General features: G+C 69.7%; 55 protein-coding genes and 2 pseudogenes (1 of these 57 cut by a window edge). 25 read left to right on the top strand and 32 right to left on the bottom strand.

The genetic code is table 11. The features are described from left to right. Positions 1-237: the 5' portion of a hypothetical protein gene (locus AB0C36_RS15805; RefSeq protein ID WP_358354102.1), read on the bottom strand. Its footprint begins 159 nt before the window's first position; only the first 237 of its 396 coding nucleotides appear in the window; its start codon is at positions 235-237; its stop codon lies beyond the left edge, outside the window. Between the two features lie 63 nt (positions 238-300). Between AB0C36_RS15805 and AB0C36_RS15800 the strand changes: the two are divergent. Further along, positions 301-589: pseudogene (locus AB0C36_RS15800) on the top strand (transposase); the annotation flags it as partial. 463 nt (positions 590-1052) lie between these two features. Here the strand turns inward: AB0C36_RS15800 and AB0C36_RS15795 are convergent. Beyond that, the gene (locus tag AB0C36_RS15795; protein WP_358354100.1) at positions 1053-1751 is read right to left on the bottom strand and encodes a trypsin-like serine peptidase; all 699 of its coding nucleotides are present in this window, start codon (positions 1749-1751) and stop codon (positions 1053-1055) included. Between the two features lie 1086 nt (positions 1752-2837). On the opposite strand from AB0C36_RS15795, the gene AB0C36_RS15790 reads away from it, so the two are divergent. Next, a complete protein-coding gene (locus AB0C36_RS15790; protein WP_358354099.1) occupies positions 2838-3218 on the top strand; it encodes a hypothetical protein in 381 nt (126 codons plus the stop codon). A 117-nt stretch (positions 3219-3335) separates the two neighbouring features. On the opposite strand, the gene AB0C36_RS15785 is transcribed toward AB0C36_RS15790, so the two are convergent. Beyond that, complete coding sequence (locus AB0C36_RS15785; protein WP_358354098.1) at positions 3336-3842, bottom strand: DUF1877 family protein; 507 nt, start codon at positions 3840-3842, stop codon at positions 3336-3338. A 17-nt stretch (positions 3843-3859) separates the two neighbouring features. Between AB0C36_RS15785 and AB0C36_RS43230 the strand changes: the two genes are divergently transcribed. Next, on the top strand, positions 3860-4801 hold the full coding sequence (locus tag AB0C36_RS43230) for a transposase (RefSeq protein WP_435839050.1): 942 nt from the start codon (positions 3860-3862) through the stop codon (positions 4799-4801). A gap of 155 nt (positions 4802-4956) precedes the next feature. Continuing rightward, a complete protein-coding gene (locus AB0C36_RS15775) occupies positions 4957-5328 on the top strand; it encodes a hypothetical protein (RefSeq protein WP_358354096.1) in 372 nt (123 codons plus the stop codon). Positions 5329-5446: 118 nt separating this feature from the next. On the opposite strand, the gene AB0C36_RS15770 is transcribed toward AB0C36_RS15775, so the two are convergent. Next, positions 5447-5677 (bottom strand): hypothetical protein, encoded by a 231-nt coding sequence (locus AB0C36_RS15770; RefSeq protein ID WP_358354093.1) that lies wholly within the window; start codon positions 5675-5677, stop codon positions 5447-5449. A 19-nt stretch (positions 5678-5696) separates the two neighbouring features. Here AB0C36_RS15770 and AB0C36_RS15765 point away from each other — a divergent pair, with 19 nt between their 5' ends. Further along, entirely contained in the window at positions 5697-6194 is a 498-nt protein-coding gene (locus tag AB0C36_RS15765; RefSeq protein WP_358354091.1) for an HIT family protein, read from the top strand. On the opposite strand, the gene AB0C36_RS15760 is transcribed toward AB0C36_RS15765, so the two are convergent. Genes AB0C36_RS15760 through AB0C36_RS15750 form a run of 3 tightly spaced genes read right to left on the bottom strand, consistent with a single transcriptional unit; the run spans position 6142 to position 9415 of the window. Continuing rightward, entirely contained in the window at positions 6142-6921 is a 780-nt protein-coding gene (locus AB0C36_RS15760; protein ID WP_358354089.1) for a nucleotidyltransferase domain-containing protein, read from the bottom strand. The genes AB0C36_RS15765 and AB0C36_RS15760 overlap by 53 nt on opposite strands. Further along, a complete protein-coding gene (locus AB0C36_RS15755; protein ID WP_358354086.1) occupies positions 6918-7832 on the bottom strand; it encodes a class I SAM-dependent DNA methyltransferase in 915 nt (304 codons plus the stop codon). The genes AB0C36_RS15760 and AB0C36_RS15755 overlap by 4 nt, the downstream gene beginning before the upstream one ends. Before the next feature lie 44 nt (positions 7833-7876). Further along, positions 7877-9415 (bottom strand): pyridoxal phosphate-dependent decarboxylase family protein, encoded by a 1539-nt coding sequence (locus tag AB0C36_RS15750; protein ID WP_358354084.1) that lies wholly within the window; start codon positions 9413-9415, stop codon positions 7877-7879. A 187-nt stretch (positions 9416-9602) separates the two neighbouring features. Between AB0C36_RS15750 and AB0C36_RS15745 the strand changes: the two genes are divergently transcribed. Next, positions 9603-10901 carry a helix-turn-helix domain-containing protein gene (locus tag AB0C36_RS15745; RefSeq protein ID WP_358354083.1) on the top strand — a complete coding sequence of 433 codons (1299 nt, stop codon included), beginning with the start codon at positions 9603-9605 and terminating at the stop codon, positions 10899-10901. Between the two features lie 201 nt (positions 10902-11102). Here AB0C36_RS15745 and AB0C36_RS15740 read toward each other — a convergent pair whose 3' ends face one another. Beyond that, positions 11103-11192 carry an LPXTG cell wall anchor domain-containing protein gene (locus tag AB0C36_RS15740; protein WP_358354080.1) on the bottom strand — a complete coding sequence of 30 codons (90 nt, stop codon included), beginning with the start codon at positions 11190-11192 and terminating at the stop codon, positions 11103-11105. Here AB0C36_RS15740 and AB0C36_RS15735 point away from each other — a divergent pair. After that, a complete protein-coding gene (locus AB0C36_RS15735; protein ID WP_358354077.1) occupies positions 11191-11676 on the top strand; it encodes a hypothetical protein in 486 nt (161 codons plus the stop codon). The genes AB0C36_RS15740 and AB0C36_RS15735 overlap by 2 nt on opposite strands. Before the next feature lie 203 nt (positions 11677-11879). Here the strand turns inward: AB0C36_RS15735 and AB0C36_RS15730 are convergent, their stop codons facing one another. Further along, positions 11880-15449, bottom strand: a complete 3570-nt coding sequence (locus AB0C36_RS15730) for a hypothetical protein (protein ID WP_358354075.1) — start codon at positions 15447-15449, stop codon at positions 11880-11882. Between AB0C36_RS15730 and AB0C36_RS15725 the strand changes: the two genes are divergently transcribed. Further along, on the top strand, positions 15430-16530 hold the full coding sequence (locus AB0C36_RS15725; RefSeq protein WP_358354073.1) for a hypothetical protein: 1101 nt from the start codon (positions 15430-15432) through the stop codon (positions 16528-16530). The genes AB0C36_RS15730 and AB0C36_RS15725 overlap by 20 nt on opposite strands. Positions 16531-16687: 157 nt before the next feature. Then, positions 16688-23362: an RHS repeat domain-containing protein gene (locus tag AB0C36_RS15720; RefSeq protein ID WP_358354071.1), complete on the top strand. Its 6675-nt coding sequence runs from the start codon at positions 16688-16690 to the stop codon at positions 23360-23362. 955 nt (positions 23363-24317) lie between these two features. On the opposite strand, the gene AB0C36_RS15715 is transcribed toward AB0C36_RS15720, so the two are convergent. The 7 genes from AB0C36_RS15715 to AB0C36_RS15685 form a co-directional block, all read right to left on the bottom strand. Beyond that, entirely contained in the window at positions 24318-25115 is a 798-nt protein-coding gene (locus AB0C36_RS15715; RefSeq protein ID WP_358354069.1) for a hypothetical protein, read from the bottom strand. 394 nt (positions 25116-25509) lie between these two features. Next, a complete protein-coding gene (locus tag AB0C36_RS15710) occupies positions 25510-26325 on the bottom strand; it encodes a DUF4253 domain-containing protein (protein ID WP_358354067.1) in 816 nt (271 codons plus the stop codon). Positions 26326-26523: 198 nt separating this feature from the next. Further along, positions 26524-27825 (bottom strand): hypothetical protein, encoded by a 1302-nt coding sequence (locus AB0C36_RS15705; protein WP_358354064.1) that lies wholly within the window; start codon positions 27823-27825, stop codon positions 26524-26526. Between the two features lie 284 nt (positions 27826-28109). Continuing rightward, on the bottom strand, positions 28110-29234 hold the full coding sequence (locus AB0C36_RS15700) for a TolB-like translocation protein (protein WP_358354062.1): 1125 nt from the start codon (positions 29232-29234) through the stop codon (positions 28110-28112). A gap of 263 nt (positions 29235-29497) precedes the next feature. Next, positions 29498-29863: a hypothetical protein gene (locus AB0C36_RS15695; RefSeq protein WP_358354060.1), complete on the bottom strand. Its 366-nt coding sequence runs from the start codon at positions 29861-29863 to the stop codon at positions 29498-29500. A gap of 28 nt (positions 29864-29891) precedes the next feature. Beyond that, the gene (locus AB0C36_RS15690; protein WP_358354058.1) at positions 29892-30623 is read right to left on the bottom strand and encodes a hypothetical protein; all 732 of its coding nucleotides are present in this window, start codon (positions 30621-30623) and stop codon (positions 29892-29894) included. A gap of 191 nt (positions 30624-30814) precedes the next feature. Beyond that, positions 30815-31096, bottom strand: coding sequence for a hypothetical protein (locus AB0C36_RS15685; RefSeq protein WP_358354055.1), 282 nt, complete (start codon positions 31094-31096; stop codon positions 30815-30817). A gap of 373 nt (positions 31097-31469) precedes the next feature. Between AB0C36_RS15685 and AB0C36_RS15680 the strand changes: the two genes are divergently transcribed. Beyond that, positions 31470-32084 carry a tetratricopeptide repeat protein gene (locus AB0C36_RS15680; RefSeq protein WP_358354054.1) on the top strand — a complete coding sequence of 205 codons (615 nt, stop codon included), beginning with the start codon at positions 31470-31472 and terminating at the stop codon, positions 32082-32084. 94 nt (positions 32085-32178) lie between these two features. On the opposite strand, the gene AB0C36_RS15675 is transcribed toward AB0C36_RS15680, so the two are convergent. Together AB0C36_RS15675 and AB0C36_RS15670 are read right to left on the bottom strand one after the other, a co-directional pair. Continuing rightward, entirely contained in the window at positions 32179-32775 is a 597-nt protein-coding gene (locus tag AB0C36_RS15675) for a DUF6461 domain-containing protein (protein ID WP_358354051.1), read from the bottom strand. 595 nt (positions 32776-33370) lie between these two features. After that, complete coding sequence (locus AB0C36_RS15670) at positions 33371-34177, bottom strand: hypothetical protein (RefSeq protein ID WP_358354149.1); 807 nt, start codon at positions 34175-34177, stop codon at positions 33371-33373. 184 nt (positions 34178-34361) lie between these two features. Here AB0C36_RS15670 and AB0C36_RS15665 point away from each other — a divergent pair, with 184 nt between their 5' ends. Then, complete coding sequence (locus tag AB0C36_RS15665; protein WP_358354147.1) at positions 34362-34700, top strand: hypothetical protein; 339 nt, start codon at positions 34362-34364, stop codon at positions 34698-34700. Positions 34701-34754: 54 nt separating this feature from the next. On the opposite strand, the pseudogene AB0C36_RS15660 reads toward AB0C36_RS15665, so the two are convergent. The 4 genes and pseudogenes from AB0C36_RS15660 to AB0C36_RS15645 form a co-directional block, all read right to left on the bottom strand. Further along, positions 34755-34955 (bottom strand): annotated as a pseudogene (locus AB0C36_RS15660) (GntR family transcriptional regulator); the annotation flags it as partial. A gap of 214 nt (positions 34956-35169) precedes the next feature. Then, positions 35170-35655 carry a hypothetical protein gene (locus AB0C36_RS15655; protein ID WP_358354049.1) on the bottom strand — a complete coding sequence of 162 codons (486 nt, stop codon included), beginning with the start codon at positions 35653-35655 and terminating at the stop codon, positions 35170-35172. A 374-nt stretch (positions 35656-36029) separates the two neighbouring features. Next, the gene (locus AB0C36_RS15650) at positions 36030-36413 is read right to left on the bottom strand and encodes a hypothetical protein (protein WP_358354047.1); all 384 of its coding nucleotides are present in this window, start codon (positions 36411-36413) and stop codon (positions 36030-36032) included. Positions 36414-36424: 11 nt separating this feature from the next. After that, positions 36425-36703, bottom strand: a complete 279-nt coding sequence (locus AB0C36_RS15645; protein WP_358354046.1) for a hypothetical protein — start codon at positions 36701-36703, stop codon at positions 36425-36427. 523 nt (positions 36704-37226) lie between these two features. Between AB0C36_RS15645 and AB0C36_RS15640 the strand changes: the two genes are divergently transcribed. After that, positions 37227-37850, top strand: a complete 624-nt coding sequence (locus tag AB0C36_RS15640; RefSeq protein WP_358354044.1) for a hypothetical protein — start codon at positions 37227-37229, stop codon at positions 37848-37850. On the opposite strand, the gene AB0C36_RS15635 is transcribed toward AB0C36_RS15640, so the two are convergent. Together AB0C36_RS15635 and AB0C36_RS15630 are read right to left on the bottom strand one after the other, a co-directional pair. Next, entirely contained in the window at positions 37829-38107 is a 279-nt protein-coding gene (locus AB0C36_RS15635; RefSeq protein ID WP_358354042.1) for a hypothetical protein, read from the bottom strand. The genes AB0C36_RS15640 and AB0C36_RS15635 overlap by 22 nt on opposite strands. 262 nt (positions 38108-38369) lie before the next feature. Continuing rightward, entirely contained in the window at positions 38370-38834 is a 465-nt protein-coding gene (locus tag AB0C36_RS15630; protein WP_358354039.1) for a hypothetical protein, read from the bottom strand. Between the two features lie 142 nt (positions 38835-38976). Between AB0C36_RS15630 and AB0C36_RS15625 the strand changes: the two genes are divergently transcribed. The 4 genes from AB0C36_RS15625 (at position 38977) to AB0C36_RS15610 (ending at position 40398) form a co-directional block, all read left to right on the top strand. Further along, on the top strand, positions 38977-39204 hold the full coding sequence (locus AB0C36_RS15625; RefSeq protein WP_358354037.1) for a hypothetical protein: 228 nt from the start codon (positions 38977-38979) through the stop codon (positions 39202-39204). Then, positions 39201-39737: a DUF6624 domain-containing protein gene (locus AB0C36_RS15620; RefSeq protein WP_358354035.1), complete on the top strand. Its 537-nt coding sequence runs from the start codon at positions 39201-39203 to the stop codon at positions 39735-39737. The genes AB0C36_RS15625 and AB0C36_RS15620 overlap by 4 nt, the downstream gene beginning before the upstream one ends. 102 nt (positions 39738-39839) lie before the next feature. After that, positions 39840-40133, top strand: coding sequence for a hypothetical protein (locus tag AB0C36_RS15615; protein WP_358354033.1), 294 nt, complete (start codon positions 39840-39842; stop codon positions 40131-40133). Between the two features lie 7 nt (positions 40134-40140). Beyond that, the gene (locus AB0C36_RS15610) at positions 40141-40398 is read left to right on the top strand and encodes a hypothetical protein (protein WP_358354031.1); all 258 of its coding nucleotides are present in this window, start codon (positions 40141-40143) and stop codon (positions 40396-40398) included. Between the two features lie 48 nt (positions 40399-40446). Here AB0C36_RS15610 and AB0C36_RS15605 read toward each other — a convergent pair whose 3' ends face one another. The 4 genes from AB0C36_RS15605 to AB0C36_RS15590 all read right to left on the bottom strand — a co-directional run bounded on the left by AB0C36_RS15605 (position 40447) and on the right by AB0C36_RS15590 (position 45936). Then, positions 40447-41103, bottom strand: coding sequence for a hypothetical protein (locus AB0C36_RS15605; RefSeq protein ID WP_358354028.1), 657 nt, complete (start codon positions 41101-41103; stop codon positions 40447-40449). 1179 nt (positions 41104-42282) lie between these two features. Beyond that, positions 42283-42453: a hypothetical protein gene (locus AB0C36_RS15600; RefSeq protein ID WP_358354026.1), complete on the bottom strand. Its 171-nt coding sequence runs from the start codon at positions 42451-42453 to the stop codon at positions 42283-42285. After that, positions 42440-43486: a hypothetical protein gene (locus AB0C36_RS15595; protein WP_358354024.1), complete on the bottom strand. Its 1047-nt coding sequence runs from the start codon at positions 43484-43486 to the stop codon at positions 42440-42442. Before AB0C36_RS15595 ends, AB0C36_RS15600 begins: the two co-directional genes overlap by 14 nt. A 212-nt stretch (positions 43487-43698) precedes the next feature. Beyond that, positions 43699-45936, bottom strand: a complete 2238-nt coding sequence (locus AB0C36_RS15590; RefSeq protein WP_358354021.1) for a hypothetical protein — start codon at positions 45934-45936, stop codon at positions 43699-43701. Between the two features lie 196 nt (positions 45937-46132). Between AB0C36_RS15590 and AB0C36_RS15585 the strand changes: the two genes are divergently transcribed. From AB0C36_RS15585 to AB0C36_RS15575, 3 genes are all read left to right on the top strand, one after another. Then, on the top strand, positions 46133-46267 hold the full coding sequence (locus AB0C36_RS15585; RefSeq protein ID WP_358354018.1) for a hypothetical protein: 135 nt from the start codon (positions 46133-46135) through the stop codon (positions 46265-46267). Positions 46268-46404: 137 nt separating this feature from the next. Next, a complete protein-coding gene (locus AB0C36_RS15580) occupies positions 46405-47733 on the top strand; it encodes a tyrosine-type recombinase/integrase (RefSeq protein ID WP_358354015.1) in 1329 nt (442 codons plus the stop codon). After that, the gene (locus tag AB0C36_RS15575) at positions 47654-49015 is read left to right on the top strand and encodes a hypothetical protein (RefSeq protein ID WP_358354013.1); all 1362 of its coding nucleotides are present in this window, start codon (positions 47654-47656) and stop codon (positions 49013-49015) included. Before AB0C36_RS15580 ends, AB0C36_RS15575 begins: the two co-directional genes overlap by 80 nt. A gap of 71 nt (positions 49016-49086) precedes the next feature. On the opposite strand, the gene AB0C36_RS15570 is transcribed toward AB0C36_RS15575, so the two are convergent. Both AB0C36_RS15570 and AB0C36_RS15565 read right to left on the bottom strand, forming a co-directional pair. Beyond that, a complete protein-coding gene (locus tag AB0C36_RS15570) occupies positions 49087-50826 on the bottom strand; it encodes a restriction endonuclease (protein WP_358354011.1) in 1740 nt (579 codons plus the stop codon). Positions 50827-51669: 843 nt separating this feature from the next. After that, a complete protein-coding gene (locus AB0C36_RS15565) occupies positions 51670-52143 on the bottom strand; it encodes a MarR family winged helix-turn-helix transcriptional regulator (RefSeq protein ID WP_358354009.1) in 474 nt (157 codons plus the stop codon). 123 nt (positions 52144-52266) lie between these two features. Here AB0C36_RS15565 and AB0C36_RS15560 point away from each other — a divergent pair, with 123 nt between their 5' ends. The 3 genes from AB0C36_RS15560 to AB0C36_RS15550 all read left to right on the top strand — a co-directional run bounded on the left by AB0C36_RS15560 (position 52267) and on the right by AB0C36_RS15550 (position 53922). Then, positions 52267-52935, top strand: coding sequence for a class I SAM-dependent methyltransferase (locus AB0C36_RS15560; protein ID WP_358354007.1), 669 nt, complete (start codon positions 52267-52269; stop codon positions 52933-52935). Next, positions 52932-53342 (top strand): spore germination protein GerW family protein, encoded by a 411-nt coding sequence (locus AB0C36_RS15555; protein WP_358354005.1) that lies wholly within the window; start codon positions 52932-52934, stop codon positions 53340-53342. Before AB0C36_RS15560 ends, AB0C36_RS15555 begins: the two co-directional genes overlap by 4 nt. Positions 53343-53448: 106 nt before the next feature. Beyond that, positions 53449-53922 (top strand): SRPBCC family protein, encoded by a 474-nt coding sequence (locus AB0C36_RS15550; protein WP_358354003.1) that lies wholly within the window; start codon positions 53449-53451, stop codon positions 53920-53922. Here the strand turns inward: AB0C36_RS15550 and AB0C36_RS15545 are convergent. Continuing rightward, positions 53849-54571: a leucine-rich repeat domain-containing protein gene (locus AB0C36_RS15545; protein WP_358354001.1), complete on the bottom strand. Its 723-nt coding sequence runs from the start codon at positions 54569-54571 to the stop codon at positions 53849-53851. The two genes, AB0C36_RS15550 and AB0C36_RS15545, sit on opposite strands and share 74 nt — an antisense overlap. Positions 54572-54750: 179 nt before the next feature. On the opposite strand from AB0C36_RS15545, the gene AB0C36_RS15540 reads away from it, so the two are divergent. From AB0C36_RS15540 to AB0C36_RS15530, 3 genes are all read left to right on the top strand, one after another. Continuing rightward, positions 54751-55014: a hypothetical protein gene (locus AB0C36_RS15540; protein ID WP_358353999.1), complete on the top strand. Its 264-nt coding sequence runs from the start codon at positions 54751-54753 to the stop codon at positions 55012-55014. A 74-nt stretch (positions 55015-55088) separates the two neighbouring features. Then, a complete protein-coding gene (locus AB0C36_RS15535) occupies positions 55089-55412 on the top strand; it encodes an ArsR/SmtB family transcription factor (RefSeq protein ID WP_358353997.1) in 324 nt (107 codons plus the stop codon). After that, a complete protein-coding gene (locus AB0C36_RS15530) occupies positions 55409-55894 on the top strand; it encodes an SRPBCC family protein (protein ID WP_358353995.1) in 486 nt (161 codons plus the stop codon). Before AB0C36_RS15535 ends, AB0C36_RS15530 begins: the two co-directional genes overlap by 4 nt. 35 nt (positions 55895-55929) lie before the next feature. Here the strand turns inward: AB0C36_RS15530 and AB0C36_RS15525 are convergent, their stop codons facing one another. Continuing rightward, positions 55930-56358 (bottom strand): ester cyclase, encoded by a 429-nt coding sequence (locus tag AB0C36_RS15525; RefSeq protein ID WP_358353993.1) that lies wholly within the window; start codon positions 56356-56358, stop codon positions 55930-55932. Between the last annotated feature and the right edge of the window lie 61 nt (positions 56359-56419).

The raw sequence follows: 56419 nt of genomic DNA, 5'->3' as shown, positions 1-56419 counted from the left end.
GGTGTAGCTGACTGTGGTGGTGCGGGCCATGAGCCTCACGACCCCCTGGGCGGTCGCGGCCACGACCTGCCCGTCGGCATCGCTGCAGACTGTGACGTCGAACGTGATGGTGTCCCCGGCGTTGAAGGGCAGTCCGTCCACCATGACCAGGACGCCGTCCCAGGGCCTCTGCCGGTATGTGATCCCGTGTGGCGGCTCCTCATAGGGAAATTCCGGATGGTCGCTCTCGACCGACATACAGGTTCCTGATCGTCGACGCTTGAAGCGGACCTGGCCTCGACTCGCGATCATGCATCCCGTGACCGGGGCAAGCCCGGCTCCAAGCTGCACGTCCTGTCCGACCGAGCCGGGCTGCCCTCGTCGTCGGCATCTCCGCGGGCAACTGCCATGACAGCAACGGCCTGAGGCCTCTGGTCGAAGCGCTCGTGGCCAAGCTCGACCCGCACGGCGGCCGACCATGAAAGCCGGGCAAACTGCACGCGGACAAGGCGTGTGGCAACCCGCCGCTGCGGAAGTGGTTGCGCGGCCGGCGGATCGGTGTGCGGATCGACCGTAAAGGCGTCGACACTCCCAACGGCTCGGCCGCCACTGATGGGTCATCGAACGCGTGAAGTACCGCTTCGTTGATTGCGACGATCGAAGAGGGCTGTACACGGGATGACTGCGATCACGTCGGCGACTTCGAGCGCGAGGTGCTGCGCGACGCGGCAGAGAACATGAGCTGTACTCGACGCTCTACCGGAAATACGGGTCGGGCTCGACGCTAGCCATCCTCTCGGGCGTCCAGTATGTGGGGTTTCCCGCGGGAACGTCGTGGATACAGGGCCAATGAGCGGCTCCTTTTCGGGCGACGTAGAGCCATTTTCTGGTGAATGCGACTTCTGGCCTTCGGACGCTTCGCCGAGCGCCACGAATGAAACGGACGCGATAGCTACGGCTGCCGCTGCTGAGCCGATAATAGTAATAGTTCGTCGCAAACTCATGCGCGTCCTTTCGAGTCCGCCCCTTGAGGCCTGCTCTAAACAGAAAGGCAGGCCCCAAGGAAGTCCTATCTATTCGGGATATGGGATGTTGGCCCAGTCTATGAGCGTGGCGAAGTCGTCATCGAAGTACGGGCCTCGAACCGTGTCATTTGATGCCCCTTTCGCCGTTACCGACGTTGCCCAGCCCAAGTAGGTTGTGTAGTCGAAACTCATTAGCCACGCACTGCCGCTATCGCCGCCATCGCTCTCGAACACGTCCGGCGCTTGGCTCATCCAGTTTCCGCCGGGGAAGGCGTATGCCGTATACATCTCCATTTCCCCACCGTTTGTCTGACTATTGCCGCCGATTGGGTATCCTTGGATTTCAACCTCGCGTATTTCGGGGGAATTGAATATCCAGCCCTGAGACCCCACCAAGTCTTGGATCCTCGACGTGTTTGTCTCGTCCAGGTTCCAGACCGTGATGAATGCGTAGTCGAAGTACTCGGGGCTGGAATCTGCCCAGTTTCCGGCGAGCATTGCACTGTATGGCCACCAGCGGCCGTACGGCTCCCTTTCTGCCTTGGTGGCGCCACTTGCAGAGTATCCGGGGACGAAAAGGATTTCGGAAAACCAGCCCTCGCCCTCGCCGCCATGGACGCCGTGGACGGCGGTGAGAACGGTCGATCTGTTGCCGTTGGTAACAACGGAACCGGTGCATGAGTGCAGTGAGGAGTCAATCGGATCTATGTACCACAGCCGACCGACCGTAGAGGTTCGCGTGTACATCGGGCCAACTGTGCTCTGGAGCGCAATAGATGGCCTCTGGGGCGGCTGGGATGTCGGTATCGATCGCTTGGCAGCGGTTTGCGGTTTCGGGCCAGCCTCTTGTTTCGCAGGAGCCGACGAACCGTTACGGATTCCTTCGGCCATCCGCTCTGGGGTCCAGAAATCCCTCGATTTCGCGTTCTCCTCGCTGGAATACGACTTAGACATCGGAGTCAGTTTTCCAGGCGGAGCGCTGGGCTCCGGCGCGGCCGTTGCATGACTGGAAGTCAATAGAATCAAAGCACATGCGGCAGAGGTCGCAGCAATCCTTACGCGAATCTTCACCCGTCCCCATTTCGTTGACGACTCGGGAGACTACGAGGCTACCGATGCCAACTACGCAGACAACTAGATGGGGGATTCGCTTTCCTATGGGTACTGAAATGGCCTCAAATGTCAAGTTTCCCCCGGGTTTTCGTGGCATCTTTCTCGCGTGAAGTGTACTTGCCGAGGTTGTTCTCGTGTGCAATGTCGGCCTTCGCAGGCCCCCAACGGGCAGGCGTACCGGCAGCGCATGATCGCCCAGGGATGTTGAGGAGGGGCAGTCAAGGGATGCTGTTGGTAATCTTCGCTGTCAGTGTGCCGCGATTCCGAAGAGCTGCTCGCAGAGTTGGCGAACCCTGTTCCGCGACGTCCCCGTTCAAGCGAAACAGCCATCGGGCGCCGCGTCACCGTGGCGAAAGCCAGCGATCCCACCAAATATCACCAACAGCGTCCGAAATATCCGCCACAGCGGTTTTCAAAAAGTTTTTTTCAGCCTCAAGAGCGGCACCCGGCACCCCTGGGTGACAGAACCCTACGAGTGATCCGAAGCCCGAGGAAAACGTAGGGCCCCATTACCGACGTCGACGCCGGCGAACGCGCCCCGTCGAGCACCGCGACGGCCTGCGCCGCCTGCTGCGCGCCGCATGCAGAATGGACGGAACCGCCCCGCGGCCCGGCCACGACATGGTGCGCTGGCTCGGCGTCGGCTCCGCGCTCGTCGCCCGCAAGACCTGAACGCCGCTCGACGCCCACCGCCCGACACGGACTTCTTGGGGGGATACGATGACCGACCCGCACCGCGACGACCCGATGGAGGCGTACGCGCGCAGGCTCATCGAGGACAAGGCCGCCCACCTGGCCGAACTGGCCGTCCCGGCCGCCGACCGCGGCACGACACCCGACGAACTCGCCGCCCTAGCCCCCGTGGACCTGTCGTACGACGAAATCCGCCGCATCGCGGCCGGCGAACCGGACGCGGACCCCGAACCACCGCCGGACGCCACCGGCGCGGACGATGCCGCGCGCATCGCCGCCCACGACGGTTCCGCGCCCGCGCTGCGCCCCCTCAGCGACGCCCGGCGCCGCGCGCAGGACCCGGAGACCACCGACCACGTGCGCCGCGTCCTCGACCGGATCCTCGGCGACGACGCGGGGGAGCGGTGAGACGCCGCTGAGCGAAGTCGCCGTCGGTGGTCGGCGCCGTGTGGGCTGGCCGGGCATCTGGTAGGGGTTACGAGGCGTTAGCTTGCCGTTCAACCTCGTGATGGCGAGCGACCGGGTTCAGGCGTCTTGGTACGAGATCACCGCGTTGCCGGCTTGTGCGGCTTCCTGGAAGTAGTCGCGCAGTTCGAGGAGGCTGTCCACCAGGTACTCGGCCCAGTCCTCGTTGAACTCGGCGGAGAACAGGAGCTCCCGCACACGCTCGCGGAGGAGAGGTTGGCGGTCCAGGACCCACCGGTCCAGCGGTGCCTGGCCGAGGAAGTCGGCTGCGGTGCGGACCTCGTCGGGGACCAGGGCGAACAGTTCGACGCCGACGAAGCCGTACTCGGGGTGCTCCTCGCCTTCCCGTAGCAGCGTGCCGCCGAACAGCGGCAGCTCGGCGGCGGGATTGCTGGGCGCGGCCGTGGTCAGCGTGTAGTGCATCAGCGAGCAGCTGTTCTGCACGCTGATGGCCGGAGGCACCGGAGCGTCCGCCTCGCGCTGTCGGAGCACGTCCCACAGTTGCCGTGGCGACTTCGAGTCGACCCAATCGCCGGGGACCTGACGCCAGTAGTAGTCGATGCCCACCAGGGGACCTTTCGCGCGTGAGACTGAGCCGCGCGGCACGGTACACCTTCGGGCCGGCCTCACCTGATCTCTTCCGCAGGTGGGAACGACTGCAGTCGACGTCCTGGATCCTGCTGGCGTTCCCGCTGCCCGCCCCGAAGGACATCAGGATGACGCTGGCCGGCCTGTCCGCGTTCCGGTCCGAACTGCACGCGTGCTTCACCCGCAGAGCGAACGCGCTGTTCGAGCTGGCGGAGGCGGTGCTCTGCGCGGACGGTCCGGTCAGGACGCTGGTCGGACTGTCCCTTGCACCCGAGCACCGGCGCGGACACGGAGCGCTGTACGACGCCGTGAACCACGGTCGAATCAACGTCGGGCGCCTGCGGAACGCGCTGGCGCGGCTGCCGCTGCCCCAGGCCGCGGACGGCCGGATCGTTCTGGCAGTCGACGTCAGCCCGTGGCTGCGGCCGGACGCCGACACCAGCGAAGGCCGGTCGTTTTGCCACACGTTCGGGCGCGGCGAGGGTAAGCATCAGACGGTGCCCGGCTGGCCGTACTCGATCGTCGCCGCCGGGGGCCACCCCGCCGTCGACGCGGCCGCCGAAGTGTTCGCCGCCCTGGCCGCCCGCCACGCCCGGGAGGGAGCGGAGACGACCGCCGTCGAACTCGCCCGCCTCGACGAGGCCTTGCGTCTGCTCGCGGCCCAGTACGCGGCCGCCGTGTTGGTCGCCGTCGCCGCGGTGGTCTCCGGCGCCGACTCCCGGTGCCGAACCCCACACGACTTGCGGACGTCGACGCCCGCGCGGCCGCCCTGCACCGGGACTGCATCACCCCCGCACCGCCGCCGGTGCCCCGCGCCCGGCCCAGCCGACGTTCCCGATACGCCCCGCCGCCGATTCCCGAGATCGCGTCCAGGAGCGGCCGCTCGACTCCAATTGGGGACCTATACCGACGTCTCCCACCTCGTCATCGGTGCCTGACATGCGGCGCGAGACAGCTCCTGTCTGACCCGCCCCCTAGGCTCCATGCCGACGCCCGGACGACCGAGCGACCATTCTCGGTGAGCCCCCAGGGCAACCACACCATCAGCCACATCCGGTCCTCCCGGACCGCCTCACATTCCTAAGGACCCGCCATGGCTGTCAGCGACAGCGAACGCCACGACCAGCAGCGGTGGCACAAAGCGTTCGCCACCGCCCTGGCCGAAGAAGCCGGCGCGGTCCCCGGGCTGGTCTGCTACCGCACCGCCGACATCATGCCCGCCCTGCAGTGGGAGGACGACCCGCGCGGCGCGTACGACGCGTTCGCCGGCCTCGTGGTGGGCGGCCACGCCCCCGTCACCAAGACCACCGCGACGCTGCACTACCGCCGCGACCCCGCCGACGGCGAAGGCCCCTTCGAACGCGACGAGACGCCGCTGTCCACCCTGGACCTCGGCACCACCGACCCCCGCCTCACTGCCGCCATCCTGGTGACCTGCGCCCGGCACCACCGCACCACGCTGTAGAGAGGCCACAGGGCAGGGCCGCGACGCCGTCCGCAGACATACCGCACCCCGCCTGCCAGGCCGAACCCGAGGAGGGTCACCGGACCGGCCCGGCGTGCGATGCCGACGTTGCGCAACTTCACAGTTCCTCGGCGAGCATGTCACGTCCGTCGATGACCGCAACGTGCTCGAAATGACGGCCGTCGCGATCATCGCCTCCGGCAGCCCCGGCGCCGAGCCTGCCGCCGAGAGCTGAGCCCACCCGGTGCGTCACGCTGCCCCGATTCGCAGTCACTGCGGTGAATCTGGAGGCGACGAACAGGGCGGTAGTTCTACGCTGGACGTCCGGCGCCTGCAGCAGCGGGCGCACTTGCGTTTCGGGAGTCGGAATGAGTGTCGCGTCGCTGACCGCCGGTGTTGCTTGGCCGAGTGACTGGGCTGAGCGACGCGCCGGCCGCGGCTGCGCGATGTGCGGGAACGACGGTGCGGAGGACATCGGGGTCGCCGTGCTGGTCGGGCGGGGCAAGTACGTGGACGCGTACGCCAAGCGGAGTCGGGTCCGCGGATATGTGATGGCGATCTGGAACGGCCGCCACGTCGCCGAGCCGACCGAACTGAAGCCGGTCGAGGTCGCCGGGTACTGGACCGAGGTGACCGAGGTCGGCCGGATCGTCGAGGACGCTTTCGACGTCTGGAAGGTCAACTACGAGACGCTCGGCAACGCGCTGCCGCACCTGCACACGCACGTCATCCCCCGGCACCAGGAGGACCCGGCGCCGGGGGGACCGATGCCCGGCGAGTGGCTGGACGCCCCGCCGCGCAGCGGCGACGAGTTCAGCGCGGACCTGGCACAGCTTCGCTGGGCGTGGGAGCAGCGTCTCGGGTGACTGCGCCGGCGCGGCGGTAGTAGCCGCCGGCGTCGGGCGCGTTGAGCGCCCCGGACCGTGCGAGGGCTGCCAGGCCGCGGTGCAGCGTTGCGTACAGGGCGGGTCCTGGCTCCCAGCCGAGCCAGTCCTTGCCGCGTGACCCGTCCGGACCGACGAGCAGGCACGCCGCGGCGTCGGCCGCGGTGAAGTCCGGTGTGGTGCCGAGCAGGGCGAGCGCGAGCTGCGCGGTGGCGCGGTCGGCGGCCGCGGTGTGCCGACGGTAGGCGGTCAGGTCGCCGGCGAGGAACAGGTGCGGGCCTGAGAGCGCCGACAGGAACAGCCGCAGCCGGAATGGCTGCGCGTTGAGCACCTCCGGATCGTCGCTGACCGGGGTCACCGCCAGGTGCGGGGCGCCGAAGCCGACGAGGGCGGTGGCGTGGTCGATGTCGTCGAACGTGCCGCAGAGTTTGACGTCGTGCCGCACTTCGGTGTCGAGGTCCAGGCCCTCGCGCCGGTGCAGCTCGATCACCGCGTCGACGAGCTGGGCGCACGCTGTGGCGGGCGGTTGGTCATGGACGAACAGCAGATCCAGGTCCGAGGCGGCGCGGCCGCCGCCGTGGGCGTGGGAGCCGTAGGCGAGGGCGTACCCGCCGAGCCTGGTGTGGGCGGCGGCCAAGGCCACAGCGCACCGCAGCGCGCCCGTCGGCACGCCGTACTCGTGGACGCGGGTGGTCGGCGCGGCCGTCATCGCGGGTCGCCGGTGTCGGTCGCACGGAAGTGGAGCAGGTGCACGCCGCTGGGGATGACCACCTCGCCCGACGGCGCCACGGTGTGCTGGGCGACGAACGCGTCGACCGCGTCGCCGACTTTCCGGTCGTCCCGGAGCTGCGGGTGCCCGGCCAGGTGATAGTCAGTCATCCACGCGCGCGCCGCCTCGGCGTCGGCCGCGCGCACCGTTCCGGGCAGACGCAGCGCGGTCAGCCGGCCGCGGCCGGCTTCCTCGGCGGCGTGCAGTCGGTCGGTCAGGACCGCGCGGGTGTGGGCGCGGCCGGTGCCGGGGAACGCGGCGAGGCGTTCCCACATCCGCGTGACGAGGCGCTGCTCGGGCGATTCGGAGTCGAAGTACAGCACCAGGAGGTGGCCACCGGGGGCAAGGAGGTCGACCAGGTCGTCGACGAAGCGGCGGGCCGCGCGGTCGGCGGCGGGCAGGTCGGCGACAGTTTCCACGCCGTCGGGGGTGGTGCGCTCGTAGAAGCTGCCGAGGGGGTAGTTCAGCGACCAGAAGGCGCCGATGACGTCGAACCGTGCCGCTTCGGACCGCAGTTGCCTGACGGCGGATGCGGCGTCGGTGGTCAGCGTCCGCGCGTCGGGGAACGCCCGCGAGAACGCCGTGATCATTTCCGGACTCGGGTCGACGCCGGTCACCGCGTGGGCGTGCGGCGCGAGCGCGTAGGTGACGCGCCCCGCCCCACATCCCAGGTCCAGCACATCGAGGCGCCGGCTGTCCGGGTTGAGGTCGGCCAGGGTGCGGGCCACCAGCTCGACATCGGTGACCGGCTCGGCGGTGCCGGGCACGCGGTAGCGGTGGACGGGCAGGACCCGGTCGTGCAGGGCCACGTCGCGGTAGACCGCAGCGAGGTCGTCGGTGATCTGGGGCATGGGTGGTTCCTCCTCGCGAGACAGGGGGCGAAGGCGGGGAACGGTCAGGGCGTGTCGTGGAGGCGGCCCAGGCGGGCGACCTCGCCGACCAGTTCGGCGAGGTGGTCGGCGGTGGTGCGGGCGTTGCCGCCCAGGAACCGCAGCGGCCACACCTCCGCGCCGGGCGCCACCCGCCCCCCGTCGGCCAGCGAGAACTGGTGCAGGTGCCACCGGCCCTCGCGCAGCACCTGGTCGTGGATCGCCCGGTTGACGCGGTTGAGCCGCTCCACGTCCGGCCGCGCCGGATCGTGGCCGGACGGCAGATAGGCGAACACCACCGCGGTCAGGTCCGGGTCGTGCAGCCGGGCCAGGCGCGGGTGCGTGTCGACGAGCGCGGAGAACGCCGCGACCGTGTCGAGGCGGTGCTCGGCCATCGCCGCCAGCCCGGCGCGGCCGCGGGCGCGCATCATCGCCCACAGCTTCAGCGACTCCCACGCCCGCGACCCGGTGAACGGGGTGACCTGCCCGAACGCGAACGTCTCGCGCATGATCAGGTCCGAGTAGGTGGTGATGGTGCGCAGCACGCCCGGGTCGCGCACCAGCAACGCGGACAGGGTGTAGGGGACTTCCATGACCTTGTGCGCGTCCACCGTGATCGAGTCGTACAGCTCGATCCCGTCGATCTTGTGCCGGAGCCGGTCGGTGAACGCGCACAGCAGGCCCCAGCACGCATCCGCGTGCAGCCAGATCCCGGGGTCCTGCCCGCGGACCACGTCGTGCACGGCCGCCAGGTCGTCGACGGTCTGCGTGCGGCTGTCCCCGGCGTAGGCGACCACGCCCATCACCTCGCCGCGGTGCGCGCGCAGCGCCCGCCGCAGCGCCTCCAGGTCGTAGCGGTAGCCCGACACCGGGACTTCGAGGAGCGACTCGCCACAGCCGATCCACGCCAGCGCGCCCTTGACGCTGTAGTGGCCGATCCCGGCGGGGACGACCAGCTTGAACCGGCCGGGGTCGCGCACGCCGTCGCGCATCGTGCCCGGGCCCGCGTGCTCGCGGGCCAGCATCATCGCCACCGCGTTGCTGCCGGTACCGCCCTGCGTGACGACACCGCCGACGTCCCACACGTCGGCGACCTTGCCCACCGGCGGATTGGCGTAGCCGACCAGGTCGCGCAACCACCGCAGCACCGCGACGTCGACGAACGTCGCAGACGGCGAGTCGAAGGACTGATTGATCAGGTTCTGCTGCGCGAACACCGCCAGCACCGCGCCGGCCAGCGCCGCCACGTCCGCGCCGGTGTCGGCGAACCCCGCGAACCTCGGCGACGCCTCGTTCTTGCAGTACGGCAGGATTCGTCGCCGTACCTCGTCCACCACCGCCGCGGCGTCGACGGAGCCCTCGGGGAGGTCGTCCACGATCAAGTCGCGCAGCTCCTCGGGCGTCACCCGCGGGGCGTCGTAGATGTCCTCGCGGACCTTCACGTCCACACCGGTGCGCAACGCGCCCGTCAGCAGGTCGAGCACCTGGTCGCGGTTGTCAGGGGTGAGCACCGCGGCACCGGGGGCGACTCCCGCACCCTGCGCGGCGGTAGCAGATCGGATCATCGAACGCCCTCCTCGACGACGGGCCCGCACCGGGCCCCGGGCCCCCAGCACAGCGCCCCCCGCCCCGTGCGCGGCGCCAACGTGCAGGCCCTGCAACGCCGTTGCGTACTGTGCAAACGACCTCGACACACCGTGATCGCGTGGCTACGGTGGGCGGGACACCCGTGCGCCCCCGAGAGGGGTAGTGATGACCGCACCGGATCCGATGTGGAGCAGCGCACAGGCACGCGGCCTCGCCGAGCACGGCGACATCGGCGGTCTGATCCGCCTCGGTCGCGAAGCCCGCGGATGGCACCTCAAAGACCTCGGCGACGTCCTCGGGTTCTCCGCCTCCGCCCTGTCCCGGATGGAACGCAGGCGCGCGGGCGGCGAGATCGCCATGCTGCGCCGCGCCGCCCAAGCTGTCGGCATGCCCCGGCATGTCCTCGCCACAGCACTGGGGGTAGCGGACCCACTACCCGCTAAGGTGGCAAAGGCCGCCGCAGGGCGAGCGGAGGAGGATCCGATGCGCCGTCGTCAACTGCTGACCGCGTCCCTGGCGGTGCCCGCCGCGGCGTTCCTGAAGGTCGACGACGCTCTCGCCGCGATCCCCGACCCTGCCGGGCTGGCCACCGCCCAGGACGTCACCGCCCGCCTCGCCCGCGCCCGGGCCCTCTTCGACGCCGGCGACCACGCCCGGCTCGTCGCGAACGTGCCCGACCTGCTCGCCGCCGCACACGCCGCCGCCCGCGACGCCCGGCCCGAGGACTACGGCCGACTGGCCGCCTGCTACGACCTCACCACCGAAGTCCTCACCAAGATCGGACGGCACCCGGCCTCACGCAGCGCCGCCGACCGCGCGACCGTGTACGCGGACCTGTCCGGCTCACCCCTCGCCGCCGCCTCCGCCGCCCGCCAACTCGCCATCCTCCTGCGCCACCAAGGCGAGAAAGCCGCCGCGCAACGCCTGACCCTGCAGGCCGCCTCCCGGATCGAGGCCACCGGCCTGACCCGCCCCGCCGAAGCAGAGGCGTACGCGCAGATGCTGTGCACCTGCGCGTACACCGCGGCAACCAACGGCGACCGCGCCACCGCACACGAACTCCTGCGCGACGCCGAGCACGCCGTACGGCGCGTCCCCGACGCCGCAGACACCCGCGCCCGCAGCGGCACCGTCAACCATGCCTCCGTGCAGCTCTACGCGGTCGGCGTCCACTGGAGCCTCGGCGACGCCGGCACCGCGCTCGCCATCGGGCGCGGACTGCATCCCGGGCAGTTCCCCACCGCCGAGCGGCGCGGCCGGCTCCACACCGACCTTGCCCGCGCCTGGCACCAACGGGGCCGCCCCGAAGAGACCGCCACCGCGCTGCGGGCCGCCCTCCGCGAGGCCCCCGGCGAAGTACGCGACCGCCCCTCAATCCGAGCCATCGTCACCGAACTCCATCAACGCCACCCTCATGCCGTCGGCGTTCGTGACCTGGTCGCCGCAGTAGGTCGCCCCGCTTAGGCTCCCCGTCGCTCCGGCAGCGAATGCCTCGGCCCCGGATGTGACCATCCGGGGCCGAGGGCTATCGCGCTGCAGAGGCCACAGGCAGGCCCACAACGCCGTCCGCAGACTTACCGCCGCCCGCCTGCCCGGCCGAACCCGAGGAGCGTGACCGGACGGGTCCGGTGGGTGTGCGACGCCGCGGTGCGGTCGAGCGGTCCGCTAGTGGTCGGCGCGCCGGCGCTTGGCGAGCAGCAGCGTGCCTGCCCCGGCGGCCAGTACCGCTGCGCCGGCGACCCCGTAGAGCGTCATGTCGGAGTCGGAGCCGCCGGCGGCGCACCGGCGCGCGGAACTCCTGCTGGAGGCGTGCTGCGTGACCGCGGTGCGGCACCGCGACGCGGCCGCGCAGGTGTCGGCGTTCCCGCACGACTACCGCCCGACCGGGGCGGTGGTGTTTGCGTGCCTGCTCTACCTGACGGGCCGCGCGGACGCCGCCGCGTTCTGGTGGCGCTACGCCGCCGGTGCCGAGGACCCGCACGCGGCACGGCTGTTGGCGCTGTACTACGGGGCGATCGCCGATCCGGTCACCGCGGCCGCGTGGCAGGACCACGCGCAGCCGCCGCCGGTGCGGACCAGGCCGCCGCGGCAGCCTCGCGCTTGGCACCGCCGCCGTGACGCGGCGGCGCTGGTCGCGTCCGCGGAACCGGCGATCCGGGTTGTCGCGGACGACCCGGACTGCGGGGAGGTGTGCTTGCCGGACGACGACCTCGGTCTGATCCTCGCCGCTTGTCGCTGATGGATGGCGCCCGGCGCCGGCGAAAGCACCGACCGGCGGTGTGTGGCTGAACGCGCACCGGCGGTCCGCTGGCTCCCGAACCTCAGGGGGCCAATGTCGAGCCGACCGGTCAGGCCATGACGTAAGCGGGGCCGGGCAGAACGACGTAGACCTGACCACGCGGGTGCCCGAGCATTCCTCAGGCGCCCGCGTGGTGTGGTCGGTCAGTTGGGGTGGGCGGTGACGGCTCCGGTGGCGGCGGTCCAGATGAGGTAGCCGTTCTGGAAGTTGCTGCGTTTGCCGCCGGCGACGTCGAATTCGTTGCTGGTGGGGTAGCCGAGCCAGCTGCGTTCCCAGCCGATGGACGCCCAGTGGGTGCGGATGGCGCCGACGACGGCCCAGGCTCCGGTGCTGGGGTGCCAGTAGATGCTGGAGTAGGTGCTGAAGTGGTTGAAGTAGCCGACTCCGTCCGGGGTTTTGGTGTCGTCGATGGTGGGGTAGCCGAGGTTGGTCTCCCAGCCGAGTTCGGCCCAGCGGGTGCGGATGGCGCCGCCGATGGAGTGGGCTCCGGTGTTCGGGCTCCAGTAGACGGACACGCCGCCCTTGCTGAAGTGGTTGAACCAGCCGATGCCGTCGGGGGCGCCGGTCTCGTCGTTGACCGGGTAGCCGAGGGTGGCGACGTGGCCGCGTTCGATGTACTTCAGGTGGATGTCGTTGAGGACGTAGTAGGCGCTCTTGCCGCGTTCGGCGTAGATTCCGCCCTTTTGGAACAGGGAGTACCAGCCGGCGGTGCCGTCGGCGTACTCGTCGGCGACGGGGTAGCCGAGCAGTCCCCTCTCCCAGTTCAGCGAGGCCCATTTCTTCAGGAGGGTGCCCTGGACGAGGGCGGCGCCGGTGTTGGGGTGCCAGTAGATGACGGCGTTGTCCTCGGTGGCGCCTGCGGTGCGGAAGTAGGTGTACTTGCCGGCGCCGTCGGGTGCGGTGAGGGTGTCGGTGACCGGCTTGTACGCGCCGGAGGGTCCGCCGAGGTCGAGGTACTTGGCCAGGACCGGGCCGCACAGGTTCTTGGTGCCACCGGTAGCGCCGGGGAACGTCTGGCAGAAGTTGAGGTTGTCGCCGCCCATGTCGCTGCGTGGGCCGTGGGCGGTGCGGCCGCCGGCGTAGAGGTAGCGGGTGCCGGCGGTGTCGGAGGCCCACAGGTCGGGGATGTTGTCGCCGGTGACGTCCGGGGTCGCTTGCAGGTGGGGGAACTCGGTGAGCTTCCATCCACTGGTGCCGTAGACGGTCTTGTCGCCGCCGCCGAGCGCAGCGAGGTTGGTGCCGCCGCCCTGTTTGGCGCCGAGGCGCAGGTAGAGCTTGCCCTCGGTCTTGTGGCGCATGATCAGGTCGTAGGCGCCGTCGCCGCTGATGTCGCCCGCGGTGTGGATGGTGTAGTCGGCCCATCCGCCGGTACCGATCTTTGCTGCGGAGAGCATGGTGGCGCCGGTGTACCCGTTGAAGGCCCACAGGTCCGCCCCGACGACGGCGAGCATGTCGGGCAGGCCGTCGCCGGTGGCGTCGCCGAGCGCGAGGATCTGCGTGAGCGCGGACGGCGCCGGTGACCCTGGGGGGAGGAGCAGTTCGATGCGGGCGGCGGTGTCGACGGCGCCGCGGCCGTTGCCGGGGTAGACCCACAGTTTCCCGTCGGGCATCCGCGCGATGAGGTCCTGGAACCCGTCCGCGCCCCACCAGTCGCCGTGGTAGGTGGTCAGGGCGTTGGTGAAGTACCCGGCAGGGACCTGGTTGTGCACGTTGCCCGCGCCGTCGTCGGTGCGGGTGCCGTTGATCGGCTTGTTGAGCTTCCCACCGGAGAACGACGGGAACACCTGCAGGTCGCCTCCCGCGTTGACCAGGGCGAGGTCCGGCTTCTGGTCGCCGGTGAAGTCCATCGGCCCGTCGACCTGGTCGCGCGGCTCCACGAAGAAGCTGTAGACCGTCTGCCCGGACCAGTTGCCGACCTTGTCGATCGCCTTCACGTACAACTGCGCGGGCCCGGCGTGCGCGGGAGTCGCGCGGATGGTGGAGGCCTTGCCGGGTGCGGGGGCCTTGACCCGGTTCTGGAAGTTGTTCGTGTCGAAGCTGTAGGCGTACTCGAGGGTGTCTGCGGTGCCGTTCGCACCGAACGTGAACTCGCCGAGGGTGCCGTACTCCGCGCCCTCGGGCCACGCCGCATCCGAGCCCGCCTTGTACTGCGGCGAGGTCACCGACGGAGCGTTGGGGGCGGACTTGTCGACCTTGAACCGGCACGGGTTGTTGATCGCGCCGGGGAACCCGGTGGGGCCGGCGAACAGCCCGGAGCTGTCGTGCGGATCGAACGTGTAGGCGTACGTCGACCCGTCCCTCAACCGGGTGTGGAGGATGTCGTAGTTGATCCAGCCGTTGCCTGCCAGCGGGGCCCAGTCGTCGAAGATGCGTACGCCGGTGGTCTCGTCCCAGATCCGCATGAACACCCCGTCCAGGTTGCCGTCCGGGTCCGCGTTGTGGGCGTAGATGCGCACGTCGTTGTCGGCGATCACGTTGCCTGCGTCGGTGCGGCACGCCCCTCCCGGGGAGGTGCCGATGGCGCCGGAGTGCCACGGCGGACGGTTGTAGACGATCTCCATGCTCGGATTGACCGCGAACTTCTTCCACGCGAACGTGTCGTTCTCGTTCTGCGCCTTCAGCACGAGCGTCACGTCGCCCCACCCGCTGTCGCGGGCCATGGTCGCGGCGTTGAGGGTGTTGAACGCCAGGTAGTCGCCGGGGCAGTTCGCGTTGTAGCCCTTCGCGGCGTTCACCGACTGCTGGAGGATGCCCGGGGCGGGCTTGTTCGTCCAGGTGGTGCCCTCGTTGATCGGGCCGGTGTGGTGCAGGTCCACCGCGCGGGCCTGGCACGACCACGCGTGGGTCTCCAGGATCCGGAACGTCGACGAGCTGAACACCGCCCCGGCCAGCAGGTTCGGGTCGAACGACATCCGGAAGAACGACTGCGCGGTGCCGCTGGTGTCGTTCTCGTGCCCGATCCGGGCGGTGGTGGTGCCGCCGTTGAAGTTCGCGCCCATCCAGAAGGAGGAGTTGGGGAACTTCTTGTACGCCAGGGTCCACCCGGCCTGCTTCGACCAGAACGACGGGTCCACGAACACCGGGAACACCGTCTCGGATGAGGTCAGCAGCCCTTGGTCCGGCGTCAGGCGTAGCACGTTCCCGTCCAACCGCGAGGCCACCACGGCCTCACGCGTGCCTGGCTCCGGGCCACCCAGCCCTGGTAGCGCCAGCGTCCCGGACACCGGCGGCATCGCAGGTCCGGACGACGATGGTACGGGTGTAGGGGAGGTGTCGGACGGCCCGGAGGGAGCAGAGGCGGAGTCGGCCGGCGTGGTCGGTGTTGCGGGGGGCTGGGAGAGCGCGGCTTCGCGTTCGGCCCAGCGGCTGGTCGGGGTGTGGCCGGAGGAGTCCCACATAAACGGCGTCGGCGACGCCGCCACCACCCCACCGGCCGCGTCGACCGCACGCACAACACCGGACTCGGCATCGTGGGTGAACCACAGCTCCGCGGAGGACAGTTGGTAACCCAGCTGTGCGACCTGCGGGCTGCCCGCGGCTTGGCGGTCCTTGACCACAAGCACCTGGGAGAACCCGCCGTCCCGCGCCGTCAGCACCAGGTCCACCCCGGGAAAGACCTCCGGGTATAGAGCCCGGTCCCCGGCCACCTCCGCGGTCGGCAGCGCCCCGTTCGGCCACATCAGCGTGAACGACTTGCCTTCCGGCGACGTCATCCGAAGCAACGCGCCTGGCGGCAAAGCATCATTCCCAGCGGCGAGTTCTGCGGTCGCGGCATCGTCCGACGACGCGGTTGCGGCAGGGGATGTGGGCTGTGTCGGAACAGACGCGGTCGGCGACGCCGTCACCACCGGGACATGGGCGCTCTCGCCTGTCTCGGGCAGTGACGGCATCGTGTCTGGTTCGGCTGGCGGCGGAACAGAACTGGCCGGTGTCGGCGCAGCTGACGGGTCCGCAGCCGACAGGCGCGGCGGCGCGTTCCGGGCTGCCGCGCCGACCGGAACCGACGCGGCCGAACCACCGGCGCCGAAGACGAGTTTCGTCGTCGTCGACCGTGTGGCGAACCCGCCTGGCACCGCTGTCAGCGTCGTGTCGACGTCCGTCCACCTGGTTCCGGCCTTCACCCGGATAGGCAGCACGTGCTGCGTCCAGGTGAACGACCCGTCCGGGTTCGCCATCGTCGTGCTCGTCGCCGTCAACGACGTCTCCACGCGCACGGGTTGCCCCGTCACTCGGGCACGGCGCTGGGCCTCGTTCTCGTCGATCGGCGCAGGGCCGGCAACCGATGCACCGTCGCTGTTGCCTTCGTCGTCGACCAGTACGGTCAGCGTGCCGACCCCCAGCGCAGACGCGACGACTGCGGCGACAACCGCCCCAGCCCGCTTACCCGGCCAACTGCCAGGCCACAGAAAACGCTTGGCCGACAACGACAAAGCCCCCGCCCCCTTCGTCAAGGGACATCACCGGCGCATCCGTGATGTCAACGTGAAAATCCCCACCCAAGGTCAACTGCGGACCTGCCCACCCCGCCTGGCGCCGCTTTCGCGGGAGACGGCACGCCACCTGCACCCGGAGCCACAAAGGAAGAACGAATGCAACAGGGCGCAACGAACTCAGGACCAGAGCACCAAGGCATCAAGTCAACAAACCCGCCGCAAGTCTCGCGGTGAGTCCTATCGCCTCCACAGCGTGCCGATCAAGGTCTGTCCGTGGCGTAGAACTCGCCAAGGAGCGCTTGTTCCAGCCAAGTTTCGATCAATCTGCGCCCGATTTACGACGAACAAAAAGAAAATATAGAATAATTCGGGCAACCGGAACGGCTGGATCTCGCGTGCGGTCCACCAAGATCTCAATCTGATCATTGCCAGGGAATCGACTTATCGGCCAAGATCAGCGCCACTCGTGTGGGCTGGGGGGCATTCGCTGTGCCCGGGGTCTTTGGGGGCTATTCCACGTGTTCGGTCTTGGGTTTGCGGTGCGCTGGCGCGGATTTCGCCGTTTCGCCGACGGCGGCGTGCGTGAAGTCAGGCGTCCACTGCGACTGATCGCGGTCTCGACCGCGGCGTTGCTCACGGTGACGCTTGTTCCCGCTGAGGCGTTCGCAGGCCGGAGCAACCCGGCCCGCACCGAAGTCGAGCTACCCGAACTGCAAAAGGACATAACCGTTCCGGGGGCTGACAGTACGGCCACCTTCCAGATGCCGGTCGCTCCCGGGACTCAAGAGGAATACGCTCCCACGCGTATCACCCCAATCGATGGCGGAACGGACCATATCGTCCTCAACGCAGGCGGCACACAGGGTGTAGCTCCGAACTCGGCGACCACCGTGGAGACGTCGTCGACCGACATGCAGCAGGTCGCTTCGCTGCCCCTGTGGGTCGGCCCAGCCCAGACGGCAACGCCGTCCGGAGTCCAGGCGAGTGTCACCACGACGGCGGAGACCACAACGGCATCCGGGACATGGACCGTCACCGTGCCCACTCGCGCGGAGACCGAGGCCGCTGGCATCGACGGCGTCATCATGAAGCTGGAGCCGTCGCCCGACGCGACGCCCGTCGATCTCAAGCTCAAGTACGAAACTTTCGAACAGCTCTACGGCGCTGGCTGGGGATCCCGCTTGCGCTTCGTGCGGCTTCCCGAGTGCTTTCTGACAACACCCGAGGTGGCGGGTTGTTCGGAAGCGGTGGAGGTCCCCTCTGCCAACAACGGCACCACCAACGAGGTCACCGCCTCTGTAGCAGCACCCGATTCGCCAGTGGCGACTGCTCAGGCAGATAGCGAAGCAGTCACCTCGGCCACGGCCTCAACGGGGGGTGCCATGGTCTTGGCTGCTGTGGGTGGTGAATCCGGCGAAGCCGGCAACTACAAGGCCACCTCGCTGCAGCCGTCCGGTAAGTGGACCGCTGGCGGCTCGTCCGGCGGGTTCGCCTGGTCGTACCCGATCACCACACCGCCGACTGCTGGCCTTAAACCCTCGGTGTCTCTGAGCTACTCGTCGCAGTCGGTGGACGGACGCACATCGACGACCAACAACCAGGCATCTTGGGTGGGCGACGGCTGGGACTATCATCCCGGCTTCATAGAGCGCACTTACCGCAGTTGCGTGGACGACAAAACAGGAAGTAACACCACCAAGAAGACGGGTGACCTTTGCTGGGGCAGCGAGAACGCCGTCATGTCACTCAACGGATCTACCGTGCCCCTGGTCAAGGACGACGCCTCCGGTGTCTGGAAGCCGCAGCGTGACGATGGCACCCGCGTCGAGCAGAAGTTCGATACAACCAACGGGGACGACAACAACGAGTACTGGCTCGTCACCACCCCGGACGGCACCAGATACCACTTCGGTCTCAATCGGCTGCCTGGCTGGGTGCCTGGGAACCCGACCACGGAATCCGCCTGGACAGTCCCTGTGTTCGGCAATCAAGCCGACGAGCCCTGTCACCAGGCGATCTACGAGAACTCAGCGTGTGACCAGGCGTGGCGCTGGAACCTCGACTACGTCGAGGACACCCGCGGCAATGCCATGGCCATGTACTGGAAGCAGGAGAAGAACTGGTACGCCAAGGCCGGCAAGACCGACCAGCCCAAGCCGTACGTGCGCGGCGGTTGGCTAGACCGCATCGAGTACGGCCTGCGTAACGACGCGGTGTACACCAAGCCCGCCGCCGCGAAGGTCTCCTTCACGGTCGACGAACGCTGCCTGCGCACACCAGAGTTCGACTGCTCGGATGCCAAGTTCACCAAGCACAGCGAAGACGGCCTGCACTGGCCTGACGTCCCGGTCGACTCCATGTGCAAGGAGACCGGCAAGTGCATGGTCAGCGGGCCGACGTTCTGGACGCGCAAGTGGCTGACCACCATCACCACTCAGGTCGCCACCGCCCCCGGTGCGAACACCTACCGCCCTGTTGACTCGTTCGAGCTCAAGCACAACTTCCTCGACGCCCAGTACGACACCAACCCGCCGGCATGGCTCGACTCGCTTCAGCGCACCGGGCACGCACCCGACGGTGCCCTCGCATCGCTGCCCCCGGTCACCTTCCACGCGAACGCGGCCGCGATGCCCAACCGTCAGACCGGACCGGAAGACAACCGTCCGCCGTTCCTCCGGCTGCGCGTCGCGAAGATCTTCACTGAGACCGGCGGCGGCATCGTCGTCACCTACTCCGAGCCTGACTCTGCCTGCGTCCCTGGTGTCACCAAACCCGCCCCGGAGAACAACACCACGCGCTGCTTTCCCGTCTATTGGGCACCGGACGGCCAAGATGATCCGACCAAGATCGAGTGGTTCAACAAGTACGTCGTCACCCAAGTCTCTGAGGAAGACTTCGTCACGGGGGCCCCTCGCGTGCTCACCCGCTACGAGTACTTGGGCGGAGCGGCATGGGCCAAGGACGACAGCGAGTTCGCCAAGCCTGGGCACCGCACATGGAGCGAATGGCGCGGCTACGCCCACGTACGAACCATCACCGGAGAAACCGATAGCAATCTGCGCACCGCGGCAGGACGCAAAGAGACTCGCTATTTCCGAGGCATGCACGGCGACCCGCTGCCCAAGGACCCTTCTGGGAACAATGCAACTCGGTCCGTCCAGGTAAACGATTCCACAGGGGCCTTCGTCGCCGACGACCTACTGCCGTACCAGGGCACGGCGGTTGAGGTCATCACCTACTTGGAGAACGCGGCCGCACCTGTGGTTGCCGTGCGTGAGGTCTCCATTCCCCGCGCTCAGGAAACGGTCAGCCGCGCCCGAATCGACCTACCGGCACTCACGGCCTATCGGCTCGGTTTGGCATCCATCCGAAAAACTGAGTCGATCAGCGACCCACTGCAACAGCGCATTGTTCCCGGTGGTCCAACACGCACGACCGAGTCTGTGACGCTCAGCTTCGACTCAGCATCCGGTCGACCTCACCAAGTCGAAGACCGCGGCCTCATAGACCCCGCGAATCCCAACAACCCCGACTTCGCGGGCGACGAACAGTGCACTGTCAGCACGTATGTGAACAGCACCAGCGCCAACATCATCGGCGCGGTTGCGCAGGTCCGAACAACAACAGGTTCGTGCGCGGACGCTGCCACGGCAGGCCCCGAACGCGTGGTGAGCGACGTACAGACCTTCTACGACGGGCACGACGACCTGCGTGCATCGCCGCTGAAGGGACAGGTGTCATCGACCAGAATGATCGACGGCGCCGGCAGCACGCACGTTCAAACCGCCGCCACGGAATACGACATCTACGGACGCATCAAACGCCTGACCGACGCCAGCGGCGGTGTCACCAAGACCACCTACACCCCGGCGGACAGTAGCAGCGCAACTCTGGTGACAGTCACCAACCCGCTCCTTCATGAGTCCAGTTCAACGATGGAGCCCGGGCGCGGGCAGGTCGTATCGACTGCTGATGCCAACGGCCTGATCGTAAGAACGGCCTATGATCCTCTTGGACGACAAACCGCTGTATGGAAGGCCTCTCAACACCAGGCCGGTGCCGCAGCGAACGTGCGTCACACGTACGTGGTTTCCGCCGACCGCGCTACGTCTGTTAAGACTGAGACACTGCGTGACGACGGAACCTACGGGGTCACCACGACGCTGTACGACGGACTGCTACGACCCCGACAGACCCAGACGGAGGCAGTCGGCCCAGGACGGCTGATCACTGACAACCTCTACAACGGCAGCGGGGGTGTGCGGAGAAACAACACCGCGTACCTGGCCGCAGGCGAGCCGGGCACCGCCCTGTATATCCCCATAAGCAGCACAGAGATCCGGACGTGGATCGAGTCGACGTACGACGGCCTCGGCCGGGTGACAAGAGCCGAGCTTTGGTACGGAGGAGCGCAGTCGCCCAGCCGGGTCACAGAAAAGCGTTACGGCGGAGATCAGACGACGGTGATCCCGCCGCCCGGAGGAACGGCTTCGCGGACTTGGACGGACGTTCACGGCCGGACCACACGCATCGATCAATTCACGAACGCCGCCCGGACGACATACTCCAGCACCACCTACGCATACGACATTCGGGGCGATCGCATCAGAGCGACCGACCCTGCAGGCAATATTTGGAAGTGGAAGTTCGATGCCCGAGGACTCATGGTCGAGTCCGAGGACCCGGATAAGGGCATCACGACGTTCTCTTACGACAACGGCGGACGTCTGATTGGTTCAACCGACGCTCGAGGCAACACGCTAGCCACCACTTACGACGCCGTTGGGCGTAAGACCACGTTGCGCGCGAGCGACCGGTACGGTCCCAAACTCGCCGAATGGTTCTATGACACGGCCCCTGGCGGGATCGGCCAACTGGCGAAGTCCGTGCGCTATGACGGCGCCGACCAATACGTCAACGCAGTCACCGGTTACGACCGCGAGTACCGACCGCTTGGCACCGCTGTGACGATCCCCGACAGCGCGGGCGCTCTCAAGGGGACGTACACCACCACTCAGACTTACACCCTGACCGGGAAGGTCGCCGAGGTTTCGCTGCCGAGCGCTGGCGGTCTCCCGACAGAGCGCGTCGTCACCCGCTACAGCTCGGACGGCCTTCCGATCTCCACCTCTGGGCACTCGTGGTACACGTCAGACGTCATCTACAGTCCCTATGGAGAGGTACTGCGAACCCAGTCGGGTGCCGCCCCGACGCGGCTGTGGACGACCGCCACCTACGACGAGCACACCGGCCAAATCCTGAGCTCGACAACGCATCGGGAAGCCGGGCCGTACCTCGTCGGAGAAACACGATATCGGTACGACAAAGCAGACAACCTCACCTCGATCAACGAGCGAACTCCCGGTCCTAACGGGGGAATCGTCGAAGACTTCCAGTGCTTTGCCTTCGACACACTGCGTCGCATGACCGAGGCGTGGACCTCGACGAACCAGTGCTCAACCGGCCCGACGACCGGGCCCAGCGGGAGCGTCGGCGGCCCGGACGCGTATTGGACCTCGTACACCTTCGATGCGTTGGGCAATCGTCTCACCGAGAAGAGTCACGCACCGAACGGCGACACGGCTGCGGACTCACTGCGCACTTACACCTATCCGCCAGCACCGAGCGGGAACAAACACCAGGTGAGTTCGGTGGCCTCCAGTGGGCAGACGCCGAGCACCGGAAGCTACACGTACGATGCCGCCGGCAACACACGTAGTCGCACCATAAACGGGCGTGAACAGCAGCTCCTGTGGGACACCGAAGGCCGCCTGGAGCGTGTCAGTGAAGATTCGGACAACACCGAGTACATATACGACGCGGATGGAAACCGCCTAATCGGCCGAACCGCGAGCTCTGCTGGAACCGTCAGCACGCTTTCTCTGGGACACACTGAAGTAATCGCCTGGAGTGATGGGACGATAACGGCAGAGCGCTACTACGGCCACCCTGGGGCGCCGACCGCCGTCCGTACCAGCGGACCGCAAGGGACGCTTACCTTCCTTATCACCGATCATCACGGGACCGCGACGACCGCCGTCGGCGCCTCCGCTGGAATGCCCGTACTACGCCGGAAGTCCATGCCTTTCGGGCAGCAGCGCGGCCAAGTCCCGAATGTATGGCCGGGGACTCGCGGATTCGTGGGCGGGAAAACGGACACTAGCACTGGCCTGACGCACCTGGGCGCCCGTGAATATGATCCCGGCCTGGGGCGCTTCATTAGCGTCGACCCGATTATCGACATCACCGATCCACTGCAAATGCAGGGCTACGGATATGCCAACAACAATCCGGTGTCGCTAAGTGATCCCACCGGCCGGTCGTGGTTCGATTCCATCGTTGATTCAATCAACGAAGTTGCATCCAGGGCAATCGATCAGAGCAACAACAAGCAGATCAGCATGGGCATGCGCAATACGCCCGGCACCGTAGATACGCCAGCGGGGCCCAAGAGCGTGATCTACGACGGCAACGGCGTTCCCCACAAAATCGCCACGGATGGCGACAATGATCATTCCCGTGCGGCCTTCGCCTACCTGCAAGAGGAACTAAAAAATTCAGGAAGGTCCCTGAATGCAGGAAATGGCTATCAGCTCTTCTATCAGGAAGACGCCAAGCCACTCGTGCCCAAGGGCTACGTCCGAGATGCGAACGGGAACCGCGTAATAACAGGGACCACGTCGGACTTCATACTGGTGGAATGGCGAAATGGGAAAATTGTAAACGTCTTGTCGATGGACGCAACGACCACGAAGCCTGGCACATCGGTCACACACTCGGCTCAAACGGTAACCGGCAAGCTTCCTGAGAACTCAAAACATCAGGCGCACGCTGTCGTATTCGTGTCGGCGGATCTCAACCAAGCCCGAGAGTTGCATGCGCACCTGGGTGGAGACCCGCGCGTTCGCATCATCGTGCCTGACGGATCATTCGACAGCGGAAGCTGGGCCTCCCAGTTCAATGGTCCGGAGAATCCGCGCGCGAAACCTCCCACAAAGGGCGGCGGGGCGGCCTCGGGGCCCGTCCTAAGGGGGCCCGGCAGACTCAACACTCTCAACGGCGTGGGCGCGGGGATACTGTGGATCGACAATGTCTACAAGTACGGCGTCGTCGATGGCTCCGTAGAGACGTTTCTAAATGTGGTCGACCCATTCTGCTTGGTTTCATGTCCGAAACCGCGAGAGTGGGCGTGACCAGGGGGGAAGCCCGTGCGCCAGCACCCTGCGACAAGCAAGGCTCTACCTCCGCTAGGACTGCGTGAGGAAGCCAGCCCAGCGCAAGCAGTCCGTACTCGGGCGGACCGAGTGACAAGCCGTTCGCAACGGTCGCGACGAAGGTTCGGTAGGGGTCTGGCAACACCACCGCGTGCTTCGTCTCCCATGCCAAGACCGCGGGCCAGCCCAGCAGAGGTTCGCGCCAAGCCTCCCGAAAGGCTGCGGCCAGGTCGCGGACGGCGGCAGGGGTCGGGTGTGGTGTCTGCTCTGTCATGCGAACGATCTATATCGCGCCTGCCCGACAGGGTTTCACCGGGGCCGCGCACCAGGATCGCGGTGGCACCGAACCCCGGGTGAGTCGGGCGTGCTGAGATCCCTGCCATCGGCCCGCCGACCGACCGGTCGGCGGGCCGTCCGCGGTTCAGGTGACGCGGCGGATGGGGGGCGATGTCGGGGACTCCGCCGACAGTGCTGGGGCGGGCGGCCTCAGGGCTTGCCAGCAGCGCGACGATGGTGATCGGCTGGCGGCAGTGCGGGCAGTCCCGGGTGGCAGCGGGCTCCAACGGGTCCCGGACCAGGGCCTGTTGGCGGGACAGCGTGCTCCGCGCAAGCTCCGCGGCCGGCCCCAGGTTCGCGAACACCGCAGAAGGCACAGACGGAACTCGTGTTGCGGGTGTTGGTCGAGCATCTTGCCCTTCCTGATGGCCGTCTTGCAGGACCCTGGTCGGATCAGGACGACCACCACGATGCTGTCGGTGAACTACTCAGCCCGATCGACGAGTTCTTCGTATGCATCGCTGAACATTCGAGGATTCGCCCGTGACCGCCGCTGGCGGGTTCACTGTTTCGATGCCCGAGCCCGCTCCGGCGACGGGCGGGATCGTCTCTCCAGACGGCGCTCCACCTCTGCGCCGAGGAGTACCACGAGCCCGCGTCAGCAGTGGCAGCCAATGGAGATCAGGAGGGTGTCGCCCGGTACGCCCAAAAGGTAGTCCGTGGCTTCTATCGCGTAGAGGTCACGCCAGCTCAGCTTAGGGTCCGGAGGCGGCGGTGCCTCCGCGTACCCGGAGCCGCCGTCCTGGTCAAGCCAGCGGCCGTCCAGGGTGAGGAGGGCCTCGGTGACGATGATGTGAACGGTGCTCTTGCTGAGATAGGCGGCCTGGCCGCCAGCAAGTTGCAGCACCGGGTCCTCGACCCAAATGAAAGGGTCGGCCGACTGGCTGAACGGTACCGCGAATCGTCCCTGCAACTCGGCATGGGCTCTGACGAACGGCTGAGCCTGATAGTCAGCTAGGCACCGCGCGTACGGATAGCCGTCGGGGTCGGCGAGGCTGCGGGCTTCGAAGGCGCTCAATGGCTCGGCGGGAGGGTGGGCTGCCGCGAGTTCGGCCAGGATGCTCCAGGATGCTTCGGCGTTCCGCTCGGCTTCGGCCAGTGGGGTTGCGAAGTCGATGAGTTCGCGGGGGCCGCCCCCACATCTGCCAGGTAGCGGTGGAGGGAGCGGGCTGCCGTCCCAACGGGTCGTCCGGTGTACGAGTCGGGGATCACTATCGTGACCGGCGAGCACCGGCAGCCCCGAGTGGTCGCTCTCGCGGATCCACCAGTCGTCCAACATCCATGTCTCTTCAGGCCCCTCCGCGATGCGGTACGGCGCGAGCGCAGACTCCAGTGCCACATCCACATTCGAGCGCGCCTGGGGAGGCAAGCAGACGATCGCGCTGAATTGGGCCATGTACGACTCACCTTCGTGCAGGGACGAAAGCCAATCATGCCGGAGCGGCGGGCTCAACAGTGTGTGGGCCCCGCAGGACCGGGGGACGAGTGTGCCGGTCGCCGTGGCGGGACACCGCGCCGTGGTGACCGGTCCGCCGGGCCTGCTCGGTCTGCCCGCCACGCCCGCGACCGTCGCGGCTTTGCCTGCGCGGCCCGCGGACTCCGCGCCGGAGCCTGGAAGGACGGGGCCACGACGTGCTGATGGAGCGTCAGGACAATGACCCGGGCGCGGGCACACACAACGGCGCGTGACCCATCACCCCCACCCCGTTGCGCCGTCAACCCTCTGTCACGATGTGAGCCAGAGCCCGAGATTTGAAGTCGGGCACCGCTGTCGCGGTATGGGTGGCTGGTCAGTCCCACCAGAATGACCAGCGTCGTGCCCCCACGAGGGTGTCCGCGTAGTGGCGAATGGTTCGAGTGCTGCGGGTGCCTTGCCAGATGTTGTCCGGGCAGAAGGCGTAGTGCTCCGCGGCGACGGCGAGCGCCTCGTCGGCGGACCGGGGCGGTGCAGAGACGGCCACTTCAAGCTGGTCGAAGGACACGGCGACGAGTCGAGTTCCGAAGCGCTCTTCCCAGGAGCGCAGGACTGCGGCGAACACGGCGACGTCGTTGTCGTGGTTGAGGGAGCCGGTCCAGCCGATCGCGGTCAGGATGTCGGCGCTGCGCCGCGCGTCGACCAGACCGCCTCGGGGTTCGACGAACCACTTGCTGCCGACCAGGTCGTCGACGAATTCGGCTGCGGCACTGTCCGCATCGGCGGTCGACGCGGGAGCCAGCCCCGGCCAATTGGCGCCGAAAGGGGCGATGGTCTTGTCGTTCGCTCGGACCAGGTCGGCAGGATCGTCAGCGTCGGGCATGCAGGAATCCCAGAGCCTGCCCAGGACGTCGTCGGGGTCGTGGTCGCCGGGGGCGGACGCATGGCTGTGGTCGAGTTCGCTGCGCCAGTCTCCCCAGAACACGACCGGTTGCAGCCCGGTCGCCTGTGCGGCGGCTTCCAAACGTGTCCAGATGCCGGCGCCGACGACGTCGTCGGTGTGCCAGAGGAACGGCGGACGCGGCCCCTCGAAAGTTCGGTCGACGACTGTTCCCGGAGGCAGGTCGAGTCCGAGGGACCGGCCGGTCGGGTCGCTCGCCAGGACTGCCAGAGGATCGTGGTGCATCGTCATGCAGGGGACCCTAATGCGGGCCACTGTCAGTGCAGCCGACGGCCCCTCGGGCATCATGACGATCTCGTCGCTGCTCGCGGCACGTTGGGCCAGGACGTCCTGCCGCGATGCCCAGATCAGCCTCGCGGCCGCGCTCACCAGCAGCATCACGCTGAGCCATACCTACGGCATGGGCGCCCCCTCGTCGAACCGGACCGCTCAGTACTTGAACATCCCTTCGGTCCCGCTGCGCAGCAGCAGGGTCCAGGTCTCGGCGAGACGCCGGTACGCGGCGTACTGCGCTTGGCCCAGGACCAGCGTGTCGCCTGCGGCCCTCCTGCGCAGGGCGTTGGCCAATCCGGGGTCGGGGGTGTGGGCGAGGATCGCGAGCAGCCGGGCGAGTGCGTCGACCAGCCCGACCGGGCCCAGGGTGCGGGCTTCTTCGCCGGTGTCGGCGACTTGGCCGAGGAGGTCGAGGAGTTGGTCGTCGCGCCGGCCAGCCAGTGCGGAGCGCAGTTCCTCGAGGGCGTGCCACAGGACCGCGAGGTCGTCTGGGTCGATGTGCACCGCGTGCACCGGCACGAGGGCGCGCGCTCCGTCCGGTGCGGCGAGCCAGTCGGAGCTGGCGTCGGCGGGGCGGCGTACCGGTTCTGGGAGCGCGGCCCAGATCCGGCCGAAGGCGTCGTACGCCTGCTCCAGCGCGAAGGTGTCCGGGACCTTCCACTGCCCGAACTCCTCGGCGTCGTCCGGGTCCACGAGCCGCAAGCCCGACAACAGGGGTTCGTCGACCAGGCGCAGCAGCGCGGCCAGGTCCTCGTCCTCGGGCAGCAGCACCACCGGACGGGCCGCCTCCAAGACCGCGCGGCGCGCGGCGTAGGCACGCAGCTCCGCGGCATACAACCGGCGGTTCGCGGCGTCTTCCCGGTACCCCGCTGCATGCTCGGGATGGTCGTCCGCCCTTTCGGCGGCCGCCTCGTCGCGCCACGCGGCCACCTGGTCGATCCGGTCGGCGAGGGCGGATTCGTCGAACACCAGCGGCTCGGCGTCAGCTCGTGGGTCCATACGGCTCAGCTCGCGGTCCAGCCAGTCGATGACAGCGTCGAAGTCCTTGCGCACGCGGACTGCGCGGTGGCGTTCCCGGTCAAGCACCCTGGGGGAGCGGTCCTGCGCCAAGCGGCGAGTCCAGTCCTCGACGGCGGAACCGAAGCGCTCTTGCGCGGTCTGGCGGGCGACGCCGAGCTGGCGGCCGATCTCCGACCAGGCGGTGCCCCGTGCCCGTTCGTGCACCACTGCGGCGCGGTGGACTCCTTCCGCTGCGGCAACCAGTTTCGCGGACCGGGCCACCAGCGTCGCCTGCAGGTCGGACGGCGGATCCTGCACGGGATCGATGAACTGAATGGCTTGGCGCGCCACTGCGGCGGCGTCGGCCGACAGGGCGATCCGCGCCAAGGCCCGGTCGCTGTGGCCAGTCGGTGCCGATGGAACAGGGGCCTTGGACGCTGGTTCGGGATTCGCAGCCATGACCGAACCGTATGCCCGCCCCCCATGATCACGTCAGGATTTTCCTGACATTTACTGCGCGGCAGGCTAGGGGTGACGTATCGGCGAACGCAGGAATCAGGGGCTCCGTGGCTGGACGAAGCATGGGCCGTTCGGCGGAGAATCGCCGCGCCACCGCGTCGTCGCGACGCTGCGACACGCGTCCGCACCGAACTGGGATCGGTGCCGTTGCACACGTGACCGGCGTACCGGCTGCGCCTGCGAGTCGCAGTGAACAGCACTGTGCCGCGCCCGGGTTCTTGGTCCTACTCCCAGGCGACGATGTGCGGGGTGGCGCCCAGGAAGGAGGGCATGTCGCTGAGTTTGACCGGGACGGCGCCTGGGTGTGTCAGGTCGAGGGTGAACAGCGCCCAGTCGCCTGCACGGTACGCCAGGAACGCCATCCGTGTGCCGTCCGCGGACAAGGTGGCCTCGGTGTTGCCGCCCTCGTTCGGCGGGAGCAGGGGCTGCACGGCGTCGACCCGGTCGTAGCTGGCGGCCAGGGTCACCTGGAGCATGCCGTGCTGGTTCTCGCAGACGAACCGAGTGTCGTCGCGCCAGAAGCGGATCCGGCAGTCTCCCGGGACGGTCTGGCTGCCGGGCACAGCCCGGAACATGCCGCCGATGCGGAGATTGCGGGTCTGGTAGTCCTCGCCGGCGCGCCACAGGTAGACGCCGGACCCACTGAAGGTGTCGGAGGCGACCGCTGCGGTGCCGGACGGGTTGACGGCGGCGGGAACGGGGCTGCCGTTGACAGCGGGCGTCAGCCACGCGGTGTTCCCATGCAGGACGAACGCGCGGGCAGGCGCGGCGCCCTGGTCGACCTGCGCGGCGGGCGGCGCGGTGACGTCGCGGGAGGTGATGCGGCCGTCGGCGGTGCGGCTCCACAGGATGTCGGTGCCGGGCTGGAACTGCACGAGGCTGTCGCGGGCGACGGACCCGAACGCGTCAGGGTCGGCTGCGGTGTACGAGGCGCCGGTGCGCAGGTCGTACGCGGTGGCCTGCGCGCCTTGGTTACCGGGTCCGGGGGCGGTGCCGGCGATAGCGGTCAGCTCGCGGTTGAGCAGTGCGCGCATCATCGGTTGTGAGTACCGCGAGCCGAGTAGGTCGCCGCACAGGTGCTCCAAGCCGACGGTCCCGCCGGGCAGGGCCACGCGGTGGAACGTGGCCGGACGTCCGGTGTCAGCTGCCACGGATGTGGTCACCAGTTGGGCGACGGAGTCGCTCGAGCGTCCGTCGCTGCACATCGCCACCGCGATCCCGCCGGGTATGAACACCTGCTCCGCGTCCGCGTCCTTGCCGGGTGCGCTCGCGGCGGCGGGGTTGCTCGCCGCACTTCCGGTGGCGGTGTCACCTCCGGAGCTGTCGCAGCCGACTCCCATCATTGCCACCGCGGCCAGCATGCCCGCGTACCGACGCCACACCGTCAACGCACCCCCGTGGTCTTTGGACTTGCCGCGACCCTACTGTCGGCCCGCGCCAGCGGCCGCCGCCCGGTGCTCGAAGAACCTTGGGGGCCTGCTCGATGCAGGTGCGGGCGCGGGGTGAGCGCTCTGCCCGGCCTTCTCGGCGCGTTCTGCGCCTTGGTAGGCGCCAAGCCGGAGCGGTTGCGACTCAAAAGCGCAGTCACTCTGGAGGAGGACGACAGAAGGCGTTACGCGGCCACCCATTCGTTGCCGGAGCCGAGCCAGGCACCGCGCCAGGCGGCACCGTCCCATCCGTAGGCGGCGGTGAACGTCGCGTACCAGCGGTTCGTGCCGCAGAGCCTGGTGCCGTGCAGCCGGTTCTGCAGCCGGACCGTCTCGGCTGGAGCTTCGTTGCGGCGTGGTCCAAGACGGCTGCATTCAAACCACTGCCTCGTGGCCATGTTGTAGGCCAAGACCACCTGCTCGACCGACAGCCAGCCGGTGGGCTTGAGGACGCCGCCGTAGCAGGCACTGCTGTCGTAGCCGATCGTCGTGCTGTAGAACGCCCCACTGCGCAGGCCGGCGAAGGCCGACGAGACGACGCCGACGCACATGTGGGGGCCCGCGTAGGTCCTTTGGATGTCAGAGGTCGCGGCGGGGACTTCGCCAGTGAACCCGACCCCGAGGCTGATGGCAGCGGCTGTGGCGGCGACACCGCGGGCAATACGACGATTCATGTGTTCCTCCACGATGGGTACGAGACACCGGTGCATCGGCACGGGGATCCGGTCCCCGAACCGGCACGCCGTTCAGGGCCGTCCTGCTTTGCAGCGCGCTGCGGTTGACTGGATCGTCGCGGGCTTCGTCGGGGAAGCGCCGGATCAGTAGTGACACCGCCGCCAGGCCAAGCACCGACTGGAGATCAGCCTCATGCTTGAGGCTCGACCGCAGGCAGCGCCCAACGAGCAGCAGCCGCTGGCGGTGAACGTCGCCGAGCGCCACGCGGACCTCCAGTCCGTCGCCGCGCTCCCCCGCCCCCAGATCCACACCGACTGGAATGAGGACGTCGAGGTGGAACTGCGTAGACGCCGCGGTGTTCGGGCACGTGTGCGCGGCCGGTGTCGGTGGTCGTGAGGATCCGTGCCGGTGAGTGCGGTCGTGGTGTTCGGCGTAGCCGCGTTCCTTCGGGGCGTCGGGCGCCTTGTCGCTCCTGGTGACGTCGCGCGGGTCGAGGCATTGGGGTGCGGTGGCGACGAGCAGTTTGACTGCGAGTTCGGGGAGCAGACCGTGGTCGGGCCGGGCTTCGGGTGCGCGAGTGACGGCGTCCTCGATGCCGCATTGCAGCACATGGGCCCTACCGGTGGTCTGCGTCAACCGGCGCGGAGTCGGCTCTCGTATTCACGGCGGGCCGTGTGCTGTGCGGGGACCCGTGGGTGCTTCGAGGAGCCGGCAGTGGTTGTTCAAGAACTCGCGGTGGAGTGAAGGGACGGCGCTGACGCGTAGGGTCACCGCCGCGGCTTCGCCGCGTTAGCCGTACATCACGGGTGCCGCAGCCAGCGAATCCGTCAGCGCTTCGGGGAACGGGAGGTTCGGCGCAAACTCTTCCTCGGCCAGCAGGTCGCCTGCCACGGCGTCAGCTTCGGGCGCGGCACGCCGTCCGGAGCGAGCCCGACGCGCTGCAACGCGGGCGTGAGGCGCTCGGTGTTGCTCGGGGTCGGGGTGCACCGCGGGTCCTCGTCGAGGAGCATCGCGTACAGAAGGGCCAGGAACCACGCGTCGTCGAACCGGTGGTGGGTGTGCGGTTGCACGTAGTGGTCGCGGATCCAGGCCGCGCGGTGCCGGGGCACGTGCGCGGCCCGGCAAGTTTCCCACCCGGTGCGGGATTCCCGCGAGTTCAGGTCTTCTGCACGCCCGGTCTGACGAACGCGAGGGGGGCATGCGGGTTGCACGACGGTCCGGCCGTGGGTCTGCAAGGGGTGTCGACGTACGACCTGCGTTCCCGGGGGCGGCATTTTCGGTTGAGTTCGCTGTTCCGACCGAAGACACTGCGCAACGCGGGGTGGTGCGCCGTCGTGGTGTCACCGACACGACGAGATGGGGCTGGGCGCGTTGGTGGACATCCGGTCGTCTGCACCTGGGGCAGGCTGGGCGAGGTATGACGCTGCGCGTCGGGAACGCGCGGCGGTGCATCGAGAGGGGAGCCGTGCCTCCGTCGAAGAGTTGACGCGTTCCCACGGGCCGGACGCCCCCGAGACCTTGGAAGCGTGGGGCAGCCTGGCCTGGTGGACAGGGGCGGCCGGTGATGCGGCGGGGGCCCGTGACCTGGCGGCCGTGTGGTCTGCGGACACGGCACGCGCTTGTGGACCCGAAGATCCCGAGGTACTCGGTGCCCGTGGCGAACACGCGCACTGGACCGGCGAGGCCGGAGACCCCGCGACCGCCCGCGACCTGCTGTCAATCCTGGTCGAGCAGCACGCCCGGTTGCTGCAGGAACGCGCCACACCCGCCGACGTCCTCGAGCCCCTGAGGGGGCCAGCGCTCTACTGGCGCATCAAGCACGCCTACTGGACGGGAATGGCCGGCGACCCGGCCGCCGCCCGAGACCTGTACGCGGAACTCCTCCCGGACATGGCCCGCGTCCACGGCCCGCGGCACGGCAACACGGTGGACGCCTATATCGAGGCCGCCCGATGGGTGGGCGAAGCTGGCGACCCGGCCGCCGCTCGCGACCTCTACGCGAAGCTGATCGAAGCCCTTACCCGTTGGAGGGACCCCGTCGCACACGACTTGGCCGAGCACCACGCGTGGTGGGCGACCCGTGCACGCTCAGACTGACCAGAGCGCCGGAACTCACGCATCGAACGCTGGCCGCGTTCACTTGGCTGGGGACGCACATGTGTACGCCGACAAGGAGTCGACTGCGCGGCACCTATTCGCCGATGGCAAAGCGGAGGGTCGCAGAAAGCGCGGGGGCGGTGTCGAAGATCCCCGGAGCGAGGCGGATTCCGGTAATCGACTCGGCCAAGGCCATCGTCTGGGAGCGCCAGTGCAGCGGTTCGTCGTCGTCGACGTTGTCGAAGTCGTGATCCGGATCAAGGCCTGCACGGCGCATATCGTCGACGAGGCGGTCGGGGTGGAGTCCGAAACGGTCGCTAGGGTCAACCGCGTCGAAGTCTGTCCACGTCTTGCCGTCAACGACGTGCCGGAAGCGGCAGTGGCCCATCACGTTGTAGGTAAGCATGACGACCTCGGTGCCGATCGACAGGCGCTTGACCGCCGTGTCGACGAACGCCTCGAACCCGTGCCCCTCCATGGCCAGGGCCCACCCTCCCAGGTCGTAGACGCCTACCCGGTCCGCGTCGTCCGGCAAAGCATCGGGCCTGGCCCCGGTCACGGACTTGGGGGCGGCAAGACGCCGGAGGACCTCGGCAGGTGCGAGTCCACGAGTGAACATCAACGTGTAGTGGTGCGGGGGGCGGTCCGCCTCAAACCAGGCATACACCTCCGGAGCGGGAACGGTCGACATGTCATGGAGTATGGCGCTGCGGAACGACAGTGCGCGGCTTCCCTGACACTCGCCACGAAGGTTCTCGACGACATCGACGCTCAGTCCGTCGCGTGGGACCGGACTCCATCGGCATAACGAACGGCCGTGCTCGTGGTCATGTTGAACAACGTGGCCGAGTGGAGAGGGTCGCCGCGGGTGGCCGCAGCTCCGGACGCAGGGCGCGTACCGCGGCCAAGCCCATGCACGCCCCCAGCTCACCCTGCGACCCGATCCGTCGGGATTCACATTCAGGCAATCAGGAATCGTGAAACCTCTTCAGCGCTTCCTAGACGCTTCACCCGAACGAGTCACACCCAGGCCACAGGCCAGAAGGACACCGCCACACAACAAGCAGCCGCGGGGAACTCGCGGAACCTGCTCCAGGCTTGCCTGCCAGGACGGCGACCAGGTCGCGCAGACGTGGCCGGGGTGCGGGCGGCCGTCACATCCGTGGTCACACGCGCTGGTCACGACCGGGTACAACACCGGCGGCTCCTCGTCGGCGCGCTCCCGGTTCGCGGCGTCGTTGTGCGCGTCGCGGAGGGCCTGGGTCCGTCCTTGGGGCGGGTGCCGTTCACTCAGGCGGTCGGGCACCCGCCCCCCCGGCCTCGCCGGCCGCGTCGGGGGCGTTCGAGCCGACAGACGTGCTGTCATCCAACCCGGTTGCAGAGTCGCCGAGTTCGGGGGCGTCGATGGCGGGATACAGCTGCCGGTACGCGGCGGCGTGGTCGGTGTAGTGGGCCCGGCCCTCGTCGGTGAAGTGGTACCAGGTGTACGCCCGGGAGCTGGACCACGTCCGGTTGCTCCAGTGGTCGTGCAGGGTGACCGGCACGTGCCGGGTCACCGAGCGCAGGTAGGGGCGGTTGCCGCGTCGTCCCGCCCAGCCGGCGCAGAGGTACAGGTGAGCGTCGCCGAACAGGTCCTCCTCGGGCAGGCCGACGTCGCCGGCGCGGGCGACCTTGGTCATCTCCCGCCACAGCCACTGCGACACCGCCCAGCGCGGCTTGCGCGGCGGCGCGGGAATCGCGTGTCCGACGCGGGCAGCGGCTCGCCCGGCCCGGGTTAGCCACACGTAGACCGGGTCGGCGAGCAGGCCCGCTACGGTCTCGGTCTCGATCAACCCCCGCGCGCGCAGCGCCGCCAACGTCGCCCCGGCACCCGAGTCATACACCCCGGCACCCCGCAGCCGACTCACCACTGGGGAATACGGGGAGTTGAAGTCGATACGCCGCCACACCCGCGCCGGGGGAGTGCGCACGCCCCGCGCGCTGTCGCGGCGGTTCACCTCCTCGGCCGCCTGGTCGGCGTCGAAAAGAGCGCTCAGGTAGATTCGCTGACGCGGGTTCAGCTCCGCCCACGCCCCGTCGGCCGCACTGCCCACCCCGAGCCCTTCGTCGCGGTCCTGCCGTTGCCGTCGGCTCCGTCCGCGGCCGTGTGATACGCGCGTGCCCGACGGCCCGGTCAAAAGGGCGGCAGTGCGCCGTCGCCATCGCCACCGGCCGGACCGCGGAACCGGTCGGCCAGATCCGTGCGGCCACATCCTCGTCCGGCGGGGCCGCGCCGCCGTGGACGGCGATGCCGACCTGGTGCTCGGGGCGGCGGCCGCCGTGGTCGAGGACGGACCGCGCCGCCGCGATCAGGTGGTCGTCGGCGTCATCGGATCCGGAGCCGACCATGCGACGGGCCGCGGCGAGGAACGCCTCGCTCATCCACCGCAGGACGTGGCGGTCCAGCGCCACCAGCGCGGAGACCTCCACGCGCCGCGGCGGCATCACCTTCTCCGGGTCAGTGTGCGGGTCGCCCCATCGGGGGTCGCCGCCGACCTCCACGCTCGGGCTGTCGTCGGGGCGGAAAGTGGTGGCGGCCAGGGACCGGCACACCTCGGCGGCCGCAAACAGGTCTAGTACCGGGTTGGGCCCGAAGCGGGACCGGCGCGGGTCGAGGGCGAACGTGCCGCGACCGCGTTCGCCGTGGGACAGTCCGGCCGCGGCGAGCTTGGCCAACGCCGAGGACGCCGTGCCCATCGCCACCCCGTACGCAGCCATCAAGTCCTTCTGAGACGGCAGGCGTTCACCTGGCCGGATCAGCCGCTGATGGATGGCCAGGGCCAGGTCCGCCGCGATGCGCTCAGCCGGGCCCAGCACCGTTGTTGTCACCATGACCCCTATTCTATCCAACCAATCTAGATCACATGCGTAACCCTTTTCTGCAGACCCCGGCCGTCGACGATGACGGTGCCAGGGCATTTCTTTCGGATCACTGTGCGGCCCAGATCAGGTCGCCGGCCCGAGCCAATGGCTGGGGGCCCATGCGGAGCACCTGAACTCTGCCCTCGCAGAGGGGTTCTCCGTAGAGGTTCACATGATGTAGCGGTCACGCCCTGGTGCCGTCGTGCTGTCGTCGGTCGCAGGCGGTCGCCACGGCCAGCCATCCGTCCACGTCGCGCGGGGCGGGCACGCGCGCGTCCATCAGCTGGTGTCCGTGCTCGGGCGCGAACCGGCCGACGTCGTGCGGGAACCGGTAGCGCCAGCCGTCGACCTGGTCGCAGGACAGCCGCAGCCACGCGGGCGGGTGCTCGCTGCCGGACGCGGGTTCGGGGCCGTCGTGGACCTCGACCACGATGTCCAGCAACGGCACTTCCGCGGCGGGACCGGCGTCGGTGCCGCCTTCGGCGGTCACCGCGCGGCCGGGGGTGTGGTCGACGATCACGGTCACGTGCTCGCCCAGCGGGGCGATCGCCTCGCCGACGGCCGTGGCATAGCCCGCGTGCGCCAACGCTGCCGCTCGATGCCCGGCGTGGCGCCCTGCGGCGTGCTGTGCCTGCGTGTGCTGCTCCATGGTCTCCACGCCCGTGCCCAACGAGCAGCCCCTTCCCGGGGCCCCGTCTGGGAGATCACGCCTTGGTTGCGGCTCGCATCCGCCGGGGGTCGGGCCCGGCGGTGTGGTCGACCGCCGAGCCCGACCCGGCTACGGCGGCCCGGACGCTCGGGGGATGACGTCCGGGGCCGCCGTGCGGGAAGGCCGCGCGCCGGCAGGGGGAGTGCGGGGCACGCGGGCGCACAACCGTGCGGCATACGGTCTGAATCCCGTGGCGCCGTACGCCTTCCCGAACACCCACGGTAGGCACGGCCGACGGCGCAGGCACGGCGCCGCGCCTGATCAAAACCGTTCAGTTCGCGTCGAGTTGCCGCAGGTCGCTACGAGATGCTCAGCGGATCGCCGGTGCCGGCCGGTCACGCGTCGAGGGCCTGGTCCAGTTCGGCGCGCTGCCGCTTCTCGCCGACGACGACCTGCCCCCAGGAGCCCAGCCGAGCGGAGACTGCTGCGGGCAACTCGGCGCCGTCGAGCCGGGATTCGACCTCCTCTAACGCCTCACGGTAAACGCGGGGTGTGCCGGGGCGCCCCAGATCACGGCGCACCATGCCCTGCAGTTCGCGCAGGCTGGCCGGGGTGATCGGCCACGTGCCGCCGAGCATCTTGCTCGCCCGGGCCTCGTACGGAGCCCTGCCCCGGCGCGGCCGGGCCGCCAGGTGGTCGGCCAGCCCGAGCAGCCTCCCCACGACCACCAGCGGCTCCTCCTCACCCGCGCCGGGCGGCCGCTTAAGGATCCTCGACACCCCCGGCTGGCTCAGCTCGGCAACCTCCGCGATACGTGTCTGCCGCCACCCCAGCTGGGTGTAGAGGTTGTGAACGAGGGCGAGGCGCTGCTCGCCTCGCCGTCCGCGATGCGCGCGTTCAGGTGTGCGAACAGGTCCCGGGCGTGCTCGTCGCTCATGCCTCCGCCCGGCTGCCCGGGGAACCGGTCCAGGATCGCGGCCACGTCCTCGTCACTCGCGTCGTCGGGGATCTCCGGCATCACGTAGCCGTAGGGGAGTTCGACGTCCTCGGCGGCGGGCGTCACAGGCACGGGGCTCCTCCATCACTCGCTATAACCAAGTTGTATAACTCGGCTATAGCGATGCCCGGGTGGCGCTCGCAGCAGATTCGCGAGAAACGACGCGCGGCGCCGATGCGGGGTGCGCGGTGTGGGGCGGCCCACGGAGGGTGACTTGCGTGATCCGGGGGCCGCAGTGCGGCGCCCCACGTCGGGCGACCGCACCACGACCTAGGTGAAGTCCCCTCTTCCGCCAACGCGTTGGTCCCCGGCACACTGTGGGGCCACCGGGCGCGGGGGATTCACCGGGGCGGTGCGGCCCGGACCTGCCAGGGACGGCGTTCCGGGCCGCGCCGCGGAACCGCCCGACGGCGCCGTCGGCGGTCGGTAGGGTGTGCGGTGGGGTGGCTCGCGGCCGCCCGCCGTCTCGCGCCGGAACTCGTGCCCACGCCCCGGCCCACGACCAAGGTGACGCCACCGCGCGGCAGTTCCACCGTCCCGCATCGACCGGGCCGACGCGAGCGTGGGCAGCGCGGCCGGGAAGCGTGCGTGTGTGATGGCCGGCCCGAACAAGCGCGAGATCAAGGCCCGCCGGCAGGCGACGGGCGAGACGTACATGCAGGCCCGGCGGCGCCTTGCCGAGGCGAACACCGGGCAGCACACCGTGGCGGCGGTCGGCTACCTCTTCTCGACCAGCCTGCCGTGCACCCCTACCCACACCCCGCCGCCCGGCGAGGTGACCACCTCGGAGGAAGTCCTAGCGGCCCTCGTCGCCAACAGCGCCGTGCGGCTGCGGCGGGAGGCGACGGGGGAGGTGTACCCGGCGTACGCCCACGCCGCCGTGCTGCCCACCGATCCGACGCCCGGCGCGGACAACGCCCCGGACGGCTGGTACTCCGCCGACGTGCTCGTGCTGGTCGGTGCCCGCCGCCCGTGGTCGACGCCCGAGGAGCCGGACATGGTGGAGACGGACGCGTACCGCGCCGCCCGCGACGCCGTCCTGGGCATGTGGCCGATCCCCGAGGAGTGGACCCCGGCCGCGCTGCCGCTCGACGTCGCGAAGATGTTCCGCCGGGGGACCGACGAGGACATCCCGCGGTTCGCCGCCACCGCGGTCGCGCGCGCGATGACCGTCGGCGGGGACCGCGACCTGGACCCCTACGGGGGCTCCGCGCAGTGACGCCCAGGAGGCGGTGGTGCGGGTGGGCGGCGCCTGCGTCCGGTGCCGGGCTGCCACGGGTGCGGGCCGCGCGGGGTCCCTGAGAGCCAGGCGCGGACGCCATCGTTGTCGGCGGACTCGCCGGCACTCACCCACGCTTCCCCGTCCCACCACTCCAGGACGAGTACGCCCGCGGCGGGGCGGGGACGGCGTACGCGGCGCGCACCGATGTACTCCCCGGGCTCACCCAGGAGTTCGTCCAGGCTGCCGTGGTCCACCAACGGCTCCCCTTCGTGCGGGTAGCCCCCGAACGGGCAGGCTACCGCCGCCGACCACGCTCCCACGCAGGCGGCGGGCGGACGTCGACTGCCTACGACGTGACCCAGGGCCAGAAGGGACAGCAGGCGGAAAACGTGATTCCCGAGTAGAAGCCTCCGCGCGGCCCGACCGCCCACCGGCATCCACGTCTGGCGGGCGTTGGGCCGTCCGGGGTACAACGACGGCCGCGGACACCCGATGCCCCGCCCCTGGGGTCGGTGCTCAGAAGCTGTGCAGAGTCTCGGTGGTCCAGCCGCCCGGCGCGTCCGGGTCGAAGGTCTTCGGGGCGGTGACCGCGATGTCGGCCTGGTGGCCGCTGGTGTGCGCGAGGGCGCGCAGCACCAGGCCGGTGCTGTGCCAGCCGAGCGCGCTGACCTCGGCCAACGCGACCGGGGTCCCCACGGCGAGGCTGGCCGCGATGCGCAGCATCAGCGTCTCCCCGGACGCACCCGGCAAGCGGGCGTCGACCGCGTCGCTCCAGCGGACCTTCGCGAGCGGGGTGTCGGTGACGTCCGCGTCGTCGGTGTAGTCGATGTACGCGCGGAAGTCGGCACGCCGGGGCCACACATCGTGCTCGACGAGCAGGGCGACGGCCGCCTCGCCGGGCAAGTGGCCGGCCGCGCCTGCGCGCAGCGCGGCGGTCAGCTGGTCGAGCGGAAGATCGGTCGCGGCAGGGGAGTTGGTCATGCTCGATTGTCCCCGGCCGCGGCGGTCCCCGGCGGAGATCCGCGGTATCGCGCAACTCGGGCGACCGTCCGGCCGCGGACCGACGTCCGGGTCGGCCAGACTGCCTGTATCCCCGTGATGCAGGGCCGAGCAGGAGGCGGACGTGGTCGAGTTCCAGGGACAGCAGTACGACCTCACCCACGCGGACGTCCACACGCGCATACGCGGACTGGCCCCCGAGGGCGGCAGGACGTACTTCGTGGAGGTCAACGGGAACATGTACCCGGTCAAGCAGGTCGCCCGCACCTGCACCGGGGTGCACCGGCAGCACACCCGCGAGTCGCAACGCTTCCTGCTCGCCCTCGGCTTCACCATCCACCAGGCCTCATGACGCAACCGCAGGAGCCGACGGTCGACGGCGGCACGCGGGACGAGGCGCTGCGCACGGAACTGCTCGCGCGCCGCGACCGGGACCAGCAGGCCCGCGAAGCGCTCAGCCCTGCGCCGAGCGACGAGGAATGGGCGCGGGTGACCGCCGTGGACGTGGACAACACCCCGTGGATAATGGCGGTGATCACCGAGCGGGGCTGGCCCGGGCGCAGCATGGTCGGCGAAGACGGGGCGACGGCCGCGTGGCTGCTGGTGCAGCACGCCCCGCTGGACGAGCAGTTGACCGCGCTGCCGCTGCTGGCGGCGGCCGTCGCGCGCGGCGAAGCGGCGTTCCGCGACCTGGCCTGGCTGTTGGACCGGGTGCGGATGCGGCTCGGGCTCCCGCAGGTCTTCGGGTCCCAGTTCACCCGCGACCAGCCGGACGACCCGTGGGAGGTGCATCCCAATGGAGCAGCCCGAGGCCGACGTCGACGCGCGGCGATCGGCGCCCGGCCGGTCGACGCCGACCGCCGCGCCCTCAACCATGGCGCCTGACGTGTGTGTCCCGGCCCCGCAGGCTGCCAGCCGGACTCCCTCCCCCAGCCGGGGCGCGGCGGCGTAGGCTGACCGATGACGCAATCGCAAGGGAGGAGCGGCATGTCGATCGGTGCGGATGCCACGTGGGACGCCATCGTCCACGGGCTCGACGACCCCGAACTGCGCGCCCAGTGCCAGCGCGACCTGATGCTCCGCCCCGTCGTGGAGACCCCTCGCCTCGCCGAAGCGTGGGCGGGCGTGGCCGCGGACCTGGCGGCCGCGAAGCAGCGCGCCGCCGAGATCGCCGCCCACCTGCGCGAGCACGGCACCCTCCCGGACGAGCTGACCGACGCCACCGACACCGTGGGCCACGACGCCGAGCAGGCCCGGCGGCTGGGGCGCGGAGCGGCGTGACCGACAGGTGAACTACCGCCTCTACCTGGACCACGGCGTCCACGAGACCTACCGGTCGCTGCCGGAACCCGTCCGCCAACGCCTCGCCGCGATGCTCGTCGACGCACTCATCGACCCCTTCGCCGCGACCCGGCCGTACGGCATCGGCGACGAAGGCGACGAGGTGGCGATGCGCCTGATGTCCGCCCCGGACCTGGTCGTCGTCCTCCTGGTCACCGCCACGAAGACCGTCACCGTGCTGTCCATCTCCTACCTGAACGTGTAGACCGAGCCAGAGGCCCGAGAAGAGAAAGCCCGCGAGGGCTGGTCTTCGTCAGTCCAGGTCGGCCGAGGCCAGGGAGACCGCAAGCGTGATGTGCGGGACGGCGTTCAGGCAGAGTTCCGCCGCCGTGCTCGGGTCCGGTGCGGTGCGCGCCTCCTGGAGTGCCAGCAGACCGGTCACCACCGCGGCGTCGACCGCCTCGTCGAGGACCTCCTCCACGGCGAGTTCGCCGCCGGCCGTCAACTCGCGCACCAGAGCGACCGCTTCCCCCGGATCGCTCCGCCAGCGGGCGGCGACATCGGAACCGGCGCTCGCCACGTCCATGGCGGCGGCCTGCTCCACCGTCGGCAGCGGCACACCGTCCCGGCCGGGGTCACCCTGGACGAACTCCTGAGCCTGCGCCACCGCACACCGCGACGCGTACATCCGCCGGGCCTGCGCCCGCTCCCACGCCACGGCGTCCGGCCACCGGGCGTCGTCCTCGGCACGGGCCCGGTCCAGCAGGTCGGCGGCGGCAAGGCTGACCTGGACGCACGGCCAGACACTCACCTCGACGGCCTCCTGGCCGGGCTCGGCGGCGGCGATGGGCCGGTACACCGCGTCGGCCGCCTCGGCGCAGGCTCCGATCAACGTGGTCAGCGCGGCGATCAGTCGTGCGTGGCGGCGGCGCCGCGCCGGCCGGGCCAGACGGTTTGATGTAGTGGTCACCTCCGCACTATGTCGCGCGGCGTTCCGCGATGCCGTCCGTTCTCGTGAACATCGCCCCAGCCGGGTACCGGACGAGCCCCGGACATCACGAGAACCGCCTTCACCCCTGGCGGCCATGGCCACGAGGGCGGCCCCGCGCGGCACCCGAGCGCCCGGGCCGCGCCGCGCCGCGCACCAAGTCGTGTGACCCAGATCACAAACGACCCCATAGGTGTCCCATTGGTGTCCCTTTGGTCATCGAAAGGTGTGTCAGCGCGTTTCGGGGACCACAGCCGCGGCGGCTGGGGGCGCGTCGTCTCCCCGCCATCGGGGCGCAGGGCCGGGATGACTCGTTAGGCTGTCTCACGCACAAACTCTCTTCTCCGTACCGGCGGTTCGACGACCCCCGGCCGGGGTCGTCGCCCCGGGACGCCCCACGCGTCGGGCGTCCTCGCCGACACGGAAAGGAGAGGGGTCGCGTTGCCGAAGCACCACTGGCGGCGTGACCGCAGGAGGATCGTTCGTCGTCTCGCGCAGCTGCTGCGCGACTGGTCCCCCTACGTGGTGCTGGTGATCAGCATCCTGTTCGGGGCCTGAACGACAGCGACCCCCACGTAGCAGCAACTACGTGAGGGCCTGCGGTGTCGCAAGAGTGGAGCCCGTCACTGGTTCGCGGCCTGGGGCGGGCTTCACGCGTGTCCGGCACACGTCCGGACGGGTAGGCGCCGTACCGCGGTACGGAGGTTCTACACATCCCCATCGTAGGCGATACGAGTATCGGAGACATCCGGGTCTTCGGAGGACTCAATTCGTGTTGCCGAAATGACCTGCAACCGATTGATGAAGGAATCTTTCTCCTTCATCGGAATCGGTCTGCGGCCGATCGGAAATCCGGCGGACGGTTTGAGGAACTTTGATTCATATCAAAAGGAAACAAACCATGCCGAAAGGTCCGCCCGAGATCCGGAAGTGAACCCGTACGACGGACGCCCTACCCGGCGTGCGGGGACAGCCCGGTGACGAGGACGCCGATCAGCGCGTACGGGTCGGTGTACTGGAACCCGGTCGGCGTCACACGACGCATCCTCAGCCCGGACGCCTGACACCGGCGTCTGGACCGAGGGCGGGCGGACGGCCGTACCCCCTCCCCCTGTCGGGGCGCGGCGGAGTATGAGGGCCCGGCTTCTCTCCGGGGGATCCCTACCTGGTGAGGTAGACGTACAGGGTTGGTCCGCCCACCAGGACGACCCACAACAAGAGCTTGTACGGCACCCGCTGCAGAGTGATATGCAGCCCGCCGGCCCGCAGTTCGAACGCCGGGCGGGGCAGGGAGACAGGATCCGGGGCGGGGTCCCGGTCAGGGCGCGGCATGAGCGGAACCCTCCTCGTGCGCGGCCGGCGGCCGCGGGGCGGCGAACGGGTCGAGGGAGACGCGAAGCCGGTGAGTGGCTGTCGCGTCCGCAGTGCTGAGGACACGCAGATCGCCGTTCTTGGCGTGGAGGTCCACGCGGAACTCGATCTCCACGTGCGTGGCGCCGGACTCGACCGGCCTCAGCACGTAGTCGCTGAACGTTCGGCGCACATGGTCGACGAGCGTGCCCACCCGCGCGTCGAAGTCGTCCGCCACGCGCCGGTCGTCGGCGTCACCGGCGGCCACGAGCATCCCCGCGGTGCCGCACGCCGGGTCGGTGATGGGCACCTCGGATCCGCCTGTCCCGCTGTCGCGCGCCAAGAGGTCGACCAGGGTTTTGGCGGCAACGGGTGTGTGGAACTGCGCGGACGCCGTCACCGGTGCGAGCTCGCGGTGGTCCGCACCACGGCGGGCGGAGGCCAAGACTTCCTCGGGCAGGGAGTCGTACCAGTCGACGACGGCGGCCACCTGTGAGGCATAGGGCAGGCTTGCGGCGTCCAGGTGCCCGGCGGCGCGGACGACCAAGTCCCGTACGCCTACGGCTTCATGCCCCGGACGGTATGGCCCTTTCGACCACGCGCCGCAGCCGCACCGGCACGGCTGGTCCGGTTCGAAGCGCTCGTCGGTGAAGTATCCGACCGCGTTGCGGCCGGACACCGGGTCGGGCTGGAGGTGGTAGGCGTCGAAGACCGGGTCGCCGGGGCCGAGCAGCTCCCCGCGGAAGGCCTTGCGCCCGGTGCGCGGATTGACGATCCAGCCGTCGACGCGGGCCACGGTGCGCACGACGCGGTCGCCGTTGCTGACGCCGACGACGTACGCCTGGCGTTCAGCCTCCCGCATCGCGAGCCGCCACCACGCCCGCATGCCGTCGAACGCCTCGGCGTCGCTCATTGATCTGTCCCAGCCGGCGAAGCGGCGCGGCACGGACGGGTCCTCGTGCGGCCGGTCCTCCTCGGGCACCTCGGGTCCGACGTACTGTCGCGCCCCGGTCAACACTCTCAGCACACCGACCGCCTTCACTCCGCGAACCTGTCGTGCGGGTTCCCATCGTGACGCCTCAGGGGTTGTGGCTTCAAGCTTCATAACGACAGACCCTATGGCGAAGTGAAAGACGGCAGGATAATGCCAGTTACCCTGCCGTCCGCCCCGCCGACCCGGCCGCGGTGAATCGGGGACATGTATAAGAGGTATCGGCGCGGCCCGGATCAGGCCGGCGGGCCGGTCCGCGGATCCGGCGCCGGGGGAGCGGGCCGCGGGTCACCAGGGGCGGAGGGGGTGCCGTCGGGTTCGAGGCCGTACCGCTGGATCAGCTCCGCCTGGGACCGCCGCCCCCGCAGGCTGGAAAAGAGCCCAAACCCGATGAGTGCGGCCTCATGTCCGGCGTCGGCGGCTACCTGGGCCAGGCGCTCCGCCTCCGTGCCGTTCCCCGCCCTGTCCCGCCGCGCAGCCAACCACGCGAGCGCGGACGCGTCGCCGGCGTCGGCCGCCGCCCGGGCCAGGCGTTCCCCCTCCGCGCCGTCGGCCGCCTTATCCCGCCGCAGGGCCAACTGGGCGAGCGCGGACGGGTCTCCGGCGTCGGCCGCCGCCCGAGCCAGGCGCTCCGCCTCCGCGCTTTCCCGCCGCTCGGCCAACCGCACGAGCGCGGTCGTATCTCCGGCGTCGGCCGCCGCCCGAAACAGGCGCTCCCCCTCCGCGCCGTTCCCCGCCCTGTCCCGCCGCCCAGCCAACCACGCGAGCGCGGACGGGTCTCCGGCGTCGGCCGCCGCCCGGGCCAGGCGCTCCCCCTCCGCGCCGTTCCCCGCCTCATCCGCCCGCACAGCCAACCAACGGAGCGTGGTCGTACCTCCGGCGTCGGCCGCCGCCCGGGCCAGGCGCTCCGCCTCCGCGCCGTCGCCCGCCTCATCCGCCCGCACAGCCAACCAACGGAGCGCGGACTCGTCTCCGGCGTCGGCCGCCGCCCAGGCCAGGAGGGTGGCGTGTCGGAAACGCAGACGCGCGGCTGCGGCAGTCATCAGGGCTACCAGGTCGCTGTGAGCGCGGGTGTGGCGGGCGGCGGCTTCCCAGAACGTCACATGCAAGCGCTGTATCCGACGGGTACGGCGACCGTGCTGGTCGAGGAAGTCCGTGAGCCGGAATCCGACAGCAGGGCCCTGCACGGACTGCCCAGGCCGGGGACGTACGCGCCCGAGCGGGGCTGCGACGCGGTGGCGACGCTGGGCGCAGTAGGTGACGGCGTCCTCCAGCCAATGGTCGGGCAGTTCGTCCCATTCGCGGTCGGTGAGGTAGCCGGGGGCAGCGTCGGCGAGCAGGTCGAGGGGCAGAATCTCCGAGTGGCCCAAGCGGCGGTAGTCCATCGCTGCGTGGAGCAATGCCTTCGCTCCGACGTCGGCGTTGTCATAGCGGTTTAGAAGCCAGGGCGCGCCGGCGAGGAATTGGGTGATTTCGCCGGTGTTGGCGGCGTGTTCGGAGGCGAGCCGCAGCTGGCTGTCGTCCCGCGCGGCGGCGCGGAGCGCGGCGAGGTCGTCGGGGGTGAATCGGTCCGGGATGGTGGTGTGCAGGCTGGCCCCGGCCAGCAGCTCGCGTTGTTGGGCGTACCAGTCCGTGCCGTCGGCTCCGGGGGGGCCGGTGAGCGTGTTCCAGTGCTCGCGCCACAGCGTGGCCAGTACCACCACGGGCCCGCCGCTGCCGCGTGCGCGAGCGAGCAGCGTCTGCAGCGCGGCCGCGGCGCGCCGGCCGCCGTAGGGGCCGGGGTCGAGGAGGTAGCGCTGCGCTTCGTTGAGCCAGAGCACCGTCCGGGGCCCGACCCGGTCGACGCCGGCGAACAGTGCTTCGTGTGGGGTCGGTTCCAGCGGATGCCACACCCGCCAGCCCTCCGGGAGTTGCCGTAGCGCCTCCCAGCACGCGCGGGTCTTGCCCGTCGACGACTCGCCGACCAGCGTGATCAGCTCGCCGGGTCCGGCGGCCGCTGCGGCGACCGCTTCGCGCAGCCATCGGTCGTGCGCCCGCGGCACGTACAGCGGCAGGGTCCGGGCCGGGCCGGGGTCGTCCGAGGTCTCGACCGCGGGATGCACGCCCAGCAGGAACGGGTCCGCCGCCGCCACCGGGATGCCAGGCCTGTCCACGGCCGCTGGCGGACTCGGCGCGGTGCGGCGGCGTTTCGCCTGGGTGGTCTCGGCGCGGTCCCGGGCGTTGTGCCATGTGGTGCGGATCCGGGTGTGGGCCGCATCCCGGACCGGGTCGTCGCTGGGCTGGAACAAGGCCCGCAACAAGCGGTCGAACTGCTCGGTGCGCGGGATGGTGCCGGCGCGCCAGTTCACCAGGGTGTTCGGCGCAACGCCGGTCTTCTCGCGCTGCGCGGCGGTGGTGCCGGCGAGCCGGCGGTCCAGCAGCGCGGTCAGCGCCGCGGTGAAGTCCTCGGGCGAGCGCACCTCCGCCAGTTCCACCGCCGCGGCCCCCTCAACTCGGCGCAATTTGCGTCGCCCGTCCCAAATTTCAGCGTAGGCCTCCGCACACCCCGCCACCTGTACTTTGCCGCCGCGACTGGGCAGCAAGTCGGCTCAGGTCCCCGCAACTTGCGGTCGCCGCAGGTCCGGCGGCCCGTAGCAAAGAAGCCACCGACCACCACCCTCGGAGGCCTCGATGAACCGCCGCACCCCCACCGCGCGCACCCGCCGCCCCGCACGTCGCCGCACCTGGAAGACCGCCGTGGTCGGCGGCGCCGTCGCCGGTGCGGTCCGCGCCGGCTTCGGCTGGCTCCTCGACCACCTCACCTGATTCCGACCCTCGGTGCCCGGGGCGAGACCGCAACGCGGTTTCGCCCCGGGCACCGTCGCGTGCGGGCGCGGTCGTACGACGCCGATATAAAGGGGAACGAATCGCGCACCGGCGCCGCCGGAGGGGGGAGACCGCACGTGACCGACGACGCTGCGCCGGGCACCGCGCTCGTGCCACGACCGGCCGGCGCGCTCTCCACCGACTGCGTCGACCCGCGCCAGGACTGGCCTCCCGAGGCCCGCGCGCTGCGCGACCGGTTGCGGGCGTTGGTCGACGCAGCCGGGCGGCCGGTGTACGGCGACGCCGACCTGTTGCCCGACCTGGCCGGCGCCTGGATCGCCGGGTTCCGCTCGGTGCAGACCCGGCGCGGCTACGCCCGCAGTTTCACGGTGTGGGAGGCGTACGCCCGGACCCGCGGCGCGCATCCGCTGACCGCAGGCTTCGCGCTCGCCGACGCGTACGCCCGCTACCTCCAGACCGCGCTGTCGCTGAAGCGGGACGGCGGCGGCGGCAACTCCGGCCGGCCGCCCGAGTACGCGGCGGTCGGCCCGCCGTACCAGCCGGCCGCACAGGCGGCGATGCTCTCCGGCGCGAGCTCCTTCTACGCCCGGGCGATCCGCCACCAGGCCGTCACCGCCAACCCGTTCACGCACACCGAGCGGCCCGCGGTGGCACCGCTCTCCTCCGTGCAGGGCCTGCTGCCCGAGGAGACTGCGCTGCTGATCAGCACCGCCCAGCAGTACTCACAGCGGGCGTTCGCACTCACCACGATGCTCTACCTGATCGGGCCGCGCTGCGACGAACTCCTCGCCCGCGACGTCGAAGAGCTCGGCTACGACCGCGGGCACCGCACCCTGCCGCTCACCCGCAAGGGCGGCCTCGTCCAGCCGGTGCCGATCCCGCCGCTCGCCTGGTACGCGCTCGACCTCTACCTCGACGGCCGCCGCTCCGGCCCGCTGTTCATCACCCGCAACGGCCACCGACTCACCGAAGCGGAGGTGTGGAAGTGCCTGCGCCGCCTCGCCAAGCGCGCCGGCCTCCCGCACCAGGACTCCATCCATCCCCACGTGCTGCGCTACGGCTTCATTACCGACAGTTTGGAGCGCGGCGACGCTCTGCAGGACGTCCAGGACGCCGGCCACCGCGACCCGCGCACCACCCAGCGCTACAACCGGCGCCGCGGCCAACTCGACCGGCACCCCGGGTACGGGCTGGCGGCCGACCTCGCCCAGCGTCTGGCCCCGCCACCACCCGACGACCCCGCTGCCTCATGGATCGTCTCCCCGCCGCCTGCCGAAAGCCGGAATCTGTATGCCCGCCCCCACCACCCCGATCTGGGTAAAGCTGCCCGCTCCCGCCCCGGAACTCCGGAAAGGACTCCGTGGCTTGGCCGACTTGGCGGGATTCCGCATCGCCGAGAACGGCGCGACGTGGTCTCTGGCCACCTACGAGCGATACGCCGATGAGACGCCGGCGCTGGTGTCCCTTGACACGCTCGACGACGCCACCCTGGACCAACTAGCGAAGATCGGCCACGAAAGCCCTGTGCAGGTCCCCACCGCTGGCATCGACACCGAGACGTTCGCGCACCTCGGTCAACAGGACGGAGTCGCGGCCCGCATCGCGGAGTTCAACCTCATCATCCTCGGGGCCGACACCGCGAACCTGCCCGCCGCCATCCGCGGCTTCTTCGATGCCTGCCCAGGCGCGCTTCGCCGACTGCATGTCATCCACCAAGCCCCCAAACTGGTCGTCCGCACCACCTTCGTGCGCATGCTGGCCACGGCGCGCACCGTCACCGACCTCCCCCAAGCCCTCGCCGGACCAGGCTTCCCCGCGGCGCGGGCCGTGGCCCTGGGCGGCTTCTTCGGGCCGGCCTTCGTCAAGCCCGCGCTGCACATCACCGCCCCCTGGGTCTGGGCAAGCATGTCCGCACGCGCGTACGCCCTGGTGGTCTGGCCGTTCGGCACCGCGATCCCCGGGGGCACCTTCCCGAGCAACCAGCTCGCCGACCTGGTCGCCCCGACCACGGACAGGTTCACCGACAACATCTCCAGCTCTCGCCCCACGCACACCGCCGCCCAGTACGACGCGTTCCTCACCTGGTGGGTGGAGCGCGTGAACACGCTGCTCGCCATCGTCACCGACCCGGCTCAATTCCCCGAGCCCGGAACCCACACCTACTCGCCGGATCGCCAGTTCCAAATGCTCATGAGCCTGGAACGGCTGTTCCGCGACGTCGCCGAGGCCTTGCAGCATCATGGCCGCGATCAGACGGCATGCCTGCGTGCCGCGTACGACGCGCTGGATTGCCTCGAAGGACTCGGGATCCGCAACTTCCGCTACTACACCAGCCCGAGCCGGGCCCGCGACGCTCTCGATCGGATCACTGCCCAGGTTCCGACCAACGCGGTCGCCGTCCTGCGCCCGGTATGCGACGACGCGGTCAACGCCCTTGACCGGGTTCGCGACGGCTTCTACTCCTCCGGGCCGCACTGGACCGCGAACGGCCTCGACGGCCTGCCCGGCACGCAGCGGCCAAGCCGGGACTGGGACCAGGCTGTTGCCGACTACCTCCGGCTCGACCGCAACACCGCCCACTCGTTCTCGAAGATGGACGCCACCGACCGCGCGATCTACCTGGCGCACGATGGAGAGCTGCCGTCCCGGCTGGCGTCTCTCGCCTTACTGGCGCTCGTCGATCTGCTCGCCGACCTCGACAAGCTCGACGCCAAGCTCGGACGATGACGCCCCACCCGGCGCCCGTACACGTCATCAGCCGGACATCAGAGTGGGCTGCGCCGACGTCCGTGGCGCGGCTACGCGGCGCCGGGGTATCCGGGCAGACCCAGGGGCACCGGCGTCGGTGGTGCCGTGCCGCTGGTCGCGTCGGGCTTGTTCAGGATGAAGCGGTTTCGGCGGGCCGGGGACAGCCGGAGGGTACGGCCCGCGAGCGGGCCGCGTGAATCGGGGTCAGGGGCGAGGGTGCCGTGGACCTCGGGGTGGTAGAGCGTGACCGGCCCGATGTCGAACTTCCGGCCGAACAAGTCGAGTTCCCAGGCAGGGCTGGTGGCGGTGAAGGCCTTGGCCTCCCCGGCGAGCAGTGCCTCCAACACGGGGCTGGTGCTGCCGTTCAGCGTCGCGGTCAGGATGCGCGGTTCGGGGTCGATGATGCTGTGGCCGTCGATGAGCAGTCGGGCGCAGCGCAGGCGGATCCGGTCCAGGGCGGAGACGGTGTCCGGCAGAGCAAACCGCTGCCGGCAGTGGCGCTGCACGCAGTCGAGATCCTCGGCGAGGAGTTCGAGTGCATCGAGTTCGGCGGCTCGCTCCCGGTCGGGAGCGGAGGATTCGGTGGTGAAGACGCCGAGCCGTTCGCCGTTGATCATCAAGTCGAAGCGGGTCGTGCTGGTCAGCGTGCGCAACAGAGCGAGGCTGTCGAGCACTGCGGCGGGCTGTCGCCCGTGGGTCTCGTACGTGGTGTCGACGGTGACGGACGCCTCGGGATCGTCGGGGACGAAGAAGGTGACGGTCACGCCGTCGTGGAATCGACCGCGCAACGTCCTTCCGCGGTCTCCCTGGGCGGCGCTGTTGAGGACGCCGTCGGCCGCACGGATCAGGCTGTCCGCCGGGAAGCGCAGTTCCGCGCGTGCGTTGAGGGGGCCGGCAGCGGGGAGCAGACGCACGGCGACGTGCTCGTGGACCTTCGCGAGCCAGGCCGGGCCGGTGATTATCAAGCGCCGGACGGCCTGCGGCGGCAACGCCAGGGTGTCGATCACGCCGAATCCCAACGAGCGGTCCAGTGACACGGCCAGCTGCTGATGGCTCTCCGCGATGTCGACGTGGAACCCGAGGGGGCTGACGCGGCCGGCCGCGGGATGCTTGGGGACGATGGTCTGCACGGTGGTGGTGCCACGGCGTTCGAAGTTCATGGCCCAGTGCGGGTCTCGATCGTCGGCTACGCGGCCGAGCGCCTGAACCCGCTCGGCAAGGTCACCCGCGTCCAAGAGCATGGCCTTCTCCTGCCCCAGGATCCGGGCCTTCTCGACCACCTGATCGCAGGTGTAGAAGTGGAGCAGGTCCGGGAGGTCGCTGAGCAGGTCGTCGAGGGCGGCACGGCCTATCGGGGTGGGGATCCGCACGCGGGCGGCCGCCGGGAACTCGGACTTGAGGCCCTTGGCGTGCTTCTCCTCCTCGGGCGTGATGTTGCCTGGGGTGACGAGGATCCAGGTGTGCGGGTTGTAGGCCAGCGCCGACTTGAACGACGCCCGGATAGCGCGGCGCCGGGGCTTGAAACCGTTGGAGAACCCTTCCGGGTAGTACTTCAGTTGGTACACGGTCCGGTGACCGTTGCGATGGTGCACCACGACGTCGCGGCCGCCGTCGCCGCCGCGGCCGTCGTACGCCACCACCTCAACGTCGTTGGCGTGCCTTCGGTACAGCAGCGCCTCGACGATGCGGTCAAACTGCGGCTGGCCTATCAGCTTCCAGGGAATGGGACTGTCGATATCGTCTCCCGGCGTTCTCGGCGGCTCCTGGGCCCCGACAGAACATCGTCTCATTTCAGGAGGACACGCCTGCGACACCCCGATCCGGCGAGCACAGGCACCGGTGAGGCCCAGCGCGCGGAGCGAGCCGGCCGCACCCGCGGCCGCGGTGCCGAGCGTGGATGCGTGTACGCGGCTGCTGCCTGGATCGATCGCTCACCAGTTGCTGCCGCCGGGTCGCTGATCCCAACGTGTTGGGTTCCCTGGCTTTCTGCTGCAACCGCGGCGGTTCCGACTCCGCTTCGGGCTGTCGGGGACAAGCACGTTGCTGACCTTGGACGCGCAAGAGCGTTACATCGCCCCAACCTTCGGAGTAGCGGTGTGACTCGCACCCATGTCCATGAGTGTGACCCGCATCACGCGCCTGCCACCGGTGGCCCCACCTGTCAGGCCATCGCACGGGCGCCTTGGCCGGGGCCATGCGACAGCACTCGGCGTACGTGAATTCGCCGCCGGCCAGGGCGAACTGCAGCTGCTTCGAGGGGCGGCCGCGCTCGGCACCGCGGACCGCGAGGCCTGCGGCGCCAACACCCCGTCATCGGGGCGCGTCGGAAGCAAGAACCGGACGTGCGTCGGCCCCGCCGCGCTTGGGGGGTCACGGACAGGGCCGGCGCCGGGAGCCAGCGCCGGTTTTTGGGTGGTCGGCGCGGCTGTGGAGGTCACCGGAGGGAAGCTCCGACGATCCCGGACCATGAACGGTACGCCGCCCTGCCGGGGAAACGGATTCTCCGAACTACGGCTTAGGAAGCGCAGATCGAACGCGCAGGACCAACCGGTACACCAACCGGTCCCCGAGTGTGCGGGGATCAGCATCAGGGGACCGCGCCCCCGCAGGTCGCGGGCGCTACGCCAGGGGGTCTACCGCTTCTGCGGCGGTTGCTGTGGTGTCGGGCACAGGGCTGCGGCATCGGCGTGCGGGGTGAGTTCGGTGCCGCGCAGGCGGGTGACGATGGTGGCGATGGTGGCGTGGAAGCCGGCGAGGTGGTCGGCGGGGATGTCGGCGAAGAGGGCGGCGGCCATCTGGTCGCGTCCGTCGCGGAGGTGGGTGACGGCGGCGCGGCCCTGGTCGGTGAGGTGGACGAGGGTGGCCCGCCGGTCGGTGGGGTGCGGGGCGCGGGTGATGTGGCCGTCGGCTTGGAGGGCGTCGAGGAGGCCGGTGACGTTGCGCGGGGTGACTGCGAGGGCGTCGGCGAGGGCGCGCTGGGTCATGGGGCCGTCGTGGAGCATGAGCGCCCACAGCAGCCCGGCCCGGGCGCGGGTGAGGCCGTGGCCGGTGATGCCTTCCTCCATCAACGCGCCGAGGACTTCGGCGAGTTCGAAGAGCCGGTCCATCGACCGGCCGGGATCGGTTGTCCCCGGGACATTTTCGTGAAGTGACTTCACTGTGTTGCACCTCCTCGATTAGCGTACCGATGATGCCGAGACTGGGAAGGGGCGGGTGGCGAGGTGGTCGCGATGGCAAGGTCCGAGCGTGTGAGCAGGCCGGTGTTCGCGCGGTTCTACACGAAGGTGGCCGCGCCCGGGCTGGAGCGGGCCGGGGCCGGGGAGCACCGGCGGCGGATGCTGGCGGGGTTGTCCGGGGCAGTGGTCGAGGTCGGGGCCGGTCACGGGGCGAACTTCGCGTTGTATCCGGCGGAGGTGACGCGGCTGGTCGCGGTGGAGCCGGAGCCGCGGCTGCGGGAGCAGGCGGCTAAGGCTGCGGCATCGGCGGCGGCCCCGGTGGAGGTGGTCGACGCAGTGGCCGGGCGGCTGCCGTTCGGTGACGGGGAGTTCGACGCGGCGGTGCTGTGCCTGGTGCTGTGCTCGGTGCCGGACCCGGAAGCGGCCCTGGCGGAGGTGTTCCGGGTGCTGCGGCCGGGTGGTGAGCTGCGGTTCTTCGAGCACGTGCAGGCGCGGAGCGCGCGGATGCGGCGGGTGCAGAAGGTGGTGGACGCGACGGTGTGGCCGCTGCTGTGCGGGGGCTGCCACACCGGCCGCGACAGCGAGGCGGCGATCCGGCGCGCCGGGTTCGAGGTCGCCGAGCTGGACCGGTTCGCGTTCCCCGAGACCCGGGTGCCGCTGCCGGCCGCGAGCCACATCCTGGGCACCGCCGTCCGCCCCGCGACCGAAGGAGCACCCCGGTGAGCGAGCCCGAGCACCCCGAACTTGCCGGTGAGCACCCCGACTCCGCCCAGACGGCGGCGTCGCTGCTGGAGCGGTTGGTGGACCGCATCACCGCGCGCGCGTCCGTTGCCGCGGTGTTCGGCGAGCCGATCGAACACGCCGGGGTGACGGTGGTGCCGGTGGCGCGGATCGCGTTCGGGTTCGGCGGCGGTGCGGGACGCGGCCTGCACACCTCGCACGCCGGGGAGGGCGGCGGCGGAGGCGGGGGCGCGGACTCCCGGCCGCTGGGCTTCATCGAGATCACCGACCGCGGCGCGGCGTTCAAGCCGATCCGCGACCCGTGGGCGGACGTGGTGCTGCCGGTGGCCGCGCTGCTCGCTGCGGCCGCGCCTGGCGTGGTGCGGGTGCTGCGGCGCCGCGGCCGGTAGACGCGCAGTCGGCACGGGATGTCCGGCGCCGGGTCCGTCCGTGGTGGCGGTGGGTCCGGCGCGCGCGAGACTGGAGGGGAGCGGGGGCGCGGCGGAAGGAGTCGCCATGGCCCGGACGCATCAGGACAGCTCGTCGAACGCGGCGCGGTTCACCGGTTCGTTCAGCGCGTCGGTGCCCGCGCCCGCGGATGCGGTGTTCGCGCTGGTGACCGATGTGGCGCGGCTGCCGGAGTGGAACCGCGCGGTCACGCGCGTGGTGGAGGCGCCGGCGGCGCTGGAGCCGGGGGCGGAGTGGGTGGTGACGGTCAAGCCGGCCGGGTGGCCGTCGTGGCCGAGCCGGTCCCGGGTGCGCGAGATCGACCCGGCCCACGGGGTGTTCGCATACCGGTCGCAGACCGACGACGGAAATCCGAGCTATGCCGACTGTCGGCGTACGGGCTCATGTGCAGATCCAGGTACGAGTCCGCGTGCAGGGCTGGCCGTGGTGGTTGCCACGTGGTTCGGCGTCAGCTCTGCTGACGTGCGTCGTCCTGGGCGAAGCGCTCGAACAGCGTGGTCAGTTCGTGGGGGTTCCGGCTGACGATGGCCTCCAACTCGTCGACGTGGATTGCGACACGATTTCGCCACGGGTCGGCGGTGGTGCCCAGCCCCGGGGCGTACAGGAAGTGCTCGCTGCCGGACTTCCAGCAGCTGAGCGGGACGCCTGCAGCGTGCATCCGGCACGTGAGGTGCCACTCCCTGGGCTCGTCGGCATACACGCGGACGCCGCGTGCCGCCAACTTCGGCAGGATTTGCTCGTAAGACTGCCTCGACAAGGGGTTTCCCATGACTGTGATGTTCGTGGCGTTGCAGTCCGACAGTGGGCCGAGATCCTGCAGGAGGTTCCTTTGCACGTCCAGCACCAGGAGGTTGGGGAACCGGTCGATGCCGCCGAGATCCTGGAGGCCGCTGTCCTGCACGGTCAGCGATATGAGCTGGTCCATACGAGGGAGGGCTGCGAGCGACACCGGGTCGCAGCCGGTGAGGATCAGGACCTCGAGCGACGGGAAATTGTGCAGACCGTTCAGTGAAGTGGCTTGGCGGACGTGCAGTTCGGTGATCGTCGTCGTTGTGTCGACGCCCCTCATCCGCTGGTGAAGCCGTGCAAGCTCCAGCCCCTTACGGACCTGCGGCTCCATCGGGCGTGTGAAGTGCTCGATGACGCGTCCCTCCTCGTCGCGGCACAGCACCTCACGTACCGGCGCCCTGATGAGCCCGGACGCAGCGTGCTGCCCAACCTGAATCGCCTTGATTCTCTTCGTCTGCAGGCCGTGCGGACAGCCCGCGGCCGGTCGTCAGCGCAAACGGGACTCCTCTGTGCGCTCGGCAGCCGCCACAGCTCAACGACGGCAGTCGAGACTGGGGATGGTTGACCCTTGCCTGGGCGTTGAGGTCGTCTTGCCTTCACACCACCCCGTACCCACCTCTGCACTCCATCCCGTACGCGGACACCGACTGGCGCTGGCGCGTCGTTCCCGAATCCGGTGCCTCGCGGCTGACCGTGTCGTGGGAGCTGCACCCGCAGACGTTCTGGCGCAGGCATCTGTTCTCCCGTCTGCGGCGCCGCAGCCTCGCCAACACGGAGGTGCCGGCGTCGGTCGCCGCCCTTGCCTGGCTCGTGTCCACCGCCTGAGTCGACCCGGACGTGAACCATCCGCGTCTCGGGGCGTTGACACATCCCTCTTGGTAAGTTCAGACTTACGGTTCGTGGGGACTTACGAAGCGGCGTTGGACGCGCTGGGCGACCCGACCCGGCGGGCGATCTTCGAGCGCCTGGGCCGGGGGCCGTCGGCGGTGGGCGAGTTGGCGGCCGGGCTGCCGGTCAGCCGTCCCGCGGTCTCGCAGCACCTGAAAGTCCTCGTGAACGCCGGCCTGGTCGCCGTCGAGGCGGCCGGGACGCGGCGGATCTACCGGCTCGACCCGCAGGGCGTGGACGTGCTGCGGGCGTACTTCCAACGTTTCTGGACCCAGGCGCTCGCGGATTTCGCCAAGGCCGCCGAAGCGCCGCAGATGGAGGGCGAGCAGTCATGAGCGAGTACATCCACGGCGCGGACGTCCGCGTCGAGATCTCCGTCGACGCGGACGTGGAACGGGCGTTCGCGGTGTTCACCGAGCAGGGCCACACCTGGTGGCCCGCCCCGTACAAGCTCGGCCAGGGCGGGGCGCGTACCGGCCTGGTGATCGAGCCGAAGGCCGGCGGGCGGTGGTACGAGACCACCGACGACGGCGCCGAGTGCGCCTGGGGGACGGTGCTGGCGTTCGACGCGCCGAACCACCTGGCGCTGTCCTGGGCGATCACCCCGACGTTCGCGCCCGAACCGGACGAGAACAAGGCGAGCCGCGTCGATGTCACTTTCGCCGCCGACGGCGCTGGCAAGACGACGGTGGTGTTGGTGCACTCGCAGCTGGAGCGGCACGGGGACGGCTGGGAGCAGGCCCGCGACGGACTCGCCGACCAGGGCGCGTGGCCCGGCGTGCTTGCGGCCTACGCCGCCCTCGCGTCGAGTACCTGACTCGGCGGATCGATAAGGCCGGGTTCCCCTGCCGGTCAGCTCGGCGCGGGCGCGAGTCCGAGTTGTTCGAGGAAGGCCAGCTGGTCGAAGTACAGCCGGTAGTCGACGATCCGGCCGTCCCGGGCGGTGGCGATGTCGCAGCCGTGGATGCGGACCGCTTTGCCGGTGGCCGGGAGCGTGCTGCCGTCCGGCATGTGCAGAGGGCCGGTGTTGGTCCCGTGGAACCAGCCCTCGTCGACCGCGGTGTCGCCCGCCTCGTAGGTGTGCTCGTGGTCGAAGGCGCTGTCCGGGAGCGCGTCGGTGAGCTCGGCCATGTACTCCGCGATCGCGTCGCGGCCGCGGAACTCCCCGTCCGGGGTGGTGGCCACCGCGTCCGGCGCGAAGCACTCCGCGATGGACTGGGCGTCCCGGGACGTCGTCATCGCCTCGGTGAGTCGGTCCATGGCCTCACGTGCCTGTCCCATGACCTACCTCCTGTCAGGTCCAACCCCCACATTCCATGGTCCGCCGCCCCGGGGCGGCGGA

This window comes from Streptodolium elevatio (genome assembly GCF_040649515.1).
Lineage (GTDB): Bacteria > Actinomycetota > Actinomycetes > Streptomycetales > Streptomycetaceae > Yinghuangia > Yinghuangia elevatio.
The sequence above is the reverse complement of the archived record's forward strand: the minus strand, read 5'-3'. Positions and strand labels throughout refer to the sequence as shown.

What these genes read in the sequence shown, in the direction of transcription:
- AB0C36_RS15795 (WP_358354100.1), bottom strand. Translation starts at nt 1,751, where the DNA reads ATGTACACGCGAACCTCTACGGTCGGTCGGCTGTGGTACATAGATCCG.
- AB0C36_RS15790 (WP_358354099.1), top strand. Translation starts at nt 2,838, where the DNA reads ATGACCGACCCGCACCGCGACGACCCGATGGAGGCGTACGCGCGCAGG.
- AB0C36_RS15775 (WP_358354096.1), top strand. Translation starts at nt 4,957, where the DNA reads ATGGCTGTCAGCGACAGCGAACGCCACGACCAGCAGCGGTGGCACAAA.
- AB0C36_RS15765 (WP_358354091.1), top strand. Translation starts at nt 5,697, where the DNA reads ATGAGTGTCGCGTCGCTGACCGCCGGTGTTGCTTGGCCGAGTGACTGG.
- AB0C36_RS15760 (WP_358354089.1), bottom strand. Translation starts at nt 6,921, where the DNA reads ATGACGGCCGCGCCGACCACCCGCGTCCACGAGTACGGCGTGCCGACG.
- AB0C36_RS15755 (WP_358354086.1), bottom strand. Translation starts at nt 7,832, where the DNA reads ATGCCCCAGATCACCGACGACCTCGCTGCGGTCTACCGCGACGTGGCC.
- AB0C36_RS15750 (WP_358354084.1), bottom strand. Translation starts at nt 9,415, where the DNA reads ATGATCCGATCTGCTACCGCCGCGCAGGGTGCGGGAGTCGCCCCCGGT.
- AB0C36_RS15745 (WP_358354083.1), top strand. Translation starts at nt 9,603, where the DNA reads ATGACCGCACCGGATCCGATGTGGAGCAGCGCACAGGCACGCGGCCTC.
- AB0C36_RS15735 (WP_358354077.1), top strand. Translation starts at nt 11,191, where the DNA reads ATGTCGGAGTCGGAGCCGCCGGCGGCGCACCGGCGCGCGGAACTCCTG.
- AB0C36_RS15740 (WP_358354080.1), bottom strand. Translation starts at nt 11,192, where the DNA reads ATGACGCTCTACGGGGTCGCCGGCGCAGCGGTACTGGCCGCCGGGGCA.
- AB0C36_RS15730 (WP_358354075.1), bottom strand. Translation starts at nt 15,449, where the DNA reads ATGACGTCGCCGGAAGGCAAGTCGTTCACGCTGATGTGGCCGAACGGG.
- AB0C36_RS15715 (WP_358354069.1), bottom strand. Translation starts at nt 25,115, where the DNA reads ATGGCCCAATTCAGCGCGATCGTCTGCTTGCCTCCCCAGGCGCGCTCG.
- AB0C36_RS15710 (WP_358354067.1), bottom strand. Translation starts at nt 26,325, where the DNA reads ATGACGATGCACCACGATCCTCTGGCAGTCCTGGCGAGCGACCCGACC.
- AB0C36_RS15705 (WP_358354064.1), bottom strand. Translation starts at nt 27,825, where the DNA reads ATGGCTGCGAATCCCGAACCAGCGTCCAAGGCCCCTGTTCCATCGGCA.
- AB0C36_RS15695 (WP_358354060.1), bottom strand. Translation starts at nt 29,863, where the DNA reads ATGTGCGTCGGCGTCGTCTCGTCGGCCTTCGCCGGCCTGCGCAGTGGG.
- AB0C36_RS15675 (WP_358354051.1), bottom strand. Translation starts at nt 32,775, where the DNA reads ATGTCGACCGTTCCCGCTCCGGAGGTGTATGCCTGGTTTGAGGCGGAC.
- AB0C36_RS15640 (WP_358354044.1), top strand. Translation starts at nt 37,227, where the DNA reads ATGGCCGGCCCGAACAAGCGCGAGATCAAGGCCCGCCGGCAGGCGACG.
- AB0C36_RS15630 (WP_358354039.1), bottom strand. Translation starts at nt 38,834, where the DNA reads ATGACCAACTCCCCTGCCGCGACCGATCTTCCGCTCGACCAGCTGACC.
- AB0C36_RS15620 (WP_358354035.1), top strand. Translation starts at nt 39,201, where the DNA reads ATGACGCAACCGCAGGAGCCGACGGTCGACGGCGGCACGCGGGACGAG.
- AB0C36_RS15615 (WP_358354033.1), top strand. Translation starts at nt 39,840, where the DNA reads ATGTCGATCGGTGCGGATGCCACGTGGGACGCCATCGTCCACGGGCTC.
- AB0C36_RS15600 (WP_358354026.1), bottom strand. Translation starts at nt 42,453, where the DNA reads ATGCCGCGCCCTGACCGGGACCCCGCCCCGGATCCTGTCTCCCTGCCC.
- AB0C36_RS15585 (WP_358354018.1), top strand. Translation starts at nt 46,133, where the DNA reads ATGAACCGCCGCACCCCCACCGCGCGCACCCGCCGCCCCGCACGTCGC.
- AB0C36_RS15570 (WP_358354011.1), bottom strand. Translation starts at nt 50,826, where the DNA reads ATGAGACGATGTTCTGTCGGGGCCCAGGAGCCGCCGAGAACGCCGGGA.
- AB0C36_RS15565 (WP_358354009.1), bottom strand. Translation starts at nt 52,143, where the DNA reads ATGGACCGGCTCTTCGAACTCGCCGAAGTCCTCGGCGCGTTGATGGAG.
- AB0C36_RS15560 (WP_358354007.1), top strand. Translation starts at nt 52,267, where the DNA reads ATGGCAAGGTCCGAGCGTGTGAGCAGGCCGGTGTTCGCGCGGTTCTAC.
- AB0C36_RS15550 (WP_358354003.1), top strand. Translation starts at nt 53,449, where the DNA reads ATGGCCCGGACGCATCAGGACAGCTCGTCGAACGCGGCGCGGTTCACC.
- AB0C36_RS15530 (WP_358353995.1), top strand. Translation starts at nt 55,409, where the DNA reads ATGAGCGAGTACATCCACGGCGCGGACGTCCGCGTCGAGATCTCCGTC.
- AB0C36_RS15525 (WP_358353993.1), bottom strand. Translation starts at nt 56,358, where the DNA reads ATGGGACAGGCACGTGAGGCCATGGACCGACTCACCGAGGCGATGACG.